The sequence below is a fragment of the Virgisporangium aurantiacum genome, assembly GCF_016863635.1.
In the GTDB taxonomy this organism is placed as follows: Bacteria; Actinomycetota; Actinomycetes; order Mycobacteriales; family Micromonosporaceae; genus Virgisporangium; species Virgisporangium aurantiacum.
Genome location: NZ_BOPG01000064.1, coordinates 113,802 through 169,200, shown reverse-complemented (window position 1 = coordinate 169,200; position 55,399 = coordinate 113,802). Strand labels below are relative to the sequence as shown.

45 protein-coding genes (1 of these 45 running past the window's edge) are annotated in these 55,399 nt (G+C 71.3%); 27 read left to right on the top strand and 18 right to left on the bottom strand.

Features of this window, described 5'->3' with window-relative positions; all coding sequences use genetic code 11:
- The 6 genes from Vau01_RS44020 to Vau01_RS43995 form a co-directional block, all read left to right on the top strand.
- The coding region (locus Vau01_RS44020) for an ATP-binding protein (RefSeq protein WP_204006137.1) at positions 1 to 864 on the top strand (864 nt) is incomplete at its 5' end.
- 4 nt (positions 865 to 868) lie between these two features.
- Positions 869 to 2,809: a hypothetical protein gene (locus Vau01_RS44015; RefSeq protein WP_204006136.1), complete on the top strand. Its 1,941-nt coding sequence runs from the start codon at positions 869 to 871 to the stop codon at positions 2,807 to 2,809.
- A gap of 4 nt (positions 2,810 to 2,813) precedes the next feature.
- Positions 2,814 to 3,440, top strand: a complete 627-nt coding sequence (locus Vau01_RS44010; RefSeq protein WP_204006135.1) for a hypothetical protein — start codon at positions 2,814 to 2,816, stop codon at positions 3,438 to 3,440.
- A 232-nt stretch (positions 3,441 to 3,672) separates the two neighbouring features.
- Positions 3,673 to 5,247 (top strand): peptidoglycan DD-metalloendopeptidase family protein, encoded by a 1,575-nt coding sequence (locus Vau01_RS44005; RefSeq protein ID WP_204006134.1) that lies wholly within the window; start codon positions 3,673 to 3,675, stop codon positions 5,245 to 5,247.
- Positions 5,248 to 5,265: 18 nt separating this feature from the next.
- Positions 5,266 to 6,306, top strand: coding sequence for a hypothetical protein (locus tag Vau01_RS44000; RefSeq protein ID WP_204006133.1), 1,041 nt, complete (start codon positions 5,266 to 5,268; stop codon positions 6,304 to 6,306).
- Positions 6,303 to 8,144, top strand: a complete 1,842-nt coding sequence (locus Vau01_RS43995; protein WP_204006131.1) for a type IV secretory system conjugative DNA transfer family protein — start codon at positions 6,303 to 6,305, stop codon at positions 8,142 to 8,144. Before Vau01_RS44000 ends, Vau01_RS43995 begins: the two co-directional genes overlap by 4 nt.
- Before the next feature lie 27 nt (positions 8,145 to 8,171).
- Here Vau01_RS43995 and Vau01_RS43990 read toward each other — a convergent pair whose 3' ends face one another.
- The gene (locus Vau01_RS43990; protein ID WP_204006129.1) at positions 8,172 to 11,831 is read right to left on the bottom strand and encodes a WD40 repeat domain-containing protein; all 3,660 of its coding nucleotides are present in this window, start codon (positions 11,829 to 11,831) and stop codon (positions 8,172 to 8,174) included.
- A 289-nt stretch (positions 11,832 to 12,120) separates the two neighbouring features.
- Between Vau01_RS43990 and Vau01_RS43985 the strand changes: the two genes are divergently transcribed.
- Positions 12,121 to 12,651, top strand: a complete 531-nt coding sequence (locus Vau01_RS43985; RefSeq protein WP_204006127.1) for a hypothetical protein — start codon at positions 12,121 to 12,123, stop codon at positions 12,649 to 12,651.
- A gap of 70 nt (positions 12,652 to 12,721) precedes the next feature.
- Here Vau01_RS43985 and Vau01_RS43980 read toward each other — a convergent pair whose 3' ends face one another.
- Complete coding sequence (locus Vau01_RS43980) at positions 12,722 to 13,270, bottom strand: hypothetical protein (RefSeq protein WP_204006125.1); 549 nt, start codon at positions 13,268 to 13,270, stop codon at positions 12,722 to 12,724.
- Positions 13,271 to 13,532: 262 nt separating this feature from the next.
- Complete coding sequence (locus Vau01_RS43975) at positions 13,533 to 13,766, bottom strand: hypothetical protein (RefSeq protein ID WP_204006123.1); 234 nt, start codon at positions 13,764 to 13,766, stop codon at positions 13,533 to 13,535.
- A 214-nt stretch (positions 13,767 to 13,980) separates the two neighbouring features.
- Between Vau01_RS43975 and Vau01_RS43970 the strand changes: the two genes are divergently transcribed.
- On the top strand, positions 13,981 to 14,364 hold the full coding sequence (locus Vau01_RS43970) for a VOC family protein (RefSeq protein WP_204006121.1): 384 nt from the start codon (positions 13,981 to 13,983) through the stop codon (positions 14,362 to 14,364).
- Between the two features lie 3 nt (positions 14,365 to 14,367).
- Positions 14,368 to 15,246, top strand: coding sequence for an aminoglycoside phosphotransferase family protein (locus tag Vau01_RS43965; RefSeq protein ID WP_204006119.1), 879 nt, complete (start codon positions 14,368 to 14,370; stop codon positions 15,244 to 15,246).
- Between the two features lie 238 nt (positions 15,247 to 15,484).
- Here the strand turns inward: Vau01_RS43965 and Vau01_RS43960 are convergent, their stop codons facing one another.
- Positions 15,485 to 15,919: a MarR family winged helix-turn-helix transcriptional regulator gene (locus Vau01_RS43960; protein ID WP_204006117.1), complete on the bottom strand. Its 435-nt coding sequence runs from the start codon at positions 15,917 to 15,919 to the stop codon at positions 15,485 to 15,487.
- Between the two features lie 26 nt (positions 15,920 to 15,945).
- Here Vau01_RS43960 and Vau01_RS43955 point away from each other — a divergent pair, with 26 nt between their 5' ends.
- The 3 genes from Vau01_RS43955 to Vau01_RS43945 all read left to right on the top strand — a co-directional run bounded on the left by Vau01_RS43955 (position 15,946) and on the right by Vau01_RS43945 (position 19,327).
- On the top strand, positions 15,946 to 16,290 hold the full coding sequence (locus Vau01_RS43955) for a hypothetical protein (protein ID WP_204006115.1): 345 nt from the start codon (positions 15,946 to 15,948) through the stop codon (positions 16,288 to 16,290).
- Positions 16,287 to 16,820, top strand: a complete 534-nt coding sequence (locus Vau01_RS43950; protein ID WP_204006114.1) for an alpha/beta fold hydrolase — start codon at positions 16,287 to 16,289, stop codon at positions 16,818 to 16,820. Before Vau01_RS43955 ends, Vau01_RS43950 begins: the two co-directional genes overlap by 4 nt.
- Positions 16,821 to 16,924: 104 nt before the next feature.
- On the top strand, positions 16,925 to 19,327 hold the full coding sequence (locus tag Vau01_RS43945) for a glycoside hydrolase family 65 protein (protein ID WP_204006113.1): 2,403 nt from the start codon (positions 16,925 to 16,927) through the stop codon (positions 19,325 to 19,327).
- 1 nt (position 19,328) lies between these two features.
- Here Vau01_RS43945 and Vau01_RS43940 read toward each other — a convergent pair whose 3' ends face one another.
- Together Vau01_RS43940 and Vau01_RS43935 are read right to left on the bottom strand one after the other, a co-directional pair.
- Positions 19,329 to 20,528 carry an ROK family transcriptional regulator gene (locus Vau01_RS43940; protein WP_204006112.1) on the bottom strand — a complete coding sequence of 400 codons (1,200 nt, stop codon included), beginning with the start codon at positions 20,526 to 20,528 and terminating at the stop codon, positions 19,329 to 19,331.
- A gap of 54 nt (positions 20,529 to 20,582) precedes the next feature.
- Positions 20,583 to 21,947: a glycosyl hydrolase family 18 protein gene (locus tag Vau01_RS43935; protein WP_204006111.1), complete on the bottom strand. Its 1,365-nt coding sequence runs from the start codon at positions 21,945 to 21,947 to the stop codon at positions 20,583 to 20,585.
- 172 nt (positions 21,948 to 22,119) lie between these two features.
- Here Vau01_RS43935 and Vau01_RS43930 point away from each other — a divergent pair, with 172 nt between their 5' ends.
- Entirely contained in the window at positions 22,120 to 23,331 is a 1,212-nt protein-coding gene (locus tag Vau01_RS43930) for a glycoside hydrolase family 16 protein (RefSeq protein ID WP_204006110.1), read from the top strand.
- Positions 23,328 to 25,205, top strand: coding sequence for a ricin-type beta-trefoil lectin domain protein (locus tag Vau01_RS43925; protein ID WP_204006109.1), 1,878 nt, complete (start codon positions 23,328 to 23,330; stop codon positions 25,203 to 25,205). The genes Vau01_RS43930 and Vau01_RS43925 overlap by 4 nt, the downstream gene beginning before the upstream one ends.
- 16 nt (positions 25,206 to 25,221) lie before the next feature.
- Here Vau01_RS43925 and Vau01_RS43920 read toward each other — a convergent pair whose 3' ends face one another.
- Positions 25,222 to 25,869, bottom strand: coding sequence for a maleylpyruvate isomerase N-terminal domain-containing protein (locus Vau01_RS43920; protein ID WP_204006107.1), 648 nt, complete (start codon positions 25,867 to 25,869; stop codon positions 25,222 to 25,224).
- A complete protein-coding gene (locus Vau01_RS43915) occupies positions 25,866 to 26,720 on the bottom strand; it encodes a PhzF family phenazine biosynthesis protein (protein ID WP_204006105.1) in 855 nt (284 codons plus the stop codon). The genes Vau01_RS43920 and Vau01_RS43915 overlap by 4 nt, the downstream gene beginning before the upstream one ends.
- Before the next feature lie 71 nt (positions 26,721 to 26,791).
- Here Vau01_RS43915 and Vau01_RS43910 point away from each other — a divergent pair, with 71 nt between their 5' ends.
- Positions 26,792 to 27,625: a LysR family transcriptional regulator gene (locus tag Vau01_RS43910; protein ID WP_204006103.1), complete on the top strand. Its 834-nt coding sequence runs from the start codon at positions 26,792 to 26,794 to the stop codon at positions 27,623 to 27,625.
- Positions 27,625 to 29,004, top strand: a complete 1,380-nt coding sequence (locus Vau01_RS43905; protein ID WP_204006102.1) for an NAD(P)/FAD-dependent oxidoreductase — start codon at positions 27,625 to 27,627, stop codon at positions 29,002 to 29,004. The genes Vau01_RS43910 and Vau01_RS43905 overlap by 1 nt, the downstream gene beginning before the upstream one ends.
- Positions 29,005 to 29,096: 92 nt before the next feature.
- Here the strand turns inward: Vau01_RS43905 and Vau01_RS43900 are convergent, their stop codons facing one another.
- Together Vau01_RS43900 and Vau01_RS43895 are read right to left on the bottom strand one after the other, a co-directional pair.
- On the bottom strand, positions 29,097 to 30,218 hold the full coding sequence (locus Vau01_RS43900; RefSeq protein ID WP_204006101.1) for a hypothetical protein: 1,122 nt from the start codon (positions 30,216 to 30,218) through the stop codon (positions 29,097 to 29,099).
- 79 nt (positions 30,219 to 30,297) lie between these two features.
- Positions 30,298 to 33,111, bottom strand: a complete 2,814-nt coding sequence (locus Vau01_RS43895) for an AfsR/SARP family transcriptional regulator (protein ID WP_204006100.1) — start codon at positions 33,109 to 33,111, stop codon at positions 30,298 to 30,300.
- An 85-nt stretch (positions 33,112 to 33,196) separates the two neighbouring features.
- On the opposite strand from Vau01_RS43895, the gene Vau01_RS43890 reads away from it, so the two are divergent.
- Positions 33,197 to 33,925, top strand: a complete 729-nt coding sequence (locus tag Vau01_RS43890) for a phosphotransferase enzyme family protein (protein WP_204006099.1) — start codon at positions 33,197 to 33,199, stop codon at positions 33,923 to 33,925.
- A gap of 9 nt (positions 33,926 to 33,934) precedes the next feature.
- On the opposite strand, the gene Vau01_RS43885 is transcribed toward Vau01_RS43890, so the two are convergent.
- Together Vau01_RS43885 and Vau01_RS43880 are read right to left on the bottom strand one after the other, a co-directional pair.
- Entirely contained in the window at positions 33,935 to 35,758 is a 1,824-nt protein-coding gene (locus Vau01_RS43885; RefSeq protein WP_204006098.1) for a hypothetical protein, read from the bottom strand.
- 91 nt (positions 35,759 to 35,849) lie between these two features.
- Entirely contained in the window at positions 35,850 to 36,425 is a 576-nt protein-coding gene (locus tag Vau01_RS43880; protein WP_204006097.1) for a hypothetical protein, read from the bottom strand.
- A gap of 170 nt (positions 36,426 to 36,595) precedes the next feature.
- Here Vau01_RS43880 and Vau01_RS43875 point away from each other — a divergent pair, with 170 nt between their 5' ends.
- Positions 36,596 to 37,237 (top strand): Crp/Fnr family transcriptional regulator, encoded by a 642-nt coding sequence (locus tag Vau01_RS43875; RefSeq protein ID WP_204006096.1) that lies wholly within the window; start codon positions 36,596 to 36,598, stop codon positions 37,235 to 37,237.
- 112 nt (positions 37,238 to 37,349) lie between these two features.
- Positions 37,350 to 37,850 carry a GNAT family N-acetyltransferase gene (locus Vau01_RS43870; protein WP_204006094.1) on the top strand — a complete coding sequence of 167 codons (501 nt, stop codon included), beginning with the start codon at positions 37,350 to 37,352 and terminating at the stop codon, positions 37,848 to 37,850.
- On the opposite strand, the gene Vau01_RS43865 is transcribed toward Vau01_RS43870, so the two are convergent.
- Together Vau01_RS43865 and Vau01_RS43860 are read right to left on the bottom strand one after the other, a co-directional pair.
- Positions 37,810 to 39,780, bottom strand: a complete 1,971-nt coding sequence (locus tag Vau01_RS43865) for a S9 family peptidase (RefSeq protein WP_239152327.1) — start codon at positions 39,778 to 39,780, stop codon at positions 37,810 to 37,812. The two genes, Vau01_RS43870 and Vau01_RS43865, sit on opposite strands and share 41 nt — an antisense overlap.
- A gap of 14 nt (positions 39,781 to 39,794) precedes the next feature.
- Entirely contained in the window at positions 39,795 to 40,040 is a 246-nt protein-coding gene (locus Vau01_RS43860) for a hypothetical protein (RefSeq protein ID WP_204006093.1), read from the bottom strand.
- A gap of 181 nt (positions 40,041 to 40,221) precedes the next feature.
- On the opposite strand from Vau01_RS43860, the gene Vau01_RS43855 reads away from it, so the two are divergent.
- On the top strand, positions 40,222 to 40,722 hold the full coding sequence (locus Vau01_RS43855; RefSeq protein WP_204006092.1) for a hypothetical protein: 501 nt from the start codon (positions 40,222 to 40,224) through the stop codon (positions 40,720 to 40,722).
- Positions 40,723 to 40,754: 32 nt separating this feature from the next.
- On the opposite strand, the gene Vau01_RS43850 is transcribed toward Vau01_RS43855, so the two are convergent.
- The gene (locus Vau01_RS43850) at positions 40,755 to 42,257 is read right to left on the bottom strand and encodes a right-handed parallel beta-helix repeat-containing protein (RefSeq protein ID WP_204006091.1); all 1,503 of its coding nucleotides are present in this window, start codon (positions 42,255 to 42,257) and stop codon (positions 40,755 to 40,757) included.
- A 98-nt stretch (positions 42,258 to 42,355) separates the two neighbouring features.
- On the opposite strand from Vau01_RS43850, the gene Vau01_RS43845 reads away from it, so the two are divergent.
- The 4 genes from Vau01_RS43845 (at position 42,356) to Vau01_RS64825 (ending at position 48,297) form a co-directional block, all read left to right on the top strand.
- On the top strand, positions 42,356 to 43,162 hold the full coding sequence (locus Vau01_RS43845) for a metallophosphoesterase family protein (protein ID WP_204006090.1): 807 nt from the start codon (positions 42,356 to 42,358) through the stop codon (positions 43,160 to 43,162).
- 84 nt (positions 43,163 to 43,246) lie between these two features.
- A complete protein-coding gene (locus tag Vau01_RS43840; RefSeq protein ID WP_204006089.1) occupies positions 43,247 to 46,543 on the top strand; it encodes an eCIS core domain-containing protein in 3,297 nt (1,098 codons plus the stop codon).
- A complete protein-coding gene (locus Vau01_RS43835; RefSeq protein ID WP_204006088.1) occupies positions 46,540 to 47,496 on the top strand; it encodes an outer membrane protein assembly factor BamB family protein in 957 nt (318 codons plus the stop codon). Before Vau01_RS43840 ends, Vau01_RS43835 begins: the two co-directional genes overlap by 4 nt.
- 666 nt (positions 47,497 to 48,162) lie before the next feature.
- Positions 48,163 to 48,297: a hypothetical protein gene (locus Vau01_RS64825; protein WP_275424009.1), complete on the top strand. Its 135-nt coding sequence runs from the start codon at positions 48,163 to 48,165 to the stop codon at positions 48,295 to 48,297.
- A 39-nt stretch (positions 48,298 to 48,336) separates the two neighbouring features.
- Here Vau01_RS64825 and Vau01_RS43830 read toward each other — a convergent pair whose 3' ends face one another.
- Positions 48,337 to 48,870, bottom strand: coding sequence for a TetR/AcrR family transcriptional regulator (locus tag Vau01_RS43830; RefSeq protein ID WP_204006087.1), 534 nt, complete (start codon positions 48,868 to 48,870; stop codon positions 48,337 to 48,339).
- A gap of 54 nt (positions 48,871 to 48,924) precedes the next feature.
- On the opposite strand from Vau01_RS43830, the gene Vau01_RS43825 reads away from it, so the two are divergent.
- From Vau01_RS43825 to Vau01_RS43815, 3 genes are all read left to right on the top strand, one after another.
- Positions 48,925 to 49,404 carry a DUF1772 domain-containing protein gene (locus tag Vau01_RS43825; protein ID WP_204006086.1) on the top strand — a complete coding sequence of 160 codons (480 nt, stop codon included), beginning with the start codon at positions 48,925 to 48,927 and terminating at the stop codon, positions 49,402 to 49,404.
- A gap of 170 nt (positions 49,405 to 49,574) precedes the next feature.
- Entirely contained in the window at positions 49,575 to 52,925 is a 3,351-nt protein-coding gene (locus tag Vau01_RS43820; RefSeq protein ID WP_239152326.1) for a S8 family serine peptidase, read from the top strand.
- A gap of 99 nt (positions 52,926 to 53,024) precedes the next feature.
- On the top strand, positions 53,025 to 54,332 hold the full coding sequence (locus Vau01_RS43815) for a putative hexosyltransferase (RefSeq protein WP_204006084.1): 1,308 nt from the start codon (positions 53,025 to 53,027) through the stop codon (positions 54,330 to 54,332).
- A 255-nt stretch (positions 54,333 to 54,587) separates the two neighbouring features.
- Here Vau01_RS43815 and Vau01_RS43810 read toward each other — a convergent pair whose 3' ends face one another.
- Positions 54,588 to 54,914 carry a putative quinol monooxygenase gene (locus tag Vau01_RS43810; protein WP_204006082.1) on the bottom strand — a complete coding sequence of 109 codons (327 nt, stop codon included), beginning with the start codon at positions 54,912 to 54,914 and terminating at the stop codon, positions 54,588 to 54,590.
- A 9-nt stretch (positions 54,915 to 54,923) separates the two neighbouring features.
- Positions 54,924 to 55,399: the 3' end of a sigma-54-dependent Fis family transcriptional regulator gene (locus Vau01_RS43805; protein ID WP_204006080.1), read on the bottom strand. It continues 1,318 nt past the right edge of the window; only the last 476 of its 1,794 coding nucleotides appear in the window; its start codon lies beyond the right edge, outside the window; the stop codon is at positions 54,924 to 54,926.

Sequence of the window (55,399 nt, the reverse complement as noted above, 5' to 3'; positions counted from 1 at the left end):
CACGTGTCACGGGAGCCCACGCCGAACCTGCGGAAGGTCGTCACCCTTCTTCTCGCCGGCGGGGTGGACGCGTTGAAGCCGGAGCGGACGGCGTACATCGAGCAGCAGATGGCCGTCGCCCGTGCGGTCGGCAGCCTGCTGGAGGTCATCAGCGAACTGCCCCTCGGCAACCTGTGCTTCTCGGAGGCGCGCAGCGAGGTCAAGGTTGCCCGCAACCGGCTGACCGTCATCACGCTCGCCGGTCTCTCCCTGCCCACGTCGCGCGTGCCGGTCGACCGTTACACCTACGCCCAACGCCTGTCGGTGACACTGCTCTACCTCGTCACCACCTACACCCGGCAGTTGGTCACCGACCCGATGTACACGGGGCCGAAGGCACTCGTCATCGACGAAGCATGGGCCATCACACAGACCCAGCAGGGCGAACAACTCGTCGCCGAGGTCGCCCGACTCGGCCGGTCACGCAACACCGCGCTCGTCCTCGTCTCCCAGAACGCCAAGGACCTCCTCGCCGAAGACGTCCGCAACTGCCTCACCACCATGTTCATCTTCCGCTCCGAAGACCCGGGCGAGGTGGCCGCGGACATCGAGCTCCTGCGCATCTCCGACAACCCCGAACACCGCCAGACCATCGCGAGCCTCCCCACCGGCCGCGACTCCGAATGCATCATGCGCGACATCCGCGGCCACGTCGGCACCCTGCGCGTCGACATGGCCTACCTCCCCGACATCGTCGCCGCGTTCGACTCCACACCCGACGACGGATCCGGTCGGATCCAGGCCGCCGCCCGCCGCATCGTCACCGACAACAGCGGCCGGATCATCGGCCAACCGGCCGCTCCCGACCATGCCCACACGAGGTAGAGCGATGAAGCACGACCGCAAGCCGGCAGGACAGGCCCCGCTGGTGCGGCCGATCGACGCCGTCGACGCGGCCTTCCTGCGCCGGGTGGTCCGGACCGAACGCCGACGCGCCCGTGTCGGTGTCGTCGGATGGCTGGCACGCGGCGGCGAACGGGCACGGAAGCGCTCGCGTGTGTGGTTGCGTCGAACCGCCGGCCTGGTGCTGATCCTGGCTACGGTCGGCGGCCTGCTCACTGTCGCTTCCCCTGCGAACGCCAGAGAAATCATCACCAACAACTTCTGCAACCGGAAGGTATTCACTCCCGAACGCGCCGACGACGGGTTGGTCGGGGAGGTACTTGAGGCCGAGTACCTGACCAAGATCAACAGCGGCCAGATACCCAAGACCAAGTGGGCGATGTACGGCGTAGCCGGCACTCACTGGAACACCTTCTGGCTCGACTGCCTCGGCGAAGAGCGCGAGCACGCATTTGCCGCCAGCGCGGTTTTCTGGCTCAGTCGGAACCTGTCGGCCATTGCGATCCTCATCTTCATGTGGACCTTCAAAGGCGCGGTGCTCGATGTCTTTCTGTCCGACGACCCCACCATCGCCGGAACGCAGGCCACGCTCGACAACATGATCGAACGCGCGAACATCGACATCTACCTCCAGCTGGTCGCCGTCGCCACGCTCATCGGGGCGACGGTGATTGCCTGGAGGTGGCTCGCGAAACGCTCGGGCGCGTCCGAGGTCTTCAGCAAGTTCGGGTGGATGGTGGTCGTCGCCGGCCTCGCCGGGGTGTACGGCGGCGTCCCCGGTGGCCCGGGGCCGCAGGCGTCGTCGGTGCTCAAGACGGTCAACGACTGGACGAACGGCATCACCGTCGTTGTTCTCAGCGCCTTCACGAGTACCGACTGCGAGACGCCGACGATCGTGTACGACGCGCGATCGTCAGCGCTCGACGACGCGGGACGACGGAGAGTTCGCGACCTTGCGCTCGAGTGTGTAGCAGAGCGAATGTACGAAATAATGATCTATACGCCGTGGGCGATCGGACTGCTCGGACAGTACAACAGAGCCGAGAAAGGACCGGACGGCAAGCGAGGCGAGCCAACGGAGGACGAGAAGCTCGCCGAGCGGATTCTGAAGCAGCAGGCCTACTCCTTCACGGACATCGCAGCGAACAACGCTGGCGCCACGATCCGCGGCGTGTACTACACCGGGCCGCACTACGTCGATGTCAGGGAGTTTTGGGATGACGACATCTGTGCGTTGCCCGAGGAGGCTCGACCGCCTTCGTCGTACTCCGGAAAGTTGTGCGACCGGGCCAGGATGCGCCAGGACGTTTTCGGCGTCGAGGACACTGCGCTTGAAGACGCGGCGACGACTTACGATACGGTGCGGCCAACCAAAAATGCGAACTACTGGAGCCATTGGAGCGGCGGCAAGTCGGAGCAGCGGTTCAGTACCGCCCTCACCGCCCTGGTCGGCTCCGCATCGATCTCTATCATCGTCATCATCGTGTCGATCGCCTATCTGATACTTGAGGTCGGCGCGGTCATGTTCGCTTTGATGGCGCCGTTGGCTTTCCTGTTCGGTCTGATACCGGGTTTCGGCGTTCAAGTATTCCTTCGCTGGCTGGAACTGCTGCTGAGCACGTTCCTCAAACGGATCGTTCTCGGGCTTTTCGTGGGTTTGCTGATGTCCCTCTACAGCGTCGTGTTCTCGATGAACATGCCGTGGGTGATGCGGCTCCTCATTGCCGCCGTCATCGCGATGATCGGACTTGTGTACCGGAGCAGGTTCGTCGACGCGTTCTCGCTGAACTTCTCCGGCGGCCGGGACCACCAGCTCGACGGTGAGCTGAACGGCAGGGTCGGTGCCGGGCTGCTGACCGGAGCCCAGTTCGGCGCGAACCGGGCAATCCGCACCACCACCTGGGCGTGGAACAGGTTGCGGGGTTGATGAGATGTCGCACTGGTCGCGAGCCGACCCCCTGCGTCAGGCTGTTTTCGTCGGCCTGCTCGGTGTCGTCGCATTGGTCGTCTCCGTCATGGCCTATTGCTCCGTGAGTGCAGAACGGCCGTCCGGTCGTTCTGCACCACCGCCCGCGGTGGTCCCCGAACAGCCGCAAAGCTCCGCTCCAACCGAGGTACGTGCGATTCCACCGTCGGTGTCACCCCCTCCGGGTAGTCGGCTGACGCCCGAGGAATTGACGGTGGCCTACAACCGCGCGCTGTCTTTCGTCGATGTGTTCGCCAACGGCCGGTGGGACGAACCTGCCGGTGACCGGATCGCGAGGATCCGGCAGTACGTGGCACCGAAGGCGCTCGACGAGGTGCTCGTGCAGTACCAGCGCGTGCGGCCCAGGGAGGAGGGTCAGGAGGTGTGCACGTTCCGTTCCACCGCTACGAGGTGGCTGATCGTGACCGATCTTCAGGCGAGCCTGATCGTCGACGGGATCCGGACGGTGGATTCGGGTGGCGGGTCCGCCGAGGCGCCGTTGGGGTTCGCTGTCACCATGACGCGCGAGACGGGCCAGTGGCTGGTGATCGCCGCCGCGGACCCGCGAGAGGGCAACACCGGTGCGGGCTGACCTCAGACGCGACGTCGCCCGATCTGGCAGAGGTCCCGGGCGCGCCGTCACCCGGCAGGATCGGGCCGGCAAGGCCCCAGGGGCGGCCGCCGCCCGGAACGGGACGGTTGTCGTAGCGGTCCTCGCCCTGATGTCCCTGACGTGCCTCGGATTCCTTCGAGGCGGCGGGAACGGAAACCTCGCCTACAGCGCAGGCGGGAATGCTGAGGACTGCAGACTGTACGGCGGCTCCGTGGCGCAGAACGGTGGCACGGCGTCGAACGTCGACAACACCGACGACGACGATGATGATGGCAGGGGACCCGTTCCGCTCAACCCCGGCTTCAAGCTTCCGGCGTGGGACCACAATCCCGCCAACCGTGAACAGACCAGAGACCCGTCGGTCACTCCTGGCCCGGTGCCGGAGTACTACATGCACAACGGGCAGCGGATACCGTACCTGGCAACGCTCCTGTCGGCGGCGAGAAGATGGGGCATTCCCTGGTACGTGCTGGCGGCCGTGTCGTGGCAGGAGAGTAAACACGGCTCTCATCCGGATACCTGGATACCCAGGCCGGCCGACGGATCGGTCGGGCCGATGCAGTTCACTCCTCCCACGTGGGAACAGTTCTCCAATATGTTGTCGCAAAAGCCGAACGAAAGGGGCAAGAGGCGCATCGACCGCGTCGAAGACCAGCTCACCATGGCGGCCTTCATGCTCCACACGGCAGCCAATGATCTCCGGAGCCAGAAGTTCACCGACAGCCCGGAGGCCACGATGGCCGCGCTCAACCGGTACAACTACAGGAAACCGTGGCAGAACGACATCCTGTTCTGGGCGGAGAAGTACGCCGGTGGCGGCGCGGTCAATGGCGGTGACGTCACCGGGAGCAGCCCGGTCTGCGGCAGCGACGTGGACACCGGGCAGCTCAAGACAGTCGTCGCCTTCGTCAGGCATCAGGTGACGCGGCTTCTGCCCAACGGTCTACACGTGCCGTACATCTGGGGCGCGACAGGGCCGGACGCGTTCGACTGTTCCGGCTTGATGGTCCAGGCCTACAAGTCCATCGGCGTCAACATCCCGCGGACTACGGCGCCGCAGGCCGATTCAGACATGATGGAGATCGTCGCAAGGCAACCCCTCACCGGCGCGGAGGGCCTTCGACCGGGCGACCTGTTGTTCATCGACAACGGCTACAGGCTTGCTCAGGACCTGTCGACGCGGTTCCCCGGCCGGTACGTCGGGCACGTCGCGATGTTCCTCGGTCTGGACAAGGACGGCCAACCCGAGGTGGGCGAGGCGCACAGCTCCAATGTCGGTCTGCAGATCACGAACTTCAAGACCCGCTGGCAAACGGTGATCGCCGTTGGCCGGGTCAAGGGCATCACCACCGGCGGCGGAGCCGCAGGAACCTGGGCCAGGCCCACCTCCGGCTACGCGGGTTCCCCCTTCGGCATGCGGGACGGGGTGCAGCACAACGGGCTGGACATCGAAACGGGATGCGGTACGCCCATCCGTGCCGTCGCCGACGGCACTGTGATCCTCTCCAGCGGCGACGTCAGTGTCGTCGGTGGATACGGTCAGTACATCCTCATCGATCACGGCGGAGGCCTGCACACCGGGTACGGGCATGAGCAGCAGAGATACGTATCGGAGGGCCAACGGGTCAGCAAGGGGCAACATATCGCCGACGTTGGCACCGAAGGCCGGTCCAGCGGCTGCCACCTGCACTTCGACGTGCGGCAGGCCGCGGCGAACGGTACCCCCTGGACCGGTAAACCGGTCGATCCGATGCCGGTGCTCCGGGAACACGGTGTCCCCTATTAAGAAGGCAAGAGAGGCTCCGTGATGAGAGGGCTGTCCAACCGGATCGTGCGCAGGCTGCGTGAGATCCGGCCGGCGCGCCCGCGCCCCCCGGTCAATCGGCGACGCGTCTACGGTTTCGCCGTCGTCGGTGTGGCGACGCTGAGCCTGCTGGCCCTGTGCGCCGACCGGTCGCGGCTGGCGCTCGGGTTCGCGGTGGCGGTGGTACTGGCGGTGTTGTGGGTGGCCTGGACCGCGCACCGGGCGCTGGTCACCACCGGCCTGGCGCTCGTTTGGTGGTTCATCACCGCGCCGCACGTGGGTCTGCTGGCAGCCGGCGGCAATGGCCCCGCGCAGGTGTCTTTCGCGATGTCACCGGCCATTGCGACGGTCGGTGCCCTCGGCGCGGTCGCCGGGCTCGTCGCCGTCCTGAGCCGGACACCCCGGCCGGCCCTGACGGTGATGTTGGCGTGGGCGACGAACGCGCTCGTCGTCTGGGCCGCCTCGTACCTTCTGCCGACCAACGCCTGGGCGGTCGGCTATGTGGTGACGATCGCGGTGCTCGCCTGGCGGGCCGGCTTCCGGTGGCGCGGCCGGAACCGCGGATGTCCGCCCGGCGTGAACCCCGAACTCCACGCCCTGCTGGCCGCGGTGCCGGGCGGGCACGTCGGCGCGGTCGCCGGCCGGGCGAACCGCACGGTGACCGTCCTGGCGGCGCCGTCGGGCGTCTACAGCGTCACGCCACTGCTCCGTCCGGGCACCGTCGCGACCACACCCCGCGGTTCCCGCCTGCTGATCGACGGCCGCCCGCTGCCGAAGGTGTCGACCGCCGTCCGCGCGTCCCGGCTGACCCGGAACCGGTTACGGACTCCGGTCCAGCCGGTGCTCGCCGTCCTCACCGCCGGATTCGCCGACGGGCTCGCCCGCGCGACCACCGACGGCGCGACCGACGTGCTCGTGATCCGCGGCGATCTGCTGGCCGGCCGGCTCGCCCACGGACCGCCGGTCCTCACCGGAAACCAGCTCCGCCGCCTCGCCCGCCGGATCGGCGCCGCGGCGCCCCCACCCGAGGAGAGTTCGTGAAACGGAACGTCAGCGAGACCGGTGACATCGACGACGCGATCGCGAACGGCGTCAGTTCCCTGGTTTTCGTGCTACCGGTCCTCTACGTGGTAAGTCTCATGATCTGGCTGGCCGGTCAGGCGTCGGCGATTCTGACCGGGAATCCCTGGCCGGACGTGCCTGCCGGTAGGGCACCGGCACTCCTGCTCCGGCTCGCCATGGACCCGGGTCACGTGCACGGTGCGTGGCCGGAAGCGGTCCGGGCCGACCTGGGACCGGGCCGGCTGATCGTGGTGCTGAGCGTCCTGTTCAACCTGCCGGTGGTCGCGCTCGTGGTATTCCTCGTCCGGTTCGCCATCGACTTCCGCCGGCGCCGGGTCTGGCGCCGCTTCCGCCTCGGGTTCGCCTCGCGCAGTGAGATCGTGCAGTTGCTCGGCACCAGGGCGTTGCTGGCACGGGCCCGGTACCTTCGCCCGTCGCTCGCCAGGGTCGGCGGCGTCAAGCCGACCGACGTCGGCTACTACCTCGGTCGTGACAGCAGGTCGGGCGAGAAGTTGTGGGCCTCCGTCGAAGACGGCATGGTCGTCATCGGCGCGCCGCGGCAGGGCAAGGACGCCCACTTCGTCACGGCCAACGTCATCGACGCACCGGGTCCGCTGATCGTCACCTCCTCGCGCACCGACATCTTCACCGCGACCTACGAGGCCCGCCGCGCCGTCGGCAGGGTCTACGTGTTCGACCCGCAGAACTGGACCCGCTGGCCGGAGACGTTGCGGTTCTCACCCGTCCTCGGCTGTGACGACGCCAACGACGCGAAGAAGCGGGCCGACTACCTGATGGGCACCACCGGGTTGACGGTGGACGGGGAGAACGCCCGACCCGTGCTGGAGGCCAAGACGACGCTGCGCCATCTGCTGCACGCGGCGGCGCTCGCCGACCGGACGATCCGTGACGTGGCGCGATGGGCCGGCGACCCCGGCGACCGGGAGCCGATCGACATCCTGCTGCGCTACGAGGCGGTCGGTGCCGCCGCTCCCGGTGCGGCCGCCGCCCTGGAGCGGACAGCGACCGGCGAGACGGGCTACCGCGACAAGGTGTACTACTTCATCAGCCGGGCCATGAGCATGTTCGTCGCGCCCGCGATCATGGATGCCTGCGCCGCCACGGCCGCGGAGGCGTTCACCATGTCGGAGTTCGTCAAGGGCCGGAACACGTTGTATCTCCTCGACCGCGAGGGGGAAGGTAGCCATCTGGGTGCGCTCGTGGCCCTGATTCTGGGCGACCTCGTGGGGCGTGCCCGGACCATGGCCATCCGTAGCCCGGACGGTCGCCTCGATCCTCCACTCACCCTGGAACTCAACGACGCGGTGAGCGTGGCCGCTCTGCCGGGCATCCCGGCGATGATGGTCGACCTCAGCGCCTTCGCGATCGCGGTGCACGTCCATCTCCAGGACCTGTCGGCCGCCCGCCAGGCCTGGGGCGCCGGCGCCGAAGCGTTGTGGAGCAACGCGACGGTGCGCGTGGTGCTCGGCGGCGGTGGACGCTCCGACGACCTCAACGAACTGTCCAGACTCATCGGCAAGACCGACGACCGCAAGGGCGCCGTGGTGCGCGACGTCATGTCGCCCGAGGAGATCCGGACGATGAAGTTCGGCCGGGCGGTGATCCTGGCCCGCTCGGCCCGTGCCGTCGAGGTCGAACTCACGCCGTGGTGGAAACGCCCCGACGGCAAGGAGATCGAGCGGGCGAGGAAGCGCACCGAGGACCAGATCCAGCGGAACATCGAGCTCGCCCGGGCGGAGAGCCAGACCCGGATGCGTCGGGCCGAACACCCTTCCGGATACGGGCCCGACAAATGACCAACCGTCCACGTCACGGACAGGACGTCAGGCGTCGATGCGGAACATCCGGCGTTCGTCGTCGGTCAACTGGCGGGTGACCTGCTGGTCGGCCGCGGCCATCACGGTGGTGATCGGCCCGCAGACGGGACAGCGCCAGGTACGGACGGTGCCGTCACCGTGGACGGTGAGCAGCACGTCGCCGGACGGGTCGAAGCTGGTGGCCTCGACGGAGGCGCCGTGACCGTCGAAGACGATGGGATCGCTCGCGCCGTCCGGTTGCCAGATCCGCACGGTGCCGTCGCTGCCGGAACTGACGATCAGGTGTCCGTCGGCGCTGAACGCCACGGTCCAGGCCACGCCCTGATGCGCGCCGAGGTTCACGGGGGCGTCCGGGTGGGAGAGGTGCCAGACCCGTACCGTGCCGTCGCTTCCCGCGGTGGCCAGGAGGCTGCCGTCCGGGCTGAAGTCCGCGGCCCACACCGGTCCTTCGTGGCCGCGCAGCACGACGGGTTCGCCACCGGCGGCCCAGTTCCACAGCCGGACGCTGCCGTCCCAGCCGGCGCTCGCCACGAGCCGCCCGTCCGGGCTGAACGTGGCCCGGACCGCGCCGTGGTGGCCGCGCAGGACGATCGGTTCACCCCCGTCGGCCGACGAGATGCGGACCGTGCCGTCGGCTCCCCCGCTGAGGATGTGCCGGCCGTCCGGATGAAACGCGACCTGCATGACCGCACCCTCGTGGCCGGTGGACACCAGCTGGCCGTCACCGCCGGACCAGTTCCAGAGCCGTACTTCGCCGTCGAGGGAGGCGCTGACCGCCCGGTTGCCGTCCGGGCTCAGGTCGACGCTGGTCACCTCGTCCCGGTGTCCGCGCAGTACCACGGGTTCGCGGCCGGTCGTGGTGTCCCAGACCCGTACGGTGCGGTCGTGTCCACCGGTGACGATGCGGTGCCCGTCCGCGCTGTAGGCACCGCTCCACACCGAGCCGGTGTGTCCGCGCATGACGAGTGGGACGCCGGTCATCGTGGCGTCCCAGAGCCTGATCGTCCCGTCGTCGCTGGCGCTCGCCAGCCGCTGACCGTCCGGGCTGAACGCGGCCGCCCAGACGGTTCCCTTGTGCCCGCGCAGGATCCGCGGATGGGTGACGCTGCCCGCGTTCCACAGCCGGACGGTCCGGTCGTTCCCCATCGTCGCCACCTGGCCGTCGGCGGCGAAGGCCACCGCTTCCACGGTGCCGTCGTGTCCACGCAACACGAGCGGTGTGCCGCTGCCGCCGATGGGCCAGATCCGCGCGGTGCCGTCGGTGCTGGCGCTCGCCAGCCGTGTGCCGTCCGCGCTGAACACGAGGTACTCCACGGACGCTTCATGTCCGGACAGGACGGTCGGGGCGCCGCCGGCCACCGGCCACAGCCGGATCGTGCGATCGTTGCCACTGCTGGCCAACAGTTTGCCGTCCGGGCTGAAGGCCACGCCCAGTACCGGACCGTCATGGCCGCGCAGCACGACCGGATCCGATCCACCGGTGGTGTCCCACACCCGTACGGTTCCGTCGTCGCTCGCGCTGGCCACTCTGGTGCCGTCGGGGCTGAACACCACGTTGCGTACCGTGCGCTCGTGGGTGCCGAGTACGCGGGACTCACCCGTCGCCGGATCCGGCCACAGCCGGACGGTGCGATCTGCGCCGCCGGTGGCCAGGCGCTGCCCATCGCCGCTGACCGCCACACCCCACACCCGCCCACGGTGGCCCGGTAGCACCACCGGTGCCGTCGAGCGGTCGCTGGCCCAGATCCGCACGGTGCCGTCCTCACCGCCGCTGATCAGGCGGCCCGGCCCGGCGAAGGTCACGGCGTAGACGGGGCCGTCGTGACCGGGCAGCACCGCGCGCAATCGGGACTGCGCCACGGCCTGCCGGAGAACCGCATCGGCCTGCCGGGTGTAGGTCACCGCCACCGCCTGCTTCGCCAGCAGGACCGCGAGTTCGGGGTCGACGTTCAGTTGGCTGCGCGCCTGGGCGGCCAGCTGACGGGACAGGGCCGTATCGCGTTCCCGCTGGGCCCGATCGGCCTGCGTCAACGCCCACGCGGCGAGGACCGACACCACCGCGACAGCCGCGATCAGCGCTGTCACGGTCGCCCGGACGCGCCGTCGCCGCGCCGCGGACTCACGGTCTTCGGCCGCCCGGCTGGCGGTGAGAAACTCCCGCTCCCGCGTGGTGAGCCGGCCGGTGTGCTGTCGAGCCCGTTCCGTCGCCTGGAGCAGCCGCACACCGCGGTACAGCGACCCGCCGTCGCGGTCGTGCGCCAGCCAGATCGCCGTGGCCTCGGACAGTTGCCGCTGCACGCGTAACCCGTCACGGTCTTCACTGATCCATCGACCGAACCGCGGCCAGGCGTGGATGAGCGCCTCGTGCGCGATCTCCACTCCGCTGCGGCCGAGCGTCACCAGGCGGGCACCGGCCAACAGGCGCAGCACCGCGGCAGGTTCGGAGTGGAACTCCGACCACTCCGCCCGCCGCCGGCTGACCTCGGTGTCCTCGCCGACCTCCACCAGGCGCAGCAACGCAGCCTGCACCGCCGCGCGGCCGCGGCCGTCGAGATCGGCGTAGACCCGCTCCGCCGTCTGCGCGATCGCGCCCGCCAGCCCACCGGCCGCCTCGTAACCGGCCAGGGTGATCGCGTTGCCCCGCCGGCGCCGCCACGCCTCCAGCAACGCGTGTGACACCAGTGGCAGCGCGCCCGGTCGGCCGGTCGCCTCCGCCACGATGGTGGACACCAGCGCACCCTCGACGGTGAGACCGGCCCGGGTGGCCGGCCGGGTGATCGCCGCACGCAGTTCCAGCGCCGTCATCGAACCGACCAGGATCTGCGCGTCACGCAGCGCCGTCACCAGGTCGGGACAGGTCGCGCAGCGGGTGTAGACGTCGGCCCGCCCGGCGATCACGACCCTGGCCCGGCTGTCGTCGCCCTGCGCCGCCAGCAGCGCCGCGATGAACGCGTCGCGCTCCGCGGTGTCGTCGCAGAGGGTGAACACCTCCTCGAACTGGTCGACCACGACGAGGAGCTCTCCGTCCCGGTTCTGAGCGTCAACGGCCTGACGGATCGCCAGCCTCAGATGGGTCGGGTCGGTGCCCAGGTCGGTGCGTAACGATCCCGCCGGGACACCGGCGAGCGCCGCGAAGGCCAGCGCGAGATTGTCCAGTGGACGCGCGCCGGGCGTAATCAACACGCAGGCCGTGCTTTCACCGCCGGGTAGCCGGCCGGCCGAGGCGGCCCGCAGCAGCCCGGCGCGCAGCAGTGACGACTTGCCACAGCCGGAGGGGCCGAACACCGCCAGGAAACGCCGTGCCGTCAGCCGCCGCACCATCTCGTCGACCAACGGCTCCCGCCCGAAGTACCACTCCGCGTCGGCCTGCTCGTACGCGGCCAACCCGCGATACGGAGCACGGCCGGCCGCGGGCCGGTCCGCCTCGGCCGGTTCGGCCTGTGCCAACGCCTCGGTCGCCTCCTGCCACCGAGTCTTCCAGTCGGCCTGATCACCACCGCACGCCTCGACGAAGGCCATGGTGACGGCGAGGCTCGGTAGCTTGCGGCCACCGGCCGCCTCGGACAACGCCGTGGCGGAGAAGTGCGCCCGCTGTGCCAACTGTCGATATCCGGGCTTCCCGGCATGGTCACGCAACTGTCGCAACCCGGTGGCGAAAGCCGCCACCGCCCCGTCCGCCGGATCCAACCGACGCTCCGGCCGCGGCATAACGTCACCCCCCGATGACTCGTCGCCGCAGCCATTGTTTGCACATTGATTGTCCAGCTCCTATGTCCGACACCGGACAACCGGACCGGGACTACACCTGACCGCAACGCGATCTGGTTGGGGCGCAACGTCAACGGGCCATGGCCCGGATCGGGGGCGGGCGCCACGGCGCGAGAAAAGAACACGACACTCGCGGCGGAAAGATCCACCAACAGGCAGCGATCAATTGTTCCAACGAGGAGGAGCTGTGCTCGAACTGACCAACACGATCGGAAAACAACCCACCAGGGGTCGCGGCCTCGCCCTGGTCCTCACCGCGCTCGTGGTGCTGGCCGGCATGCTCTCCGCGCCGGGACCGGCTGCGGCCGCCCCGGCGCCGGTCGCCGATCCGGGTCTGCGGTCCGCCGCGGACTGCGAGGGTGGGCGCAACGGCTTCGTCGACATCCCGGACACCCTGCGCGGCACCGTCGCCCCCGTCGCGAACAACCCCCGCGACCTCGGCTTCGGCGTGCGGGCGATCCTCTACTACGGCAACGTGGGCGGCGTCCAGCGGGGATGGGCGATGATCGACGGCAGCACGATCACCGGCGACCTGGTCTGGATGGACTGGACCACCAACGGGGGCGCGTCGTGGCTGCAGTGCGGGCCGTTCTCGGTCGGCGGCACCGGACGGACCAAGACCAGCGCGGCCAAGAACACCAGCAGCAGCGCTCTGTGGCAGTTCCGCGCCTGTGGCCGGGCGGTCGGTGGTCAATCACGGTGCACCAACTGGTGGTGACCACGCACTAGTCACGTGGGATGACCCGAGAGCGGGCTCTCGGGTCATCCCACGTCAGATACGGTTCTCGTTACGGCTTGACCTGGACGCCGTCCGTCGGGTTCAGAATGTCGCAGCTGCCACCCCAGACGAGGGTGACGAAACCGCTCAGTCCGGCGGTCACCCAACCCGCGCCCGTGAACTGCCTCGAGACGGCGTCGTACTGGGAGGAGAACCGTCCGGCGATGTCCGACCAGCCGCTGCTACCGCCGGTTGCCCAGTTGTACCAGGACACCCGCAGCGAGTGGACGGCGACGGCCCCCTGGATGGACACGTACCCGTACGAGACGTTCATCCGGCCGCCATTGAGGTTGTAGAGCCAGATGTAGCTGGTCCCGCACCAACCGTCGATAGCACTGGCCGTACCGATCTGGCCGTCGGCGGTGCACAGCTGGTGCTCAACGGCATACGCCCTGGCCTGGTCGGTCATGTTCACGCAGTTCAGCGCCATGTCGACGCGGATCAACTTGCCCTGCGCCTCCGCACTGGCCGCGCTCGGCGCCTCGCCCGTCGTCTCCGCACTGGCCGAGCCGGGCCCGACAAGCACCAGCGTTGCCATCGCCGCCACGACCAGCGCCATCGATAGGAATGACCGCCTGACACCGTGCATTCGTTGCGCTCCTTCAAGCGTTGCCTACTCACAACGCAGCTCGACATTCACGGGAAACAATCGAACGAAGTCAAGCAGCACCCGCTGTCGCCACGGTCACGGTCGACTCTCCCCGCAATGACACACGTCAGCGGGCCCTGAATCTGCTGATGGACCTCGGCTCGCACTGGACACACCTCGGGTTTGGTCCCATGATGAACATTTACCATGCATAGACCTCACCGCCCTTTGATCAGGGGATCGACGGGCCCCACACGGGCAGGTGATCGTGCGCGGCGGGATCCGTCGGCTCGCTGAGCCTGAAGTGGTTGCCGAACGGGTCGGGCATGGTGAGCACGCGCGCGCCCCAGTGCGTCACCGAGATCGGTGGCACTGCGAGCGCCGGGCCGAACACACCCAGGTCCCTCGCGAGCAGCTCGTCGCGGTAGGCGGCGAAGACCTTGCGCGCCGATGTTCTCGCCCGCACCCAGGTCGACCTCACGCACAGCCAGTGCCTGCGTTGCTGACTCGTTCGCCGTAACCGCGGACGATCAGATGCGGATCGGGGCACATTCACCGAACCCTGTGCGGGCGCAAGCGGCTGGCTGTACCGGGCCGACCCCACGATATCGACCCCCGCCCGGAACCGGTCGACGGAAACCCGGTCGCGGGGGTGGGGCGGCGCCGGTACCGTCTGCCGGATGAGCGGCCTCGAGGCGATCGTGCTGGACTGTCGTGGTGCGGCGGCGCTCGCGCGGTTCTGGGAGGTCGCGCTCGGCTGGCGGATCCGGCCGTACGACGACGCCGAGGTCGCCCGGCTCGCCGCCCTGGGCCTGACACCGGAGACCGATCCGATGGTGGCCGTCGACTCCCCCGACGGTTCGCTGACCTTCTTCCTCCAGCAGGTTCCCGAATCCAAGGTCGTGAAGAACCGCGTGCACGTCGACGTCCGGCTCCGCGACCGCGCCCATCTGGAGCAACTTCTCGCGTTGGGCGCCACGGTTCTGTCCGAGCACGACGACGGCCTACGGGTCATGGCCGATCCCGAAGGCAACGAATTCTGCGTCACGAGCCTGGACAGTTAGGCCGTGCCGCTCCCGCCCCTGGCCGACGTGCTGCCCGACGGCAGTGTCGTCACCGAGGTCGTGCCGCGCACCGGTGGATCGCTGAGCACGGTGTACGAGGTGCGCCTCGCCGGTGCCGAGCCGCTGATCGTCAAGCAGTACTCCGACGAGTGGCGGTGGAAGCAGCCGAAGGAGGTGCACGTCTACGGGATGTTGGCCGGCGTCGGCTCGGTGCCGCGGGTCGTGCGCGTCGACTACGAGCGGGCGCTCACGGCGCTCACGATGCTGCCGGGCAAACCGATGTGGGAACGCGCGTCGGAGCCCGACACCGACCGGGCCGCGTACCGCCGGATGGGAGAGTTCCAGGCCGCGCTGCACCGGATCCGCCTGCCGGCGTACGGATACATCACGACCGAGATCCTCGATCCGGTGGCCGACAACACGACGCACATGCGGCAGAAGTTTGCCCGGCAACTGGGCGAGTTCCGCGCGGCCGGCGCCCCGTCCGACGTCCACGACGCCGTCGCCCGGCGGGTGGCCGCCGGCGAATCGTGTTTCGCCGCCTGTGACGGCCCGGTGCTGTGCCACAACGACCTGCACGAGGGCAACGTCCTGGTCGACGACGCGGGAACCGTCACCGGATTCATCGACGTCGAGAACGCCGAGGCCGCCGACCCGATGACCGATCTGGCGAAGACGCTCCAGTTCGAGCTCACCGGGTCCCCGGCGAAGCGCGCCGCCCTGCTCGACGGGTACGGCCCGCTGCCGCCCTTCGGCGAGGAGCGGATCGAGCTGTACCGGCTGTACCACGCCCTCGAACTGTGGACGTGGTTCAGCTCGATCGGCCACACGAAACCCTTGCCCGCACTGCTCGACAGCCTCCGGTCACTGTCGAAACGGTGATCGTGCGCAACGCGGCGGCCCGGGACAAGGACCCCGGACCGCCGCAGCCGACACCGCGGAACCACATCGCGACAGGGGGGAATTCGGGCTGCCCGGCGATTGCAGAGACCTCTGCCGACGCCGGCTCCATATGGACGCCGCGCATGTGAACGGTGCCGCTCAAACCTAGAGCAACCGTCCGCCGACGACGCCGTTGCTGAGCGAACTCTGACCGAGTTCCCAGCGTTCTCTGGGTTGACTACTCCCGGTCCCGCAGGATCTGCACCAGAAGCGACAGGTCGTCGCGGAGCCTGGGCCAGTCGATGCCGGTGGCCTCGGCCTCGATGCCGTCGATCCAGGATGCGTGTTCGCGGCCGATCGCCGCGAGCGCCGCGCGGCCGCGATCGGTGACGACGAAGAGCTTGGACACGCGGTGACGGGGATTGTCGTCGTAGCGGCCGAGGCCCTCGGTGACGAGTTCGTCGGCGATGCGTTGCACGCCCTGGCGGTGGAGCCCGAGGCGGCGGGCGATGTCGGGCACGGTCGCGGCGGGCTCCACCGCCAGAGCGGCCTGGAGGACCATGCGGCGCGCGTGGGTCTGGCCGGCCGCCGACGCGATCCGCTCACCGGCCTCGCGCATGAGGCGGTTGGCCTCGAACAACTGGTGGATCGCCGCGTCGGCCATTGACAACATGTTGTCACTCTCCATAAGGTACCGAAGTGACAACATGTTACCAGTTGCTCCGTGGGCCGCTGCCCGAGCTGCCGCGGACCGCACGCGATCTGGCCGGACGGCTGGAGACGACGGTTTGGCCACCCCTGCCGGAAGGCGGGCGACACTTCGCGGTCGACGGTGCGGGATACCTGCACCTGCAGTCCCGGCGGCCCGACTCGCCGGCATTCGCGCTGGCCGCCTTGCCGGCCGGGCTGCTCGCGGCCCGCGAGAACACGCTCGTCGCCTGGTACGAGCACGGGACCGGCGGGCACGTCGCCGCGCTGGACGCGCCGACGGAGTTCGTCGCGGACCTCACCGATCTCATCCACCGGACAGGAGCGCTGCGATGACCGTCACCCTTCTCGGCGGTAGCGGCCTCGGACCGTGGGCATGGCAGCGCGTCGTCCCACTCCTCCACTCCCGCGGAATCCGCACCCGCACCCCGCGGCTCCGGCCGACCGCCTCCTCCCTGACCGACTGGATCGACGACGCCACCGATCCGGGCGGAACCGATGTGACGCTCGTCGCGCACTCGTTCGCCGGATACGTCGCGGCGGGCCTGCTCGCCCGCGACCCCGCCCGGATCTCGACGGTGGTGTTCCTCGACGCCGTCCTGCCGCAACCCGGCCGGTCGTGGTTCGACGTGATGGGACCCGACGTGGAGGCCTACCTGACCTACGCCGAGCCGGCGATCGCCGAACCGCTGGATCCGACCCGTACGAGGCTCGTCTACATCAGGTGCCTGCGCACCACGCCGCCGGCCGCGGCCGTCGACGGGACCGGCTGGACCGTCCACCCGCTCGATGCCGGGCACTGGCCGATGGTCACCCGTCCCGAGGAGACCGCCCGGCTCATCGGGGAGTGCGCCGGCCGGCCCTGAGCGGGACCCGCGTTTTCGGGGACGCTTACACTCCGGATCGTGGAACACCTGTCACACCGCCGAACCCGAGTCCTCCTCAGCCGCCCGGGGAATCGGCGTCCCGCATGCTGAAGCGCGAGTTCGTCCTGCCGCCGGAGCACCTCTACCCGCCAGACGAGTGGCGCATCGTGGAGACGCGGTACACCGACGAGTACGCCGATCGGGCCGAGACGGTCTTCTCGCTCGGCAACGGGTTCCTCGGCGTCCGCGGCACGTTCGAGGAGGGACGTCCGGCGCGGTCGCCGGGTACCTACGTCAACGGACTCCACGAGACCTGGCCGATCGTGCACGCCGAGGAGGCGCACGCCCTGGCCCGGCTCGGCCAGACGATCGTCATCGTGCCCGACAGCACGATCTTCAAGCTGTACGTCGACGACGAGCCGCTGTTCCTCGCGACCGCCCGGCTGCGGGACTACCGGCGGATCCTCGACATGCGCAACGGCATCCTGTCCCGCGAGTTCGTGTGGGCCCTGCCCAGCGGCAAGCACGTCCGGGTCCGGTCGACCCGGCTGGTCTCGTTCGAGCACCGTCACCTGGTCGCGATGACCTACGAGGTGACGATGCTGGATCACGCGGCACCCGTGGCGATCTCCTCCCAGGTGGTCAACCGCCAGGACAGCCGACCCGTCGACGAGATGCCCGAGCAGCGGCCGAGCGACCCCCGGCTGGCCAAGGTGCTGCCGCAGCGGGTGCTCAACGCCCGGGTCACCGAACAGGTGGACTCCCGGGTGCTGCTCGGCTACCGCACGACCAACAGCAGGATGACGCTCGCGGTGGGCGTCGACCACGTCGTCGACACGCAGTGCCCGTACCAGGTCGAGGGCTCCGTCGACCAGGACAACGGCGAGGTCCTGATCACGGCCGACGCGTCACCCGGGGTTCCGATCCGCATCACCAAGTTCGCCACCTACCAGGGATCGCGCACCATCCCGGTGCCGGAACTGGTCGACCGCAGCCGGCGCACGCTCGACCGGGCGCTGCGGACCGGGTTCGACACGCTCGTCGAGCAGCAGCGCCACCAGCTCGACCAGTTCTGGGACCGGGCCGACGTCCGCGTGGAGAGCCGGTCCGACCAGGTACGCCGTCAGCAGGCGATCCGGTGGAACCTCTTCCAGGTGGCGCAGGCGTCGTGGCGCGCCGAGAACGCCGGCATCCCCGCCAAGGGCCTGACCGGGCACGCCTACGACGGGCACTACTTCTGGGACACCGAGATCTACGTGCTGCCGTTCCTGTCGTACACGCAGCCCAGGATCGCGGCCAACCTGCTGCGGCACCGGCACAGCATGCTCGACCTGGCCCGCGACCGGGCGAAGGCGATGAGCCAGAACGGTGCGCTGTTCCCGTGGCGGACGCTCACCGGCGAGGAGGCCTCGGCCAACTTCCAGACCGGCACGGCCCAGTACCACATCAACGCCGACATCGCGTACGCGATCCGGCGGCACACCAACGTGCAGGGCGACCTGGACCTCATGTGCGAGGTCGGCGCGGAGATGCTCGTGGAGACGGCCCGGCTGTGGGAGGACCTCGGCTTCTACGGCGCCGACGGCAAGTTCCACATCTACGGGGTGACCGGGCCGGACGAGTACACGACCGTGGTCAACGACAACACGTACACCAATCTCATGGCCCGGCTGAACCTCAGCTACGCGGCGAGCACGGTCCGGATGCTGCGGAAGGAACGGCCGGACGCCTACGTCGTCCTCGCCCACGAGGTGGATCTGCGTCCCGACGAGATCGAGTCGTGGGAGCGCGCGGCGGCCGCCATGCACGTGCCGTACGACCCGCAGCGCGGCATCCACCCGCAGGACGACACGTTCCTCAAGCGCGAGATGTGGGACCTGAAGAACACGCCGCGGGAGAAGTTTCCGCTGCTGCTCCACTACCACCCGCTGGTCATCTACCGGTACCAGGTGATCAAGCAGGCCGACATCGTGCTGGCCATGTTCCTGCTCGGCAACGAGTTCTCGCAGGAGCAGAAGCGGGTCAACTACGAGTACTACGACCCGCTGACCACCGGCGACTCGTCGCTGTCCGCGTGCGTGCAGAGCATCCTGGCGGCCGAGATCGGCAACGAGCGGCAGGCGTTGCAGTACTTCAACTACGCGTTGCTCATGGACCTGGCCGACATCGCCGGCAACACGTCGAACGGGGTGCACATCGCCTCGGCCGCGGGCGTCTGGTCGTCGCTGGTGTTCGGCTTCGGCGGGGTCCGCGACTTCCACGGCGACCTGTCGTTCGCTCCCGCGCTTCCGCGGGTGTGGAGTTCGCTGTCGTTCTCGCTGCGGTTCCGCAAGCGGCAGATCCGGGTCCGGCTCAGCCAGGACGAGGAGCGCTACCTGATCGAGGAGGGTGAGCCGCTCGAGGTGACCATCCGGGGCGAACAGCACCTGCTCCGCACGGACGTTCCCGTCGTGATCCCCCGGGACCCGGCGGCGAACCGGCGCCGCCGGGAACCGGTGGTGGACTGACTCAGAGGTTCACCGTGCCGCCGGCGGCGAGGAGGCGGGCCACCGGAAGGGTGGCCGCGCCGAGCGCCACCGCGTCGACGCCCAACCGGCCCAGTTCGATCGTGGTCTGCTCGAAGGGCTTGCGGAGCGCGTGCCGCTCGGCGGACTCGCGGATCTGCGGGAGCAACCGCGGGCCGAGGAGCTGGCCCGCCCAGCCGCCCACCACGACCCGCTCGGGGTTGAAGAGGTTGATCAGGTTCGCCACGCCGGCGCCGAGATAGCCGGCCGTCTCGTCGAGCACCCGCCGGGCGGTCGGCGTCCGGTCGGCGGCGGCGAGCAGCGCGGCGATCCGGGACTCCTCGTCGGCGCCGGGCACGGCGCGGCCCCGGCGGGCCTCCCGGTACCGTTCGATGACGGCCTCGGCGCCGACGTACGCCTCGAGGCAGCCGTCGGCGCCGCACCGGCACGCGCGTCCCCCGTACACCAGGGTCGTGTGCCCCCACTCCCCCGCGCTGCTGGCGGCGCCGCGGAACGTGACGCCGTTGGTCACCACCGCGGCGCCCACGCCGGAACCCACCAGCGCGAACACCGCGTGCCGGGCGCCGCGCCCGGCGCCGAACCACATCTCGGCCTGCCCGTGCGTCTTCGCGCCGTTGTCGATGTACAGCGGCACGTCGACAACGGCACGGATCATGCGCTCCAGGGGGACGCCGTCCCAGCCGATCGTCTGCGCGTAGACGACGGCCTCGGGGTCCTGTACCACGACGCCGGAGACGCCCACGCCCACGCCGAGCAGGTCCGAGCGGCGGACCCCGGCCCGCTCGACGACCGCGGCCAGCCCGGCGGCGATGTGCCGCACCACCGTCTCCGGGTCGGGCAACGCCTCGTCGAGCGGGTAGTCGGCGCTCGCCAGTTGCGTCATGGCCAGGTCGAAGAGCTCCACCCGCACCCGGGTCTCCCCGACGTCGACCCCGGCCACGAGCGCGAAGCGCGGCGCGACGCGCAGGCTCATGCTGGGCCGCCCGCCGTCCGATTCCAGGGCGCCGGCCTCGACCACGAGACCGGCGCCGATCAGCTCGCCCATCAGGTTGCTGACCGCCGGCAGGCTGAGACCGGTGCCGCGGGCGAGGTCCTGGCGGGTCAGCGGGCCGTCCAGGAACAGCGTCGACAGCAGCGCCGACCGGTTGCGCAGCCGCACGCTGCGGTTCGTCGTCCGTTCCACCCGTGTCACCCTACGGCGGCCGTCCACAGGGGACGGCCGCCGCGGGTCGAACTGCTACGGGAGGGTCCAGCGCTGGTTGGCGCCGGCGAAGCAGTCCCAGATCTGCAGCCGCGCACCGTCGGCGGAGCTGTTGCCGGTGACGTCGAGGCACCGGTTCGACGCCGGGTTGCGCAGCGTGCTGTCGGCCGCGTTGTACTGCCAGACCTGCGCGCCGGTGCCGTTGCAGTCCCAGAGTTGGATCTGCGTGCCGTTCGCGGTGCCGGCCGAGGCGACGTCCATGCACTTGCCCAGGGCGCGCACCGTGCCGTCCGTGCCGACGGTCCACGTCTGCGCGTTGGTGCCGTTGCAGGCGTACAACTGGACGGCCGTCCCGTTCGCCGTCGACGCGGCGGCCACGTCGACGCACTTGCCGGCGAGGCCCGTGATGCGGCCGGTGCGGCCGGTCGGCGGCTGGCTGCCGCCCATCGCGGTCACGTAGGCCTCGTTGATCAGCGAGTTGGCGCCGGTGGCGTCCTGGGACAGCTCCCAGAACATGATGCCGCCGCCGTTCGCCATGGCCCACTGGGTCTTGCGGCGCACCGTCGTCAGGCCGTTGTAGCACTCGTTGGAGCCGTTGACCGTCGTGCAGTCGCGGTTGGCGTTGGCCGTGTCGCGGGAGACGAGGTCGGCGAACGTGTAGTAGCTGGGCCGCGAGTAGACGGGCACCCCGATGACCGCCTTGCTCGCCGGCAGGCCGCGACCCTTCCAGAAGTTGACCGCGTTGACCGACCAGTCGTAGTTCGCGTGCGGGCTGCCGCCGTCGTACGTCATGATGTTCAGCCAGTCGACGTAGCCGAAGACGGCCGGCTGCACCCCGTTCGCGGTGCCGCCCTCGGAGACGACGGCGGCGGTGAGCAGCTTGCCCCGGCTGTGCATCGCGGTGCTCAACTGCGACATCAGCGCCGTGTAGTTGTTGGCCGACGCGCCCGGATCCGGGTACTCCCAGTCGATGTCGACGCCGTCGAGGTTGTACTGGTTGACGAGGTTGACGACGTTGTTGACGAACGCCGTCCGCGCGCTGGCGTTGCCGGCCATGGCCTCGAACCCGGAGTCGTTGCCGTCGTTCCAGCCGCCGATCGCGATCGACACCCGGACGCCCTGGGCGTGGCCCAGCGACACGATCGACTGCAGCTTCGCCGGGTTCTCCACCGCCGTCAGGGTGCCGTTGCCGTTGGGCAGGACGAACGCGTAGTTGATGTGGGTCAGCTTGCCGTACTGGATGGCGTTGGCGCTGCCGGCCCACGACGGCATGTAGCCGATGCTCTTGAACCCGTTCGGCAGCGCGGCCGCGTGGGCGGCGGGTTGGACGGCGAGGACGAGGGTCGCCGTCATGAGGGCCGCGGCCGTGAGCGGCGACCAGCGTGATCGGGCGGAGGACATGGGTGCTCCTACGGGGGGTGGGGAGGGTGCTGGAACGGTAGAAAGATCCAGCGGCGACTGTCAATGCATGACTTAATTTAAGTCCTGCATTGACGGCTGGTCCAGACCAGTCGTAGCCTTCGATAGATCTGTTGACAACCTCGCGGACCCGCCCCCATGAGGAGCCATCAACATGCGCAGACCCAACCTGTCCCGCTCCGCCGCGCTGGCCGCATTGCTGGTCGTTGCCGGCTTCGTCGTCATGTCGGCACCGGACACGGCGCGAGCCGCGGTCGTGTGGAGCGAGGAGTTCAACGGCCCCGCGGGGCAAGGCGTGAACACGTCGAGGTGGAACTTCGACACCGGTGGCGGTGGCTTCGGCAACCAGGAACTCGAGTACTACAACAGCGGCACCAGCAACGTCTTCCAGGACGGACAGGGCAACCTGGTGATCGAGGCGCGCCGGGAGAGCGGCGGGCACACCTGCTGGTACGGCACGTGCCAGTGGACGTCCGGACGGATCAACACCGCCGGCAAGTTCACCCAGCTCTACGGTCACGTCGAAGCCAGGATCCAGGTCCCGAAGGGCGTCGGCCTCTGGCCGGCGTTCTGGATGCTCGGCGGCGGCACCTGGCCCAACGGCGGCGAGATCGACATCCTGGAGAACGTCGGGCGCGACCCGAACACCGTGTACGGCACCATCCACGGCCCCGGCTACTCCGGCGGGAACGCGGTGGGCGGCACGCGCAACATCGGTCAGCCGGTGGGCAACGCGTTCCACGTCTTCGCGGTCGACTGGTCGCCCAACCTCATCGTCTGGACGCTCGACGGCTCCGAGTACTTCCGCGCCACCCCCGCCAGCGTCCGTGGCAACGCCTGGGTGTTCGACCACCCGTTCTTCATCATCCTGAACCTCGCGGTCGGCGGCTCCTTCCCCGGCAGCCCGAACGCCGGCACCCCGTCGGTCAACCGCATGCTGGTCGACTACATCCGGGTCAGCACGAACGACCCGCCGACCGGCGGCACCAACGCGTTGCGCGGAACCGAGAGCGGCCGCTGCATCGACGTGCCCGGCGCCAACCCGGCGGACGGCGTCCGGCTGCAGGTCTACGACTGCAACGGCACGGCGGCGCAGCGGTGGACCGTCGGGTCGGACGGCACGGTCCGCGCCCTCGGCAAGTGCATGGACGTGGCCGGCGCGGGCACCGCGAACGGCACGGCGATCCAGCTGTACACGTGCAACGGCACCAATGCCCAGCGGTTCACCGTCACCACCGCCGGCGACCTGGTGAACGCCGGCGCCAACAAGTGCGTCGACGTGGCCGGCCACGGCACCGCGAACGGGTCGCAACTCCAACTGTGGGACTGCACCGGCGCCGCGAACCAGAAGTGGACGAGAATATGAGACACAGGACCGGAATCGCGTTGCTCGTGCTGTGTACGGCCGCCGGGTCCGCCGCCGTGTCCGCGTCCGCGGTGACCTCGCCGGCGTACGCGGCCAACGAAACGGTGAACATCTGGCTGACCACCACGTCCGACTCCGGTGGCCGCACCGTCACCCGCGGCCTGCAGCAGCAGACGCCCGTCGCGTTCGCGGCCAGCAGCCCCGGCGCGTCGAACACCATCACCGTCAACGAGAACGTCAGGTATCAGGCGTTCGAGGGCGGCGGCGCCTCGATCACCGACACCACCGCGTACCTGCTGCGCGGCGGGCCGATCAGCGCGGCCACCCGCGACGAGGTGATGCGGCGGCTCTTCCACCCGACCGACGGAATCGGATTGTCGTTCGTGCGCAACCCGATCGGCGCATCGGACCTGTCGCGGCCCGGCATGGTCTCGCTCGACGACACGTGCTGCAACCTGAACGACTTCTACTCCAACGGTTACGACACCAACGTCCGGCTCCTCACCGCGCAGGCCCGCACGCTCAACCCGGCCCTGCGGGTCAAGGGCGTGCCGTGGAGCGCGCCGGGGTGGATGAAGGACAACGGCCGGATGGACCAGATGGGCTGGCTGAAGGCGGAGTACTACGCGATGTACGCCCAGTACTTCGTCAGGTACGTCCAGACGTACCAGGCGGCCGGTGTCCCGATCAACTACATCTCCGTGCAGAACGAACCCAACTGCTGCCAGGCCGGCAACCCGACGGCGATGACGTACCCGGGCATGAGCTGGAACGCGTCCGGGCTCATCGAGCTCACGAAGAACCACATCTTCCCGGCCTTCCGCGCCGCCGGCATCACCACGAAGGTGCTCGTGCACGACTGGAACTACGGCGACTACCCCAACTTCGGTGGCCAGATCCTCGCGGACGCCGCGCTGCGCAACGATCCGCTCTTCGGCGGCATCGCATGGCACGGTTATTTCGGTGACCCGGGTGTGGGCACGCAGGTGCACAACCAGTACCCGGCCGTGCGGCAGTTCAGCACCGAGCACTCGGGCGGCACCTGGATCGGCAACCAGCACAACGAAGACCTGGCCGACATCGTCAACTACGCCCGGAACTGGAGCGGCAGCCTCGTCAAGTGGAGCCTCGCGCTCAACCAGAACATGGGACCGCACAACGGCGGCTGCGGCACCTGCACCGGCCTGATCACCGTGCAGGAGGGCGGCGCGCGCGCCGGCCAGGTCGACTACACGATCGAGTACTACACGACCGGGCACCTCACCAAGTTCGTCCGTCCCGGCGCGCAGCGGATCGAGTCCAACAACACCACCGTGCAGAACGTCGCCTGGCGCAACACCGACGGGTCCAAGGCCCTCATCGCCCACAACGGCGGCACGGGCAGCCAGTCGGTACGCGTCGTCTGGGGCGGGCAGTCGTTCACGTACACGCTGCCGGCCCGCACCACCGCGACGTTCACGTGGTCCGGCACCCAGTCCGGCGGCGGCGGGAGCACCGGTCCGATCACCGGCCTCGGCGGAAAGTGCGTCGACGTGGCCGGTGCCAACCCGGCCAACGGCACCGCCGTGCAGCTCTACACCTGCAACGGCACCGCCGCCCAGCAATGGACGCGCGGCGCCGACGGCACCCTCCGCGCGCTCGGCAAGTGCCTGGACATCGCCGGACCCAGCACCGCCAACGGCGCGCAGACCCACCTGTGGGACTGCCACGGCGGCACCTCGCAACAGTGGACGTCCACCGCGAGCGGCGACCTGACCAGCGTCTACGCCAACAAGTGCCTCGACGTCACCGGAAACACCTCCGCCGACGGCACCCGCCTGCAGATCTGGACCTGCACCGGCAGCGCCAACCAGAAATGGACGGTGCCGGCCTGATCAGAGCGCGACCGAGTCAGGCGAAGACGCTGATCGTGGTCGGGGCGCGTTCGGTGCGGGTGAGTGCGCGCAGCACGGCCACCTGGCCGTGCCGGCGGACGGCAAGGTCGGTCAGCAGGTCGAGCACCGGTCGGGTGACGTCGGTGGGGAACGGGGGCGTCGGCAGCTTGACGCTGGTGGCCAGATCGTCGACGTGCACGGTCAGTTCGACGAGTCGGGTGAGCAGGAAGTCGTCCATGGTGAGGGTCCACTCCCAGGACGGCAACCGCACACGGCGGGGCGCCGGCACGGCCGCCAGCAGGTCGGGCAGCCGGGACGCCTCGGCGTCGGTGCGCGCCGCCAGCGCGGCGGCGCCGCCCTCGGCCAGCAGGGCCGACCCGTGCCGGATCCGGATGTGTGCCCCGCTGTCGTGGTCCGGTGTCATCCAGGCCACCCGGTCGTAGTAGTCCAGGATCGGGATGGGACGCAGCTCGGACCCGGGCGCGTCGAGCGCTTTGCCGGCGAAGGTGACCTGTCCGGCCAGATGACCGGCGAGGCCGCTGACCCGGTAGTGCCGCAGCGCGCTGGGCTCGTCCCAGGACGCGGCGACGGCGGGGTGGCCCAGCAGGTCGGCCGCCACCCGGGCGGCCCGGACGTACGCCCGTCGGACGGGTGTGGTCGTCACCGGGGCAGTTCCCGGAGCGCGCCCTCGCCGACCAGCGCGACGTCGCCGCCGACCGTCACCGACCGGATGTCCGCGCCATCGCCGTTCGCCGCGATCGTGATCCGGCTGGGGCGGCCGGTGAAGCGGCCCTGGTTCAGCACGGCCCGTTCGCCGTCGCCGAGGCGGTGGTGCCGGCGCAGGTAGGCGGCGACGCAGGCGGCGCCGCTGCCGGTCGCCACGTCCTCGACCACGCCGTCGTTGTTCCAGTGCCGGCCCTCCATGCCGGCGGCGTCGAGCAGGTAGGCGAACTCGGCCCCGACGGCGGCCAACGGCGCGTCGAGGTCGGTCACGATCCGGGCGCGGGCCAGCGCGCCACCGGTCACCGGCAGCACCAGATAGCGCAGACCCGCCGACACCACCTCGGCGGGCAGCTCGGGATCGAGGTCCGCCGGGGTCAACGAGAACCACGCGGCGGCCCCGGTCGCGTCGGGCCGGTCGGCGAAGGACGCCGGGCCCACGTCCAGGACGCCGGCGTACCGTCCCGGCCCGCGGGACCGCGTGGTGACCTCGACCGTGCGCGCCGGCAGCCGCAGCGTCCACGTGTGGCTGTCGGTGGTGCCGTGGACGGCGTGCAGCACCGCCGCGGCGCCGATGACCGGATGCCCGGCGAAGTCGAGCTCGTCGACGAGGTCGAAGACGCGGACGGACCACACCGCACCGTCGCGGACGACGAAGGCCGACTCGAAGTGCCGCAACTCGGCGGTGATGCGGGCCATCTGACCGGCGGTGAGTCCCCCGGCGTCCGGGAACACCGCCAGGCTGTTGCCGCTGTACGGACGGTCGCTGAAGACGTCCACGTGGTGGTAACGCATGTCGCGACGCTATTCGTCGCGCGGGTCCGCCGGAACCGGTGATCTCGGCCCACCCGGTATAACGTCTCCTTATGGCGGTGGACCTGGAGACGGCGCTGTTGCGGGCATTCGTCACCGCTGTCCGGGCCGGCAGCATCAGCCGGGCCGCCGCGACGCTGGGTCACACCCAACCCGCGCTCAGCCAACAGCTCCGCAAGCTGGAGCGGGCCGTCGGCCAGCCGCTGCTGCACCGCACCACCACCGGCGTGTCACCCACCAAGGCGGGTGACGCGCTGCTGCCGTACGCCGAACGCATCCTCACCCTGTCCGCGCAGGCGTTGAGCGCGCCGGGGCGGGCGCTGTCCGGGCACTGCGGCATCGGTCTCCTGGAGGACCTCGCGTCCGCCCAACTCCCGGAGGCGCTGGCCGACTTCGCCCGGGTGAACCCGCGGGCGACGCTCGAACTGATCAGCCTGCCCGGCCCGGCCATGCACGACGCCTTCACGACCGGGCGGATCCAGTTGGCCCTCTGCGATCCGGCGTACTTCCGCGAGCGTCCACGATGGACGGTGCGGGCCCCGCTCACCTGGGCCGCCGGGCCCGGTGTCGACCCGACCCGCGATCCGTTGCCGCTCATCCTGTTCTCCGAGCCGTGCCGGTGGCGGCCGGCGGTGCTGACCGCGCTGGAAGCCGACGGACGACGCTGGAACGTCGTCTTCGAGAGCACCGGCCTCGCCGGTGTCACGGCCGCCGTCCGGGCCGGTCTGGGCATCGCGGCCCTGCTTCCGGTCAACGCCGAACCGGGTTTCACCGCGACCGGGCTACCACCGCTGCCCGAGGTCGAACTCGGTCTGCTGCGCCGCGCCGACACCGAGGCGGACCCGCTCGTCGACGCGGTCGAGAACCTCCTGAAGCGGCTCGTCTGATGGTCACCCGCACCGTCACCGACGGCGTGCCGAACGGCGGGGTCTCGTTCTGGTACACGCAGATCGGGCTTCCCACCCCGTTGCCCCCGCTACCCGGCGACCGTGACTGCGACGTCTGCATCGTCGGTGGCGGCCTCACCGGCCTGTGGACGGCGTACTACCTGGCGAAGGCCGATCCGGGGCTGCGGATCACCGTGCTGGAGGCGGAGTTCGCCGGCTACGGTGCCTCGGGTCGCAACGGTGGGTGGTTGTCGGCCGAGCTGGCCGGCACTGCGGACGCCTATGCGGAAGGCCCGCACGGGCGGGCGGGTGTCGAGCGGCTCGCGGCGGAGCTCCGGGCCACCGTCGACGAGGTCATCGGCGTCTGCGACCGGCACGGGATCGACGCCGACATCGTCCGCAACGGGGTTCTGTATGTCGCGCGGTCGCCGGCGCAACTGGCGCGGCTGGCGGCCGACGCGGGCGACGGCGGCGGCCGGGCGCTGACCGCCGCCGAGGCACGGGAAAGAATCAATGTGACGGGCGTGCTGGGCGGCTGGTACGACCCGGACTGCGCACGCGTCCAGCCGGCGAAACTGGTGCGGGGGTTGGCCCGCGTCGTCGGCGAGCTCGGCGTGACCGTCTACGAGCGCACGCGCGTCACCGAGATTCTGCCCGGACGGGCGCGCACCCCGCACGGAACCGTGCGCGCGACGCACGTCCTGCGGTGCCTGGAGGGGTACACCGCGGGCCTCGCCGGTCACCGGCGGTCGTGGCTGCCGATGAACTCGGCGATCGTGGTCACCGAGCCGCTCGACGCCGATCGCTGGGCCGCGATCGGTTGGGCGAACAGTGAACTGCTGGGCGACAACGCGCACGCCTACTGCTACGCCCAGCGCACCGCCGACGGCCGCATCGCCCTGGGCGGTCGCGGGGTCCCGTACCGGTTCGGATCGCGCACCGACGTCGACGGCATGACCCAGCGCCGCACGATCGCGTCGCTGCGCACCACCCTCGCGCGGCTGTTCCCCGCCGCCGCCGACGTGCCGCTGGCGCACGCCTGGTGCGGCGTCCTCGGCGTCCCGCGGGACTGGTGCGCCAGCGTCGGCCTCGATCCACGAACCGGGCTGGGCTGGGCCGGCGGCTACGTCGGCAGCGGCCTGACCGCCACCAACCTCGCCGGCCGCACCCTGCGCGACCTGGTTCTCGGCGACGCCACCGGCCTGGTCGACCTGCCGTGGACCAACCGGCGGGTGCGCGCCTGGGAGCCGGAGCCGGTGCGGTGGCTCGGCGTCCGCGGGCTGTACGCGCTCTACCGGCACGCCGACCGCCGCGAAGATCGCGGCCTGCCCCGCACGAGCCGGTTCGGCCGCCTCGCCACGGCCCTCGCCGGCCGCTGATCCGGTCCCGGACCGGCGATCGCGCCGGCCGGCCGGGGATGACCCACCGGCCGGCCGGGTGCCGGGCGCGGCAGGCCCGGCGCGATCGACGATCAGGTGGTCAGGGTGAACGCCAGCGGTGCGTACAACCCGGCCGTCTGGTCGGACTGCGTACCCACCAGCCAGGCGGAGCCCGGGCCGGTCGCGGCGATCGTGTCGACCAGCGGCACGCCGACGCCGCCGGTCACGGTGACCGGGGTGACGGTCCACGCGCTGCCGTTCCAGTGGCCCACGGCCGCGCCGTTGGCGTCGTAGCCGGTCACCCAGACGTCGTTCGCGGCCCGCGCGGAGACGGACCGCAGCGTGCCCATCGCCGGCGCGGTGACCGTGTTCCAGGTGGTGCCGTTCCAGCGCGCCACGTAGGCCCCGCTGCCGGCGCCGGGCCGGTAGCCGACCGCCCACACGTCGGTTGCCGACGAGGCCGACACGCCGTACAGGTACGTGGTGGTGTCGGTCGGCGTGCCCGCGATCGGCACCTCGCTCCACGCCGTGCCGTTCCAGTGCACGACGAGCGGCAGCCGGATCCGGTTGCCGTACGGGAGGTTCTGGACGTACCCGACCGCCCACACGTCGGTGGGGGCGGCACCGGTCACGCCGGTGAGGAAGCTGTTGCGGGTGCCCGGATCGGGCGCCGCGACCTGCTGCCACGAGGTGCCGTCGAAGTGCATCACGAGCGTGTGGTCGAAGGTGTTCCGCTCGTCGGTGCCGACCGCCCAGGCGTCGGTCGCGGAGAACGCCTTCACCGACACCAGCCGGCTGTTGGGGAAGGCGGTCGGTCCGACGGTCGACCGGCTCCAGGCCGAGCCGTTCCAGCGCACGGCCACGGCGTGGTTGCCCGCGCCCGCGGTGAACGCCGACCCGACGGCGAACGCGGTCGACGCCGAGACGGCGTCCACGGCGCTCAGGCCGGCCCCGCCGGACGGGTCGGCGAGGTTGGGACTCGATACGAGCCGCCATCGGATGCCGTCGAAACGGCGTATCACCCCGTTGGTTCCGTCCCCGCCGACGGACCAGCCGTCGGTGGCCGACAGCGGGTCGACGCCGCTGATCTCCCCGGTGGCGGCGGCGTCGACCGGCACCCTGGTCACGGTCGCCGCGAGGGCCGGTGACGCGGTGGTGGCGACCGCCGCCCCGGTGGCGGCGGCGACGGCGAACACACGAATGAGGTTCTGCACGGTTGCTCCCTTCGGAGGGGTCGACCTCAGGGGACCACCGCCCGCTTGCGCTCCGGTTGCGCTCCACGTGCGTCGCCGGTCAGGCCACCTGCCCGCCGGGTCGCGCGACGTCCGCACGCAGCCGGGCGTGCACCCGCCGCGCCCCGGCCGGGTCCAGCCGGTCCAGGATCGCCGCGGACGTCTCCCAGGCGGCCCGGGCCCGGTCGTGCTCGCCCAGCCTGGCCCGTACGTCACCCAGGTGCGCGAGCACGTGCGCCTCGTTGAAGCGGTCCTCGATCCGGACGTAGGTGGCCAGCGCGCGTTCGCCCGCCTCGATCGCCCGGTGCAGGTCACCGAGGTGCTGGTGGGCGAATCCGAGGGTGTCCCAGATGGCCGCCTCGCCGTACTGGTCCTCGGACTCGCGCGCGGCCGCCAGCGCCTCCTCGCACAGGTCGATGGCCGCGCGGTGGTCACCGAGCACGGCGGTGCACCAGGCGATCGCGTTGAGCGCCCGGCCCTGCCCGAGGCGGTGCCCGACCGCGCGGTACCGGCGCAGCGCCTCGCGGGCGTGCGGCAGCGCGTCGGCGTGGCGGCCCTGCTCGGACAGCAGCATCACCGTCGAGTGGTGGGCGTGCGCGACGCCGACCACGTCGCCCAGTTCGACGCTCACGTCGAGCGCCTCCCGCATCCGCGTCTCGGCGTCGGCGTACCGGCCGAGCCGCAGGTAGGCCTGCGCGACGATCCGCAGCGTGCGCGCCTGTTCGGTGCGGTCGCCCAGGCGCCGCAGCGCGGCCAGCGCCAGCGCCGCGCAGCCGGCGAGGTCGAGCCAGCGGCCCTGCCACTCCAGGACGTCGGCCAGCGTCCACGCCAGCTCGAAGGTGAACCGGTCGTCGCCGGCCGTGCGCAGGGACCGCAGCAGGGCGGGCGTCTCCAGCCCGAACCAGGCCAGCGCGTCGGCGGTGGTGGCGAAGTCGGCCGGGGTGACACCGGTGCCCGCCGGTGCCGGCGCGATCGGCTCCCGGCCCGGGTTGAGCAGGCGGTCGGCGGCGAACGCGGAGTGCAGTTGGTGCTCGTACAGCCGCCGGCACGCCGCGGCCCGCTCGTCGGCGGGGTCGGTCTGCTCGGCGAGTTCCGCGCCGTAGGCCCGCAGCAGGTCGTGGCAGGAGTAGCGCTCGGGGCCGTGCCCCTCGACCAGGTGCGCGCCGGTGAGCCCGGCCAGGGCGGCCCGCGTCCGCTCGACCGGGTAACCGGCCAGGCTCGCCGCGGCGGGCAGCGTGACGACCGCGCCCGGGTACAACGACATCAGCCGGAACACCCGGGCCGCGTCGTCGTCCAGCCGGCGGTAGGACCAGGAGAACACCGCCCGCAGCCGGGTGGCCGGTTCGCCCCCGTCGAGCACGTCGAGCCGCGTCCGCTCGGTCTCCAGTTCGCGGGCCAGGGCGGGCAGGCTGAGGTCCGGATCGACCGCGAGCCGGGCCGCCGCGATGCCGATCGCCAGGGGCAGCCGCGCGCACGCCGCGACGACCTCCGACGCGGCGCGCGGTGCTTCGCGCAGCGTGTCCACGCCGACCCGCGCGGCGAGCATCTGCCGGGCGTCGGTCGCGTCGGGCCGGGCCAGCGCGACGGGCCGGGCACCGTCGACGGCCACCAGCCCGGTGAGCTTGTTGCGGCTGGTCACCACGACGAAGGAGCCCGGTGACGCCGGCAGCAACGGCCGCACCTGGTCGCTGGCGGCGGCGTTGTCGAGGATCACCAGCACCCGCCGGCCGGCGAGCAGGCTGCGGTACAGCCCGGTACGCGCCGTCAGCCCGGCCGGGACGGCCTGCGGCGCGACGCCGAACGCGTCCAGGAAACCGCGCAGCGCCTCGGCGGCGGCCATCGGTGTGGCGTCGGGCCCGAAGCCGCGCAGGTCGACGTGGAGCTGACCGTCGGGGTAGCGGTCGGCGGCCCGGTGCGCCCAGTGCAGGGCCAGTGTCGTCTTGCCGACGCCCGGCGCGCCCCACACGGCGACGAGGCCCGGTCCGCCGGCGGCGTCGGCGCTGATCCGGTCGAGGTCCGCGATCGCCGCCCGGCGTCCGCTGAAACCGGCCGGCGCCGGGGGCAGCTGCGCCGGGACGGGCCGCGTCGTCGTGTCGCCGCGAGCCGTCAGGTCGAGGGACGGGTCCCGGCGCAGGATCGCCTGGTGCAGGCCCGTCAGCGCCGGCCCCGGGTCGAGGCCGAGCCGGTCGGCCAGGTCGGTGCGGATGCGCCGGTAGGTCTCCAGCGCACCCGTCTGGTTGCCGGCCCGGTACAACGCCAGCATCAGGTGACCGGCGAGCGGCTCCCGCAGCGGGTGCCGGGCCACGAGATCGGACAGTTCCGGGACGAGCCGGTGGTGCGCCCCGGCGGCCAGGTCGGCCGCGATGCGGTCCTCCGTGGCGGCCAACCGCAGCTCGTCGAGGCCGACGCACAGCCGCTGCGCCGCGGCGCCGAGGGCCAGCCCCTCCAGCGGCTGGCCGCGCCACAGGTCCAGGGCCGCGCCCAGCATCCTGGCCCGGGTGGCGGCGTCGTCGACCGCCGCGGCGTCGGTGACGAGCTGGCGGAACCGCCGGGCGTCGACGGCCGACGGGTCGGCCCGCAGCGTGTACGCGGACCCGTTGCTGACCACCTCGACCCCGTGCCGTGCCGCGCCGGCCAGCGCCTTGCGCAGCCGCGACATGTGCGCGAACACGACACCGCGCGCCGACGACGGCGGCCGTTCCCAGCACAGGTCGATGAGCCGGTCCAGCGGCACCGCGCTGCCGCACTCCAGCGCCAGCAACGCCAGCAGCAGGCGACGCTTGGGCGGGCCGAGGTCCACCGTCCGGTCCTCGACGATCACCTGCACCGGCCCGAGGATCCGGACCTCCACCGGCAATCCAGCCAGTACGGACATCGCCGCAACGCTAACCACCTTCGGGGACGAAGTGACGCCACGCGTCGCAGGCCTGACAGTTCGGACACGCCCTAGGATGTGGCCGATGGGGTGGGAAGCACTCGGGCAGTGGGGCGACGCCGTCCGCGTCGAACGGCTCACCGGCGGGGTCGCCAACGACGTGTGGAGCGTACGCGTCGACGGGCGCCTCGCGGTCGGTCGTCTCGGCACCCGCGGCGACGCCGACCTCGCGTGGGAGACCGGCCTCCTCCAGCACCTCGACCGAAAGGGCCTGACCGTGCCGGTGCCGATCCCGACCACGGACGGCAGGCTGTTCGTCGACGGTCTGGTGGTGATGACCTTCCTGGACGGCGGACCGCCCGAGACGCACGACGACTGGCGTCGGGTGGCCGGCGCGCTCCGCGAACTGCACCGGTTGACGCGGGGCTGGCCGCAGCGCCCGGGCTGGCGGTCGTCGACCGACCTCCTGCACGCCGAGACCGGGACGAAGATCGACCTCACCGCGATGCCACCGGAGAGCGTCGTCCGGTGCCGGGCGGCGTGGGCCCGCCTCACCGGACGCCCGACCTGCGTCGTCCACGGCAACCCCGCCCCCGGCAACATCCGCATGACCGCGAACCGGGTCGGGCTGATCGACTGGGACGAGGCACACGTCGACGTCCCCGATCTCGACCTCGTGCTGCCCGACAACGCCGCCGCCCTCGACGACGGCGCCCACGACATCGCCGCGCAGGCTTCGGCCGCCTGGGAAGCCGCCGTCTGCTGGGACGACGAGTACTCGGTCAGACGGCTCGCCGAGGTTCGCCCGGTCTGAGAAAGCGCCTCACGGCCCGTACCGGTAGGCGCGGATCACGGTCTGCTCGGAGACCGTGCCGCCGTCCGCGACGCGCGCCCGCAACGACACGAAACCGGAGCCGGCGGGATGCCGCACCGTGGCGACCTGCCCGGACACCGCGACCTGCCGCCAGGACGCACCGTCGTCGAAGGACACCTCGATGACCGGGGTGACGCCGGGACCCACCGGCCCGTCCTGCGCCGCCACCCGGAACGGCAGAGCAACGGTCCGACCCACCGGCGCGGTCCCGTCCGCGCCGAGGGGCGCGGCGTCGCGGGGCGCGGCGAACGAGACGGAGTGCAGGTGCGGCCGCCACCAGTCCGGCCCGGCGACGTGGCCGGAGTCGAACGTCCACACGCCCGTCACCGTCGTGGAGAGGGTGAACGGTGCCGCCCGGGTCGCCGACACCTCCAACCGGTACCGGCCGGGCGCCGCCGGGACCGTGAAGTTGCCACCGGCCTCGGCCGACTCGGCGACCACCGATCCGTTGCGGGACAACACGGTGCGCCCCGCCCGCAGCCGCGACAGGCCGGCGTGTCCGGCGCCGTCGCCGAACAGCCGCGGTGCCACCACCATCGTGTCGCCGTTGCGCGAGATCCACTGCTCGACCAGGTCGGGATCACCCAGCGCCGGACCGTGGACCGCCATGTTCCACGCCTCGGTCCGGGTGCCGACCCCGCTCAATGTGCCGAGCAGGCCGTCGTACGGGTCCTCGTGCGGCAACCCGTCGAACTCGTCGACGGTGGCCTGCCAGTCGACCCCGCCGCTGTCGGTGTTGTAGTACTCGGTGCGGGTGAACGGCAACGCGTAGGACAGCGACCGGCCGACGACGGCCGAGACGGCCGACGGCCGCGGGAACAGCGTCTTCACCGCCGTCGAGCCGGCGACCTGTGCGCCGTGGGTGGCGACCACGGTGGCGAGGCTCCGGCCGGTCACCGTGCGGGCGAAACCGGTGGGGAAGCCGCCGGGCAGCCGCCACGCGAGGGCGTACACGTAGGCGTCCTCGCCGAGCAGCACGGAGACCATCGACGCGTACCCGCCGGTCGGCCCGTCCGGCGGAAGCTGGAGGAGCGTCACCCCGTCGGTGCCGAGGGTGTAGAACGCCTCCTCGGCCAGCTGACCGTCGGCCAGCGGTGCCATCGACCGGACCTCCAGGAACAACGGCCGCGCGGTGGGCCGCGGCACCGTCACGGAAACCGGCCGGCCCGCACGCGCGTCCACGATGATTTCCCGCGTTCCGGTCACCACCAGCCGCGGCTGCGCGAGCCAGGTGATCTCGGCCGGCCCGGTCTGCACCGACCCCGTCAGCACGTAGCTGCCCATCGGTACCTCGACGGTCGTCACGCCGTCCCGCACCGCGACGTACAGGTCCTCGCCGGGCGCGTCAGTGCGCGTCAGGAAGAACTCGCCGTCCTGCGCCGGTCGGCCGAGACGGTCGATCGCGCGGACCGTGAGGGCGGCCGTCCCGGCCACCGCCGGTCTTTTGTCGGACGCGGCGGGCTCGGCGCCGAACAGACCGCTCACGTCGAACGGCGCGGGATCGAAGCGCCCGCCGTGCCCCGGCTGGGCCACGTCGGCCGGCAGCACGTGCGTCCGCCGGCCGGTGCGCCGCACGATGTAGGGCGTCCGCTCCCGGCCGGGCGCGGGTGTCACCTGGAGCCCGCCGGCCCGGCCCGGCACCACCCGGTCGCCGGTGGGCAGCGTAACCGCCTCCTTCGACAACGTGCTGGCCTTGCTCTCCTCGAGCGGAACCAGGATCAGAGCCAGGATGACGGCCACCGGGCCGCCCAGCACCTTCGTGATCGTTCGCACGTCTCTACACGCGCCAGCCCGTGCAACCGTTCCCGTGTTTCGACGCGGGCCGGCGGCGGCACCCGGCCGCCGCCGACCCGGCTGAGATCCGTCAGTCGTTCCAGAGCTGGCAGGCCTCGCCGGCGGTGCCGGCGGTGAAGTTCTTGGTCGAGGCGATCACCGTGAAGCTGGGGAACGCGCCCTCGCCGGTGAACGTGTCGAACATCAGCTTGCGGCCGCTCAGCGCGTTGATCCAGAACATGTAGCTCAGGCCACCGACCTGACGGCCGAACACCCACTGCCACACCTGGGCCGGAGTGCCGTTGCAGGCCCTCAGCTCCACGCGCAGGTTCGCGCCCATGTCGGTGATGCACCTGGTGGTGTTGTCGGAGGGCTGCAGCGCGAAGCCGAACTTGGTCACGCCACCGACCACCGTGGTGCGCTGAGGCTCGGCCCACCGCTGCCCGGCATCGCCCGCCGCCGGCGGCGCGGCGATGACCGTGCCGGCGTTGCTGACCGTCAGGCGCTGGCCCAGGTTGAGCGAGGTCTCGGTGTACGTGACGACCGCGGCGGCCTGCGGCGTGGCCGGTGCGGCGGCCGCGGTGCCGGCGAGCCCGCCGCCCAGTGCGGCGGTGGCGATGCCGAAGCCGACCAGGGAGCGGACGATGCGGTGGCGCAACAGTGTCATCTTTATTTCCTTCGATCCGTGTCGGCCGCCCGGTGCGGCTCGGATCGTCAGAGTCGTCGCGATCGGCCCGGAGTTCCGTCAGCGCGCTGACGTTCGGTGGGTGCCCACACCGACGGTCTACGTAGACTTACGGATACGCCGCGCGCCCGTGATGCCGTACACCTGTGGGCGTGCTCGACTTCACTCTCCTCCGCGGCCTCGCTGCCGATGACCGCCGGACCCTGCTCGGCGCGTGCACACCGCGCCGGTTCGACCGCCGCGAGGTCGTCTTCCACGCCGGCGACCCGGGCGACTGCCTGCACCTGGTCGTGTCGGGACGGTTCGCCGCGCGGGTGCCGAGCGCCGACGGCGACACGGTGACGCTCGGGCTGGTCGGGCCCGGCGAGACGTTCGGCGAACTGGTGCTGCTCGACGCCGGACGCCGCCGCAGCGCGACCGTCGTGGCGCTCGAATCGGCCACCACACTGGCCCTCGGCGGCGCCCAGTTCGGCCAACTCCGGCGGCAACACCCACAACTCGACCGCGTCCTCAACGACCTGCTCGCGGCGAGCGTCCGGCGGTTGACCGAACTCGTCGCCGAGGCCCTCTACCTGCCGGTCGACCGGCGGCTGGCCCGGCGACTGGTCGCCCTGGCCGACCAGTACGACGGCGCGATCCCACTGACGCAGGAGGACCTCGCCGACCTGGCCGGAACCACCCGGGCAACCACCAACGGCGTGCTCCGCCGGTTCGCCGGTCGCGGGCTGCTCCGCCTGGCCCGCGGCCGGATCCTGGTCCAGGACGTCGAGGCACTGGCGGCTCTGTCGCGCTAAGTCGGTTGCCCCGTCCGGTTCCGGCGCGTCTGGGACGCCCGCGCGCGGTTGGTCGCCGCCGCCCGTTCGGTCCTATCGTGACCGCGTGGGCGCCGGTTGTTAGCGTCGCCTCATGCTGACGACCGCGCGGCTCGCCCTGTCTCCGCTCACCCCCGACGACGCGGCGTTCTTCTACGACCTGAACGACTACCGGACGCAGGAGGAACGCGCCTCGGGCGCGGAGTGGCCGACGCCGTTCCTGACGGAGGCGATGGCCAAGTTCGGCACCGACTGGACGAACAACGGGATCGGCTACCACGTGGTGCGGTTGGGCGACGGCTCGGGGCGCGCCATCGGGATCTCGGGGGTGCGGTTCGGATCGCTCGACAGCACCGACAATCTGAACGTCTACTACAGCATCGTCGAGTCCGAGCGGGGTAAGGGCTACGCGATCGAGGCGACGCGGGCCGCGTTGGAGGTCCGCGGGGCGGCAGGACACGGCGACCTGCCGGTGCTGGCGTTGATCCGGCCGGAGAATGTCGTGTCGCGGCGGGTCGCTGAGCGGCTGGGGTTCGCGTGGACGGAAGGCCGGTTCAACGACCGGGGGTTGTGTGTCTACGAGTTGACGGAGTGAGCCACCGGTCGAACCAGGCGCGGGTCCGGCGGAGGACGTCGATCTGGTGGTTGCGTTCGCGGATCGAGTGGTTCTCCCGGGGATAGACCACATACTCGTGCACGGCTCCGAACCTGCGCAGCGCGCGGTGGAAGAACTCCGCCTGTGACACCGGAACGTTCGTGTCGTTCTCGCCGTGCAGGATCAGCACCGGGGTGCGGACGGCGGAGGCGTAGGAGATCGGGCTGAGCCGGTCGTGGTGGTGGGGACCCGGTCCTTCCCAGCCGCTGCTGCCGCCGAGGGCGGACTCGAACGGCCCATGTTCGCCGGTGGCGGCGAGCATTCCCCAGTCGCTGATCCCGGCGCCCATCACGGCGGCCCTGAACCGGTCGGTCTGCCCGACCGCCCAGGCGGCCATGAACCCGCCGTGGCTCCAGCCGCCGATGCCCAACCGGTCGGGATCGGCGACGCCGTCGGCGACGAGCAGGTCGATGCCGGCGCAGACATCGGTCCACTCGTCGAGGCCGACCGCACCGGCGACCCGGACGGCGAACTCGTGACCGTGGCCCTGCCCGCCGCGCGGGTTCGGCAGGAAGACGGCGTAGCCGGCGGTGGCCAGCCATTGGCCGGACGGGTACCAGCCGAGCATGAACCGGTCGGCGTACCGGTCGTACGGGCCGCCGTGGATCAGCGTCACCAACGGAAACGGCCCGTCGGTGCGGGTCCGGCCGGCGGGCAGGATCAGCAGACCGTCCACCGTCAGCCCGTCGGATGCCTGATACGACAGGCGTTCCTGGACGCCCCACTCGACGTCGCGGAACTCGGAACCCAGGTCGGTCAGCCTCGTCGGCGGCCCGCTCGTGGGGCCGGCGTGGACGTTGCCGGGCTCGTAGGACGTGCTGACCACCGCCGCGACGGCGTCTCCGTGCCGGTTCGTGGTCAGCGACGTCGCGAGCCCGTCGAGCCGCAGCACCTCGACAAGCGTGGGCCCGGCCGGGTCGAGCCGGTGGACCGCCGTGTCGAGCCCGTCGGCGACCAGCACCAGCGGCGGACCGGCGTCGACCTGAACCACCGCGATCGGGCAGACCGTCATGCCGGCGGTCAGGTTACGGTGCTCCCCCGCCGGCCCGCTCGCCGGAACGGCGACGTCGAGAACCGCCTTCCCGCCCACCAGCGCGGGCGGGGTCACCGCGACATATGCCAGGTGCCAGCCGTCGTCGGCCGACCACCAGGCCAGCGACGACGCGTCCGCCGCGGCCGGGCCGAGGTCCCGGACCATACCGCCGACCGGGTCGAACAGGTGCAGACCGGGCTCCACGAGGCCCGGACCCGTCTCGGGGGTCGACCACGTCAGCACCGCCAGCACTCCGTCGCCGGGCCGCTGGACCACCTCGGCGACATGGCGGTCGCCGAACACGTCCGGCGTCCGCATCTCCCGGCCGCTCTCCCCGCCGCCGACGTCGAACAGTCGCAGCCGGTCCGGGCGCACCCGTTCACCCCACACCCGGGCGTCGTCGCGCTCCCGCTCCCGGCGTTCGTCCTCGGCGGACGGTTCGTCGGCCGCGATCACCACGACCAGGCCAGGATCGGCCAGCGGCAGGTGCCCGGACACCCCACCGGCCCAGGCCGTGACCGCCCGCACGACACCGTCGACGATCCCCACCCGGTGCAGTTGCGCCGTACCACGCTCGGCCCGATCGGACAGAAAATAGATCGAGGACGAGTCCGCGGCCCACCGCGGCGCCGAAACGTGCGCCTGATCCGAGGTCAACCGCCGCGGCGCCACGGTCCCGTCGACGGCGACGACCCACAGGTCGCTGACCGGGTGATCACCGTCCCGCCCCACCCGGCCGACGACGTACGCGACCCGGGCGCCATCCGGCGACAGCGCCAACGCCTGCACGACACGACCATCGACCACCAACTCGGCGGTGAGTTCCACACGGGTCACCGGCACAGTATCGATCAACCGGCGCGGCAGCCGACCGTCGCCCGGCACGTGGTGGCGAGGCTGAGGGCCCAGCGCATGCGCAGGGCCGCCGTCTCGGGGTGGTCGCCGTACTCGGCGGCCACGACAGCGGCGCAGCCCTCCGGGCCACCCCAGGTGCGGAGGCTGACGTCGATGGCGCAGGCCACCTGCACCGCCGTCGGCAGTTCAGACGGCTGAAGGTCACTGGCGAACAGGGCCTCGGCCTGGATGGTCCCGGTCATTGTGCTCACCGCCCCGGTAGGACTGGCTGACGTGTGCGATCAATCGTCCTCAATCGACGGCCGGGGCACATCCGGCGCGCGCCCCGACCCGCCCCCGGGGAACGTCCCTGACTCGCCCCTGAGAGCCCGTTGATCGTTGACGGGGACAGCGTCGGCGTTCCCGACCCGTCACAATCGCCTGATGTCGGTGCTGGAGACGGTTCTCACGACCGCTGGTGGTGCCGTGTCGGCTGGTGTCGGCGTGATGCTCGGAGCGATGCTGACCCGGCGTGCCCAGGATCGGCACTGGCTGCGCGATCGGCAGTTGGCGGCGTACCAGGATCTGCTCCGTGAGTACGCCACGTTTGTGATGATCATGAGCCGGGCGCACGCCGACCGCAGCGGCTGGACGTACGACTGGGCCCGCTGGAGTTCGGCTCTCACCTCGGCCAGCCTCGTTGCACCCGCGCCGGTGGTCGACGAGATCGACCGGTTCGCCGCGGCCGTGGGGGAATTCCTCCGGGCGGCCGGCGACGGCCGTGACCCGCGTACCGCGCCGATCGACCGCGAGGAGTTCGACCGGATCATGCGTGCGCCGGGCAAGGCCCAACTCGCTCTGGTCAACGCGATCCGACTGTCCATGGACCGGGACGCGCAAGGGCTGACCCGCTGGCTCGGCGGCTCCCTCAGCAACCAGGATTAGCGGTACCGATCCAGGATCACGACGGCTGCGGCTCAGAGGGCCAGGTTGTCGGACTGTACCGCCCCGGGGGCGGTGACGTTCAGGCCGCCGGTGCCGAGCGAGCGCCAGCGGGTCCCGGTGACCGTGATGCCGTTCCCGGTGGGGATCGCGACGGCGTAGCGAGCGGTGCCGTAGACGGTGTTGTCACGGACCAGGATCCGGTTGGACGTGTTGACGCTGATGGCGTCGTAGCCGTTCGCCGTGGCACGTCCCGCGTCCCGCAGGATGTTGCCGGTCACCTCGACGAGGTCGGCGTCACGGATCAGGATCGCCTCGTTGCGTGGCCGGAAGATCCGGTTGCCGCTGATCCGCGACACGTCGGCCTTGACGATCTTCACCCCGTACAGACCGGCATCGCCGACGTGCAGATCGTTGTCGGCGACCGTGATGCCGGTGACCTCGCCCGTGCCGCCGCCCTGGATCAGGATGCCGCCGTCGGTCGGGTTCGAGACCGTGTTCCCGCTGACGACCACGCCGGTGACGAGTGTCCCCCGGCCGTCCGGTGTCGTGTTGTCCCGCAGCACCCGCACACCGCGCTGCGGGCCGGAGAACACGTTGCCGCTGATGACGATGCTGTTGGTCGTCTCGTCGCCGACGAAGACCGCGTCCTTGCCGCCGCTCGTGCTGTTGCCGACGATCAGCATGTTCCGGCAGCCGAAGCAGTCGATGCTGTTGTCGGCGAAGCCGATGACGGTGTTGTCCGCGATCCGCCCACCGCGGCCGTGGCCGTTGGAGATGCCCTGCGAGGCGGCGGGCGCCGGGCTCGCACAGACGATGGTGTTGCCCCGGCATTCGTAGAAGTTGATGCCCGTCGCGGCGTCCGGGCCACGGAAGTACACGCCCCAGTCGCAGTCGCGCAGCTCGTTGTCGACGACCTTGCAGTGGTCGGCACCCGCCACGAAAATGGTGGTGTTGAACGGTGACGCGATCCCGGCGCCGCGGCCGCAGCGCTCGAACAGGCATCCGGCGATCCGGGTACGGTGTGCCCCCGGCTGCACGTCGATGCCGGTACCCGTCACCGCGGTGAAGGTGCAGCCCTCCACCCGTGAGCCCGGTGCGGTCGGCTCGACGATGACGCCACGGGTGCCCAGGTTGTTGCCGGCGAACCGGATCCCGCTCACGACGTGCGCGGCGTTCTTCAGCCGCATCATGGGCACGCCCGCGCCGGCCTTGACGCTCGCACCGGATCCGGTGACCACCTGCGCGGCCGACTGGACCACCAGCAACGTTCCGGTGACGAGGTAGGTGTACTGCGGGCCACCGAAGTCGACCGCCCGGTTGGCCGCCAGGCAGGCGTTCACCGCCGCCGTGTCGTCAGCGATGCCGTCGCCCGTCGCGCCGTAGTCCAGCGGCGACGCCCCCGCCCCGGAGACCGCCGCGGCCGCCGGCGACCCGTGCGCCAACAAGGCCCCACCGGCCGCCGCGGGCGCCCCGTAGAGCAACACCCGTCGGCTCAGACTTCCCCGCGCCACGTCAGCAGGTATCGGACGATCCATGCCGGTCACCCCCGTGATCCGCCACCAGGCCGGAATGGACAGTATTGGCTTCGGTAGACGACGGTCAATACCAGAGCAGACCCGGCTACGGTGACGGCGTGCGCGTTGTCGGTCGTGGGGTCGAGCCGGTCACCGGGATTGCGTACCGGCGGGCGCGGTCGGGTGGCGGGACCGAGACCGTGCGACTGGTCGTCGAGCGCCTGGCCGTGGAGTCGGTGCCCGCCGGCTGCGACGCGGTGCTCGTCACCGGGGATCTGCAGGGAATGGCACCGTCACCGTTGGGTGGGCCGTCGGTGCTGTTGGGGGTCGCCCTCGCCGATTACCTGCCGGTGTGGGCCGAGCAGGGACTTCTCCCACCGCCGCACCGCCTGCTGGTGGTGCTCGCCGGTGACCTGTACTCCGCGGCGCGGGCCGACGAGCGTGGCGCGTCCGGCGCGGTCGCCGAGGTGTGGTGGGCGATGGCCGCGGCCGGGTGCCGGATGACCGTCGGGGTGGCGGGCAATCATGACGCCATCACCACCGGCGAGTTGGCCGAACTCGGCCCGGCCGCGACGCTGCTCGACGGCACCTGTGTCGACGTGGGCGGCACCCGCATCGCCGGCGTCGGCGGCATCATCGGCGACCCGCACCGGTTCGGCCGGCGGTCCGAAGCAGATCAGTTGACCCGGCTCGGCGCCGCGTTGGCCACCGGACCCGACGTGCTGGTGCTGCATGAAGGACCCGCCGGCCAGGACGACGATCAGCCCGGCCACCCCACCATCAGTGCCGCCCTGCACCCCCGGGCGCCCACCCTGACCGTGTGCGGACACGTGCACTGGGATTCGCCCGTTTCCCGGCTCGGCACCGGGAACGTCGTCAACGTCGACGGCCGGGCCGTCGTGCTGACCACGTTCATTGATCGCTGACCGTCTCACGGTGGCAACCGCGCGTGACCGGAGATGCTACGTTCGCAGGCATTGACCCGCACCGCGCATCGGCGGAGGCGAATGATGGATCGGGTTCCAGCCGAACGGGACAACGCGCCGCAGCACGTGCCGTCGTCCGCCGGGCCGGCGCTGTCACCGCATCCGGGTGCCGGGGTCAGCAACCGCGCGGTGGCCGGTGCGCTCGAATCGGCGCAGCGCGGCCAGGGTGAGCCGTTGCCGGCGGACCTGGCCGCCGGCCTGTCCGCCGCGCTCGGTGCCGACCTGTCCCCGGTCCGGGTCCACCGCTCGGAGGCCTCGGCCGGAGCGGCCTCGGCGTTGGGAGCGAAGGCGTTCACCGTCAATTCCGACATCCACTTCGGCGCCGGCCAGTACGAGCCGGACACGGCCGCCGGCCGGCAGGTCGTCGCGCACGAGGCGGCGCACACGGTGCAGCAGGGTGGCGTGGGCCGGGCGGATCCGGCGGCGCTGGCCGTCAGCTCGCCGTCCGATCGCGCGGAGGTCGAAGCCGGCGCGTTCGCGCGGCTCGGACCGACCGCGGCCCCGGTCCGGTCGCGGACGAACGCGCCGGTGGTGCACCGCGACCCGCTGACCTCGCCCGACGACGTCTCCCATCAGCCACAGCACGAGAACACGCAGGTCGCCGTCTGGGACAGCACGATCGCGTCGGAAGTGTCGACGACGACGATGGTCGGCGGTCTGTTCAACATGGCGCTCGGGATCACCGGGCTGCCCGGCCGGGAGATGGGCCACTACTCCACGGAGGAGGCGGCCGTCGCGGCGATCCGTTCCTTCGGCGGGGTCGGCGCCGTGTTCCTCGAGAACGGCCGGTACGTCGCGTACAACGCGGAGGACAACTCCTGGGTCTACTCGTTCACCTACGACAACGTGCGCTGGGTGGCCGGCAAGCCGTGGACCGCGGTGCGGTTCACCAGCGACGCGCGCGTCGTCGTCACGCAGGACGGGGTGGCGCTGCGGCGGGAGATGTACACGACCGAGGACGAGGCCGAGAACCGGCTGGCGGACCAGGCGCTCATGCCCGGTGGGGCCAACCCGTTCCAGGGCTACCTCGACGTCCACGGCGACTTCAACGCGCTCGGCGAGCAGCGTTTCCTCACGGCGTTCGCCGCCGCGATGCGCGACAACGGGTTGTCCGTGCTCGCGCGCAGCCGCGTCCTCGTGGAGCAGGAGATCGAGCGCCGCGCGCCGGGGGCCGCCGGGATCTCGGCCGACGAGATCGCGCTGATGCGCCACACCGTGGAGTACCTCGCCGGGATCGACGAGGAGATGGACGCGATCCCGAAGTCGCTGCCGTGGCCGGACGAGATGGACGAATTCCTGGCCAACAAGGAGCGCTTCGACGCCCTCGCCGACCGCCGCCGGGTGGTGCTCGCCCGGTACCCGATGCTCGCCCGGGTCGACGCCCGCGAGTTCGCCCGGCTGTCCCCGGAGGAGCAGAACCGGGAACTGCACGCCGACGCGATCGAGGTGCTGGCCGACGTCGACGAGACCCGCGACAACGTCATCGACGGCGACCTCGACCTGTGGACGCTGCGCCCGGTCGTGGAGTCCACCCTGGCCGGCCTCGGCATCACCGACCCCGACCGGCGGGGCTGGGCGATGGCGAAGCACGAGGCCGAGGTCGCCGAGGACCGCAACATCAGCATCGCGATGACGGTGTTCAGCATCGGATTCGGCCTGGCCGCCGCGGTCGTGGGCGGGCCGGCGGGGGTGGCGCTGGCGGCCGGCGCGCTCGGCATCGGCGCCGCCGACGCGATGATGGCCACCGAGAAGTACTTCGTCGAGTCGGCGGCCGGCAACACCGCGCTGGACCCGTCCCAGTCGATCGTTCCACCCGATCTCGCCGGGCACTGGGGCTGGCTGGTCGTCGCGTGGCTCGGCGTCGTCGCCGATGCCGCCGACGTGCTGCGCGCGGTGCGGGCGGTCAAGGCCAGCGGTGCGGTGGGCGACGGGATCTCCGCGCTGTCCCGGGGCGATCGGGCGCTGGCGACACGGCTGCGGGTCGCCGCCGGCGACATCGCCGACGACGAGATCATCTCCGAGGCGACGCGGGCCGCGGTCGGCCGGCAGGTCGGTGCCGACATCGAGATCGATCCCGCGTTGGGAACCGAGATCCAGGTGCACTACACGCCCGGCCCGCGCGGCGAGATCGTGTTCGGCGGCATCCGGTGCGGTGCCACCGCCAACGTGCTGGAGATCCTCGCGCACGCCGAGGTGGTACGCCTGCTGCGCCGGTACGAGGGCCTGACCGGACAGGTCCGCCGGCTCTGGGACGCGATGCTGTCGCTCGGTGGCCCGAACCCGGCCCGGCCGTTCCCGCCGGGGTCGATGGCCTTCGAGTCCTGGCTGGAAATGCAGAAGCTGCCCGAGATTCTGGAGATCCGCCGGGCCGCCCTCGGCCAGGCGATCGGGCGCGACGGCGAGGAACTGCTCCGCCGCGACGTCGAGTTCTTGGAGGCCGAGTACCGGCGACACGCCGAGGTCGTCGATCAGATGATCATCGAGCGGGGGGCCAACTTCGTCGCCCGGGCCGAGGAGCGCACCGCCGAGGCCGTCGCCGCCGGAATGCCCGCGCTCGACGGTCACCCGCTCATCGCCGACGCCAGCAAGTACTACTACCGCAGCAACCCGGGCGGCAGCCCGCCGTACGTGCTGTGCCGCATCAGCACCGAGAGCACCCCGGCCCGCACGCTCGTGCCCGACGGCGGTGGCTGGCGGATCGCCGAGGGAGCGCTGAGCCGTGGCGAGCAGGCGACGGCGATGGTCGCCGGCTGGCCCGCCCACGCGCAGACCGCCTTCGACGCGGTGAAGGCCGCGCACGCCGGTCAACGGGTGGTGCCGTTGCAGGGGCTGGCGACGGTGGGAAAGACGATCGGCGACCTGCCGCCGCCCGGCCTGTTCGACCGGCTCCGGGTGATCCTGGTGGAGGCGTACACCCGTGCCGGTGACCCCGACGCGCTCGGCAAGGCGACCGAGGCGGCCCGCGCGGTCGTGGAGCACAAGATCGTGGTGGTGCGGGGAACCGACCAGCTGCGGGCGTTCAACTACCGGCTCAACTTCACCGGCAGCGCCGACGAGATCGCGTCCACCGATCTGCACCACATCATCCCGTTGCAGCTCGGCGGCGACCACCGCCGGCTCGTGGCGGTGCAACGGGACCTGCACGACCGGCTGCACGACCTCATCGACGAGCTCCAGCTCGGCGACGGCACGCTGGCCCCCAACTCCATCCGCAGCTCCGGCGACCTGATCTTCGCCGAGGGCGCCGCCGTCCTGCGCGCCGACGGAAGCGTGCAGCTGGCCCGGCTCAACCCCGACGGCACGTACACTCTCGTCCCGTGACGCTGCCCTTTTCCTGGCGCACGCGGCTGCCGTGGTTCTGCGTCGCGTGGGACCGACCCGCTCCGGCCGGGCCGCAGGTGATCGCGCGCTGCGGCGAAGCGGTGGTGGCCTTCGACCGCGACGACGGCGCGATCCGTTGGCAGGCGCCACTGGACCCGCGGGCGGGCGACGGGGTCGCGTTCGTCTCCGGCGGTGCGGCCGTCGTCACCGAGTACCGACGCCGGCCGGAACGGTTGTCCACCCTCGTCGCGGTGCGGTTCGACGGGACGCGGGCGTGGCGCAGCGACCTCGGCGGGCAGGTGTCCCGGAACGGCGTCGTCGTTCACGGTGACGACGTGTACGCGCTCGCCCGGGAACCGGCTCGCCGTCAGGTGCTGTACCGCCTCGACCTCGCGTCCGGGGCCGTGCGCGCCACGCACGACCTGCAATGGCCCGCCACGTCGCTGCTCGCCACCGACGACGGCCTGCTGGCGGCGAACGCGTCCGACGACCGCGCGCCCGGGCTCTACCGGATCGCTCCCGACGGCGGCGAACCCGAGGCGCTGCTGGACGATCCGGTGTGGTGGCTCGCTCCGGGACTCGCGATCTCCCGCCACGCGGGAGGGCGCACGCTGCGATCGCTGACCGGCTCGTGGTCCACGGAGGTCGACAGCGACCTGGCCGGCACCGACGGGAACATGGTGGTCGCGGTGCGCGGCGGCGCGCTCGTCGCGCTGGCGACCCGGGACGGCGCCGAGCGGTGGCGCACGGACCCGCTACCGGCCGAGGCGACCCGGCTCGCGATCGCCGGCCCGGCGGTCCTGTGCGGCCACGGCGAGGGCACCACGCTGTACCGGACCGACGACGGCACGGTGATCGGCGGGACGGCCGACAGCTACGGGGTTCCGGTGGCCGACGACGACCACCTCTACCTGGGCGGCGTCCAGGAGTTCGGGCGGCTCGATCTGCCGTAGGCCGCTCCGCGCCCTCACGGCGTCCGCACCGGAGCATGGAATCATGACGCCATGGCGGCCGTGGAGGTACTTCCCATTTCGTTGACCGGGCCCGGCAGCCACACGATCCGGAGGTCCCCCGGGCAGGGTTCGATCACCGCGGAGTCGACACGGGTTTCCTGGACTGGTCCCGCCGTCGCCCCATCGAGTCCTTCTCCTGGTCGCCCACCGCGCCGATCAGTGTCGACGCCGGCGACGCCGGGATCGACCGGCTCTCCGTCGAGCTGACGGCGGACGTGTCGATCGTGTTGCCGCACGGCCTGATCGAGTTCGTCTGCTCCGGCGACGTCTCGCTGCTGCGCGCCGAATGGTCGGGGCCAGGGGCCGTCCCGGGCCTGCACTTCTATCCCAGGACGCATCCGTCGACCGGAGCGGAGCCGCTGCGCCTGCCCGACCTGCCGTCCCTCCGATCCGTCCACAGCGTGTCCGTCAAGGTCTCACCGGTGCGGCAGCCGTTCGACTGCGCCAGCCTGCTGCAGTTCACCGACCTCACCCGGCTGGTTCGACCAACACCACGGCCTGCCGTTCAACGACTGGCGACCGGCGGCGGCCCGCAAGGCCACCGCTGCGTTCAGGGCAGCCGAGACCGCCACCGAGCCCGAGGCAGGCATCCGTCGATTCGTCCAGGTGATCAACACGCTGCCCGGCATCGACACGATCGAACGCGAAGACGCGGCTGAAGCCGTCGCGCTCCTCGCAGCCCGCCACGCGATCGACACGGACCGCGCCCTCGCCTGGTTCGACGAGGAAAGAGACTTCTGACCCCTGGGGCGGCCGGCGCCGGTCGAGGTGAGGGCCGAGTTACTCCGGCCCGAACAGGCCGATCAGCGTGTCGACACGGGCCGTCTCGTGGTCGGGCCGCAGGCGGCCGTGCCGGGACAGGTCGGCGAGGCCGTGCAGCGCGCTCCACAGGACCTCCGCCCGGGTCTCGTCGCCCATGGTGGACAGCAGCGGGCGGAATCCGGCGCGCAGCTGCTCGGGCGTGGTGGGCCGGGCGAACTCCAGGTCGGTCGGCATCGAGAACATCGCCTCGTACGTCGCGGGCTGCGAGCGGGCGAAGTCGAGGTACGCCGCGCCGATTCCGGCCAGGTCACCCGCGGCGGTCAGCAGTTCGGCGAGCCGGGCGAAGCCGGCCAGGGCCACCGCCCGGATGATGCCGTCCCGGCCGTCGGGGAAGTGCCCGTAGAGAACCGGCTGGCTGAAGCCGATCGTGTCGGCCAGCCGTCGCACGGTGACCGCCGGCCACCCGTCCACCTCGGCGATCTCCCGCGCCGCGGCGACGATCCGATCCCGCCGGCCGGCACGGGCCAGTTGCGCTTTCGTCGGTGCCTTCACATCCGCATCCTAGCAGTGCTAGATTTCTAGCAACGCTAGATTCTAGGAGAGATCATGACCGTGCTCCTCGACGTCCTCGCCACCACCGCCGCGCTTGCCACCGCCGTCATCTTCGGCACCGACACGCTCGGCGCCCTGGTCATGCGCCCGACGTACGCCGCTGTCGACGACGCCACGCTGACCCGCGTCGTCGGCCTGTCCCACCGCTACGGCAACGCCCGCATGCCCCTGCCGGGCATCCTCAGCGTGATCGCCGGCGCCGCGACCACGCTCACCGCGTTCCTCACCGGCCGCCCAGCCGCCGGCGTCCCCGCGGGGATCGCCCTGCTCCTGCTGCTGGTCTGGCTGGTCCTGTTCAACCGGATCTCACTACCGATCAACAAGGTCTTCATCGCGGCGGCCGAGGCCGGCCGGGTGCCGGCCGAAGCACGCCAGCTTCAGCAACGCTGGGACTCGATCATCAACCTCCGCGCCACCCTCCAGGGAGCCGCACTGCTCGGCTTCTGCCTCACCCTCGCCCTCGCCGCAGCCTGACCGGAGACGTGACGTGGTTGGCGCCGGCGGCTGCGGCGCGCGGTGGACCCTCTTCCTGCGTCGCCGCCGCTGAACCTCGACGAGCGAGCTCCCGGTCGTGGTAAACGGAGGCGGCGCCGTCGGTGTCGAAGCATGTGCAGGCGTGAATGACACCGCGGGAAGGGGCGTCGATGAGGGTCCGGGCGTGGGGCTGGGCGCTGACGGCGATGGTCGTCGTCGGCACACTCGGTGGGCCGGCGGGAGCCGATCCCGGTCGTGGCGGGACCGGCGCCGGACCGGTGACGTCGGGGGCGGCGGTTCCGGCGGCGGTTCCGGCGGTTCCGGCCGGGAGGACGTACCGCGTCACGCTGTTGACGGGCGATGTCGTCACCGTCACCGGCCGACCGTCGGGATGCGCGGCGGTGTCGGTGCAGCCGGTGGCGGCGAGTGGCGTCATGACCCGGCACTGCGATCCGGACGGGCACGTCACGGTCATTCCGTCGGCGGTGGCGCCGTTGCTCGGTTCGGTGCTGGACCCGGACCTGTTCGACGTGACGACGCTGGTGCAGAACGGCTACGACGACGCGCGTTCGGCCGAACTGCCGCTGATCGTCCGGTCCGGTGGTGGCTCCGCTCGCGTCGCCACGGAGCAACTCACCGGGCAGCTGACCGCCAGGCACGACCTGCCGAGCATCGGCGCCGTGGCCGGTCGCGCACCGAAGTCCGGCGGGGCGGGCGTGCTGGCGGCGCTCGTGGGCGACCGGTCAGGTCCGTCGGCCCAATCCGCCGGCACGAAGGTGTGGCTGGACCGCCGGGTCACGGCGTCCGCACTGTCCACAGTGGACGGAACTGGGATCGACCGGAACCTGAAGCAGGTGTCCGCGCCGCGGGCGTGGGCCGCCGGCGCCACCGGTCGGGGCGCCCGCGTGGCCGTCCTGGACACCGGCGCCGACTTCACCCACCCCGACCTCGTCGGACGCGTGACCGACCGGGCCGACTTCACCGTCGACGGCGGCGACGCCGTGGACCGCGTCGGCCACGGCACCCACGTTGCCGCCACCGCGGCCGGCTCGGGTGCCGGAGTTGGCGGTGCCCGGCGCGGCGTCGCACCGGACGCGGAGCTGCTCGTCGGCAAGGTCCTCGACGACAACGGCTCCGGCTACGACTCACAGGTCATCGCCGGAATGGAGTGGGCCGCGGCCCGCGCCGACGTGGTCAACATGAGCCTGGGCGGATACGAGCCCAGCGACGGCACCGACCCGTTGTCGCAGGCGCTGGACGCGCTGACCGCGCGGACGGGTGCGCTGTTCGTGGTGGCCGCCGGCAACAGCGGTTCGTACGGGCGCGACGTCCCCTCCCCCGCGGCCGCCGCCGGTGCGCTCACCGTCGGCGCGGTCGACGGCACCGACACCGTCGCCGGCTTCTCCACCCGCGGTCCCGTGCAGACGAGCGGCGCGGCCAAGCCCGAGATCGTCGCACCGGGCGTCGACATCGTCGCGGCCCGCGCCGCCGGCACCACGATGGGCCGGCCGATCGACGACCGGTACGTGTCCGCATCGGGCACCTCGATGGCCACCCCGCACGTGGCCGGTGCGGCCGCGCTGCTCGTCGGCCGGCATCCGGACTGGTCGGCCGCGCAGGTGAAGGCGGCGCTCGTCGGTGCCGCGGACGCGGCCCGGACCACCGACGTCTACACCGTCGGCGCGGGTCGTCTCGACGCGGCTGCCGCGCTCGACGGGGTGGTCGCCGGGCAGGGCGTCGTCAACCTCGGCCGGCAGGACCGGGACCGGCTCCTCTCCTGGACGAACACCGGCACCCGACCGGCCGAGGTGACGCTCGACGTCGCGGTGACCGACCACGCCGGACGATCGGCGGCGGGCGCGCGGTTGTCGACGACCCGCCTGACGCCGGCGGGTGGCGGAACGGTCACCAGCACCGTCACCGTCGATCGGACCGCCGCACCGGGTTTCTACACCGCGTTGGTGACGGCCCACGGCGACGACGGCGCGGTCCTCGCCCGCACACCCGTGACGTTCGAGATCGAGGCGCCGATCCACGATCTGACGTTCGCCACCGGGCTGTTGCCGGGCGGGGTCGCCGGATTCCTGAACATCCAGGTGAACAACCTCGACGATCCGGCTTTGCACCTCGGCGGCGTGGGTGTCGTCGCGGGCGGGACGGCGACGATCCGGGTGGCGGCCGGGCGGTACAGCGTCCTGGCGTCCTTCGGACAGTTCGGGAATGGAGGCACCGGTGGGATCCTCGGCGATCCCGACGTCGAGGTCCGGTCCGACACGACCGTGACGATCGATGCCGGCCGGGCGAAACGCGTGAAGTCCACAGTGGAGGGTGCCGACACCGAGGCGGCCTCGGTGGCGATCGGCGTCGATCAGCGGGGCGCACAGGGCCTCGGGTTCGGCGCGTCGGTGTGGGCCTGGGGCGACGCGGCCCGCGACTGGACCGTCCACGCGGAGCCGAACGACGGCGCGACGATCGGCACGTACCGGGTGAACGCCTCGTTCGGGCTCAAGGCGCCGGGCAGCTACTACGACATCGTCCACACGTGGCAGTCGGGCATCCCGGCGGACCCGACACACCACGTGACGGCCGCCGAGAAGGATCGGATGGCCCGCATCGAGCAGCGGTTCCACCGCATCGACGGGCCGACGGTGTTCGCGCGGTCGGCACTGGGCCCGGACGGCTGGTACGTCGTCGACTCCCGGACCACCGACCTTCCGGAGACCCGCACCGACTACCTGACACCCGGATTCGTGTGGCAGGACGAGGTGTTCTACGCCGACGGGATCGTTACCCAGGAGCCGTATCACATGCTCGCGGCCGGAAGCCGTCAGGCGAAGACGTGGGCCCGGCAACCGATTCACTCGGACTGGTACGACGATCCGGGCGAGTCGTACAGCTCCTGCGTCCCGCGTCCGCCGATGCGCACCCGGGGGGTCCTGCTGTTCCACCTGACGACGCTCACCGATCGGCACCAGCGGTTCAACTGCTGGCCGCTCGACGGCATGACCGAGTCGATGCGACTGTTCCGCGGCGGATCCCTCGTCGGCTCGACGCAGACGAACGTCGGCGAGTTCGCCGTTCCGACCGGCACGGGCGACTACCGTCTCGTGTTCGACGTGGAGCCGGGGCCGACGCTCGCCGCGCCGAAGCGGATCAGTTCCGAGTGGACGTTCCGGTCGACCGGCCCGACGGGCACCGGCACGGTGCCGGTGCCACTCCTGTCGGTGGACTACGAACTCCCGTTGGACGCGGACAACCGTCCGGTCGCCGGCGGGCCGGCCCTGTTCGACGTCCGCCAGGCGATCGGCGTGAAACCGCAACGGATCACGGAGTTCCGGCTGTGGACGTCGGTCGACGACGGAGCGACCTGGCAACCGGCGCGGGTCACCCCGACCGACGGCCGGTACCGGGCCACGCTGCCCACCCTCGCCGCCGGACAGGCGCTGTCGTTGCGGGTCGGCGCCGCCGGGTCGGCCGGTAGCCGGGTCGACCAGACCGTCATCGCGGCGGTCCGCGGGTGAGCTCGGCGGCGAGCCGGTTTGCCGGTGGCGTCACCGGTGAGAGAGGGTCGGTGCTGGCACCTGCTCACCCTGTCCCACTCTGCGAACGGCGATCCCCTCATGTCCCTCTGGTACTCCTGGGGCCGGCAACGGCTCGCGGCGATCCGGGCGGTGCCGCCGGCTGAGCGGCTGATCCTCGCCGCCCTGGTGGTGCTCGCGGTTGTCGTCCGCGTGGTCGGCCGCAACTACGTCACCACCGACCTGGTGGTGTTCCGGAGCTGGTACGACCAGCTCTGGGCGGCCGGCGGGATATCGGGGCTGCGCGAGCCGATCGGCAACTACAACGCGCCGTTCCTCTACCTGCTGGTCGTCGCCGGGTTCCTGCCGGGTGCCACGCTGCTCAAGATCAAGCTGATCTTCGCGCTGTTCGACGCCATGGTCGTCTACTTCATGTACCGCCTGGTCGCCCTCCGGTACCCGGGCTGGCGGATACCGACCCTGGCCGCGCTCGTCACCGCGTTTCTCCCGACCGTCGTGGTCAACGCGTCGATGTACGGACAGTGCGAGTCGGTGTGGGCGGGGTTCGCGCTCGGCGGCCTGTACCTGCTGCTACGCGACCGCCACTGGTGGGCAGTCGCCTTCTTCGCCACCGCCGTCGCGGTCAAGCCGCAGGGCGTCTTCATCCTTCCGGTGCTACTCCTGCTGGTGCTGGCCGGCAGGGTGCGCTGGCGGGTCCTGCTCGCCCTCCCCGCGGTCTACCTGCTTCTGGACCTTCCCGCGATCGCCGCCGGCCGCGATCCGGTCGAGTTGCTCACCGTGTACTCCAGCCAGACCGACGACAAGGGCGGCCTGGCCCGCTCCGCGCCGTCGGTGTTCCAGTATCTGCAGATCGACTACGCCGGCGGCGTCCTGCGCAATCTCGGCTACGTGTTCACGATCGCCGTCGTGCTCGGCATCTGCTACGCGCTGGTCGCGGCCCGGGTCGACCTCGACCGGACCCGGATCGTCACGGCCGCCGCGTGCTTCGCCGTCACCGTGCCGTTCCTGCTGCCGTCGATGCACGAACGCTACTTCTACCTGACGGATCTGCTGACCGTCGCGCTGGCGTTCTACCGTCCCCGCCTGTGGTACCTGCCGCTGATCGTCCAGGCCGCGTCCGCACTGTCCTACCTGCCGTTCCTGTCCAACGGCGGCCCGCACAGCCCGTTCGTCGACCCCCGGATACTGTCGACGCTCATGCTCGCCGCGGTCGTGATCACCGGCTACACCCTGCTCCGCGACGCCGCGTCACCCACCGCCACCGGGGTCCCGAAAGACATTGCGGTCGACCCGACGGCAACGCTCGTCGAACCCGACCCGCCGGCGCCCACCGGTGGCACACCGATCGACCCGGCCGACCGCCTGTACACCCGGGTCGATCGCGGCTGAGGTCCGCTCAGTTCGGGAGCGCCGGGGCGGCGCCGGCGGCGGCTGGCGCGACGGTGGATGCTCCGATCACTCCATGATCGAAAGCGGTGCGACGTTTCTGCTGTCCCGAGACGGCGAAAACAGCAAAAACGTCGCGACGCTAACGATCATGGAGCCAACCCCGAAGCCTGTCCAACCGCGAAACTGCATCGGTGCCGACCACCGTGCACGTCGTCGACGGCTCCTGGCGCATCGCCTGGTCGTGAGCTCGCGGAATCAGTCCTTGACGGCCATCTCGCCGAGTTCGGACCAGTCGTCCTGCGGCACCGTGACGTTGACGATGCGTGGTGTCTCGGCCAGGTGCGGCGGCAGTGTCTGCTGCGCCTTCGCGAAATGGTCGGACCGCACGTGCGCGCCGCCGGCCTCGTCGTCCCGGAACGCCTCCACCAGCACGTACTCGGTGGGGTCGGCGAGGCTTCGGGACCATTCGAACCACAGGCAGCCCGGCTCGGCCCGGGTGGCATGGGTGAACTCGTCGGCGATCTCGGGCCATTCGTCGGCGTGTTCGGGCCGGATCCGGAACTTGGCCGTAATGAAGATCATTCCTGCTCCTCAGGGCGCCGGTAGGACGATGCCGTACTCGTGGATCTTCCGGTAGATGGTGGCCCGGCTGACTCCCAACGACTTGGCGGCCTTCCTCTTGTTGCCGTCCGCGTCGCGCAGGCTCTGCACGATCGCGTCGCGTTCGAGCGACTCCAGCGGGCTGAGCAGCCGCCGGCTGACCGTGTGGCACTCGGGCGGCAGGTCGTCGGCGTGGATCGTGCCGGTGCGCCGGTGCTGGACCACCTTCCGGAGCACCTGCCGGAGCTGCTCGGTGTTGCCCGGCCAGGTGTAGCGCATCAGCACCTGCATCGCCTCCGGCGAGCAGCGCAGCCGGCCGTCCGGAACCAGCCGGGTCAGCAGGAACGGCACGAGGTCGGGCAGGTCCTCGGGGTGGTGGCGCAGCGGCGGCACCTCCACCGTCCGGGCGAACAGGTCGAGGAGACGCGGTTCGACGCGCCCGCGGGCCCCGGGGTCGTCCGGGTTCA

Excerpts from the sequence above, each read along its gene's own strand:
- Vau01_RS44015 (WP_204006136.1), top strand. The coding sequence starts at position 869 with ATGAAGCACGACCGCAAGCCGGCAGGACAGGCCCCGCTGGTGCGGCCG.
- Vau01_RS44010 (WP_204006135.1), top strand. The coding sequence starts at position 2,814 with ATGTCGCACTGGTCGCGAGCCGACCCCCTGCGTCAGGCTGTTTTCGTC.
- Vau01_RS43980 (WP_204006125.1), bottom strand. The coding sequence starts at position 13,270 with ATGGCGCTGGTCGTGGCGGCGATGGCAACGCTGGTGCTTGTCGGGCCC.
- Vau01_RS43970 (WP_204006121.1), top strand. The coding sequence starts at position 13,981 with ATGAGCGGCCTCGAGGCGATCGTGCTGGACTGTCGTGGTGCGGCGGCG.
- Vau01_RS43960 (WP_204006117.1), bottom strand. The coding sequence starts at position 15,919 with ATGTTGTCAATGGCCGACGCGGCGATCCACCAGTTGTTCGAGGCCAAC.
- Vau01_RS43950 (WP_204006114.1), top strand. The coding sequence starts at position 16,287 with ATGACCGTCACCCTTCTCGGCGGTAGCGGCCTCGGACCGTGGGCATGG.
- Vau01_RS43945 (WP_204006113.1), top strand. The coding sequence starts at position 16,925 with ATGCTGAAGCGCGAGTTCGTCCTGCCGCCGGAGCACCTCTACCCGCCA.
- Vau01_RS43935 (WP_204006111.1), bottom strand. The coding sequence starts at position 21,947 with ATGTCCTCCGCCCGATCACGCTGGTCGCCGCTCACGGCCGCGGCCCTC.
- Vau01_RS43930 (WP_204006110.1), top strand. The coding sequence starts at position 22,120 with ATGCGCAGACCCAACCTGTCCCGCTCCGCCGCGCTGGCCGCATTGCTG.
- Vau01_RS43925 (WP_204006109.1), top strand. The coding sequence starts at position 23,328 with ATGAGACACAGGACCGGAATCGCGTTGCTCGTGCTGTGTACGGCCGCC.
- Vau01_RS43915 (WP_204006105.1), bottom strand. The coding sequence starts at position 26,720 with ATGCGTTACCACCACGTGGACGTCTTCAGCGACCGTCCGTACAGCGGC.
- Vau01_RS43910 (WP_204006103.1), top strand. The coding sequence starts at position 26,792 with ATGGCGGTGGACCTGGAGACGGCGCTGTTGCGGGCATTCGTCACCGCT.
- Vau01_RS43905 (WP_204006102.1), top strand. The coding sequence starts at position 27,625 with ATGGTCACCCGCACCGTCACCGACGGCGTGCCGAACGGCGGGGTCTCG.
- Vau01_RS43895 (WP_204006100.1), bottom strand. The coding sequence starts at position 33,111 with ATGTCCGTACTGGCTGGATTGCCGGTGGAGGTCCGGATCCTCGGGCCG.
- Vau01_RS43890 (WP_204006099.1), top strand. The coding sequence starts at position 33,197 with ATGGGGTGGGAAGCACTCGGGCAGTGGGGCGACGCCGTCCGCGTCGAA.
- Vau01_RS43880 (WP_204006097.1), bottom strand. The coding sequence starts at position 36,425 with ATGACACTGTTGCGCCACCGCATCGTCCGCTCCCTGGTCGGCTTCGGC.
- Vau01_RS43870 (WP_204006094.1), top strand. The coding sequence starts at position 37,350 with ATGCTGACGACCGCGCGGCTCGCCCTGTCTCCGCTCACCCCCGACGAC.
- Vau01_RS43860 (WP_204006093.1), bottom strand. The coding sequence starts at position 40,040 with ATGACCGGGACCATCCAGGCCGAGGCCCTGTTCGCCAGTGACCTTCAG.
- Vau01_RS43855 (WP_204006092.1), top strand. The coding sequence starts at position 40,222 with ATGTCGGTGCTGGAGACGGTTCTCACGACCGCTGGTGGTGCCGTGTCG.
- Vau01_RS43850 (WP_204006091.1), bottom strand. The coding sequence starts at position 42,257 with ATGGATCGTCCGATACCTGCTGACGTGGCGCGGGGAAGTCTGAGCCGA.
- Vau01_RS43840 (WP_204006089.1), top strand. The coding sequence starts at position 43,247 with ATGGATCGGGTTCCAGCCGAACGGGACAACGCGCCGCAGCACGTGCCG.
- Vau01_RS43825 (WP_204006086.1), top strand. The coding sequence starts at position 48,925 with ATGACCGTGCTCCTCGACGTCCTCGCCACCACCGCCGCGCTTGCCACC.
- Vau01_RS43820 (WP_239152326.1), top strand. The coding sequence starts at position 49,575 with ATGAGGGTCCGGGCGTGGGGCTGGGCGCTGACGGCGATGGTCGTCGTC.
- Vau01_RS43815 (WP_204006084.1), top strand. The coding sequence starts at position 53,025 with ATGTCCCTCTGGTACTCCTGGGGCCGGCAACGGCTCGCGGCGATCCGG.
- Vau01_RS43810 (WP_204006082.1), bottom strand. The coding sequence starts at position 54,914 with ATGATCTTCATTACGGCCAAGTTCCGGATCCGGCCCGAACACGCCGAC.